We start from the raw sequence: 57,671 nt of genomic DNA, 5'->3' as shown, positions 1-57,671 counted from the left end.
CACCGACGCCGTACGGACCGCCTCCACCGCGCTCGCCCTGCGCGGACTGTCCGTCGACGCCCTGGTCGCGAACCGTGTCCTGCCCACCGCCACGGACGACCCCTGGCTCGCCGCCCTCGCGGCCCAGCAGCACAAGGCCCTGGACGAGTGGCGCGAGACGTACGACCTGCACGAGGTCCCGCACCTGGGACGGGACCCCCGGGGCGGCGGCGACCTCGCCGAACTCCCGGTGCCCCACGTCAACGCGGCGCCCACCCCGGTCGAGTGGCCCGTCGTCGACCGGCTCGCCGACGACGGCGTGCTCGTCTGGCACATCCCGCTGCCCGGCGCGATACGCGAGGAACTGGACCTCGTCCGGCGCGGCGACGAACTCGTCGTCACCGTCGGGCAGTTCCGCAGGATCGTCGCCCTTCCGTCGGCCCTGCGCCGCTGCACCGTGGACGGCGCGGCGCTGCGCGAGGGCGAGCTGCGGATCCGCTTCGCGCCGGACCCCGCGCTGTGGCCGCGCGGCAAGTGAGGCACCGTCCGTGGCCCGGCCGATCCGTGCCCCGGACACGGTGAACGGTGTACCCCCGTTCGGGTAACGTCGAAGGCACGAACCGTAGGCAGGAGTCCGCCATGAGCGAAGAGCGCCCCACAACCGACGCCGCTCAGGAGGAGACGGCCGAAGAGGTGCGCGCGGCCGACGCCGACGCCTGGGCGCAGGCGTGCGCCGAGGACCTCGCGGCGGAGAAGGCCCGCCGCCGCGCCCAGTACGGCACGCCCCCCGGCTCGGCCGCCGAGGAACTGCGCAAGCTCGTCGACGCCGTCGCCGACAAGCTGTCCGGACTGCAGTCGCCGCTGTTCGGCGCGGTCGCCTCCGGCACCGCCCAGCAGATGGTCAACCAGGTCGTGCAGCAGGCCAAGGCCGCCGTCGAGCCCGTCCTGGAGCGAAACCCGGACGTGTTCGACCACCTCGCGGCCGCGGGTTCCGAGCTGCTCGCCGCCTACCGCTCGGCCGTCGAGGCCCAGGAGCGGCGCTGGACCACCCGGGACACCGGACCTCGCGACGAGGGCACCGGTCCGGGGGAGCGGATTGACTTGGACTGAAGGCCCCTCGGGTACGGTTGGCCGTAGCGGGGCTCGACCGAAACTGAGGGATTCATGGGACTCACCATCGGCGTCGATATCGGCGGCACGAAGATCGCGGCCGGTGTGGTCGACGAGGAAGGCAACATCCTCTCGACCCACAAGGTGCCGACCCCCACCACGCCGCAGGCCATCGTGGACGCGATCGCCTCGGCCGTTGAGGGCGCGCGCGCCGGTCACGACATCGTGGGCGTCGGCATCGGTGCCGCCGGATATGTGAACCGCCAGCGCTCGACGGTCTACTTCGCGCCGAACATCGACTGGCGGCAGGAGCCGCTCAAGGCCGAGGTCGAGGCCCGCGTGGGCCTGCCGGTCGTCGTCGAGAACGACGCGAACGCGGCCGCGTGGGGCGAGTACAAGTTCGGCGCCGGCAAGGGTCACCGCAACGTCATCTGCATCACCCTGGGCACGGGGCTCGGTGGCGGCATCATCATCGGCAACAAGCTGCGCCGCGGGCACTTCGGGGTGGCCGCCGAGTTCGGCCACATCCGCATGGTGCCCGACGGTCTGCTGTGCGGCTGCGGCTCGCAGGGCTGCTGGGAGCAGTACGCCTCCGGACGCGCCCTCGTCCGGTACGCCAAGCAGCGGGCCAACGCGACCCCCGAGCACGCGGAGATCCTCCTCGCCCTGGGCAACGGCACGCCCGACGGCATCGAGGGCAAGCACATCTCGGTGGCCGCGCGCCAGGGCGACCCGGTGGCGGTGGACTCCTACCGCGAGCTGGCCCGCTGGGCCGGTGCCGGTCTCGCCGACCTGGCCTCGCTCTTCGACCCGTCCGCGTTCATCGTCGGCGGCGGCCTCTCGGACGAGGGCGAGCTGGTCCTCGACCCGATCCGCAAGTCGTACAAGCGCTGGCTCGTCGGCGGCAACTGGCGCCCCGTGGCCGACGTCATCGCCGCGCAGCTGGGCAACAAGGCCGGCCTCGTCGGTGCCGCGGACCTGGCCCGGGAGCCCGACCCGATCATGTGACACCCGCACCGCCTGTGTACGTCTCCGCCCGCCGCGCCCTCCGGGGACGGCGGGCGGTGCCATGCCCGCCCCTCCCCGACCGGATCGCCGAAGCGGACGTCCGGTCCAGCTCTCCGACCGCAACGCCGCCCCCGGCGCGCACCGTCGCCGTCCGACCGGACCGCCGCCCGAGGCACGCCCCCTGGTTCCCGACCCGGATCGTCGCCCCCGGCGCGCACTCCCGCTCTCCGGCCGGATCACCGCCCCCGGCGCGCACTCCCGCTCTCCGGCCGGATCACCGCCCCCGGCGCGCACTCCCGCTCCCGGTGGGTCGTGGCGGCGTATCTTGATCCGCATGGCGACGACCCCGCTGCCCAACTCCCGTACCGAGCCCGACGGTTCCGCCGTCATCCGGGTGCTCAGCTACAACATCCGGTCGATGCGCGACGACACCGACGCGCTCGCGCGGGTGATCAGCGCCTGCGAACCCGACCTCGTCCTGGTCCAGGAGGCGCCGCGCTTCTTCCGCTGGCGCAAGAAGCTGGCACGGCTCGCGGCGGCGTCCGGGCAGGTGATCCTCTCGGGCGGGGCCACCGCCGCCGGCCCCGCACTGCTGTGTTCCCTGCGGGGGACGGTGGAACGCACCGAGGACGTCCTGCTCCCGCTCACCCCCGGCCTGCACCGGCGCGGCTTCGCCACCGCCGTGGTGCGCTTCGGGAGCGCCCGCCTCGGCGTCCTGAGCTGCCACCTCTCGCTCCAGAAGGACGAGCGGTACGAGCAGGGCGGCATGCTCCTCGACCGTCTCGCCGGCCTCGGCACCCCGTATGCCGTCGCGGGCGGAGACCTCAACGAACCCCCCGGCGGGCCCACCTTCACACGCCTGGCCGACACGCTCCAGGACGGCTGGACGACCCGTCCCTGGGGCGCCGAGCACACCTCCACCCCCACCGACCCGCACCAGCGGATCGACGCGGTCTTCGCCACGCCCGGCGTCGAGATCCTGGGCTGCGGGGTGCCGCTCGGCCTGCCCGGAGTGACGGAGGAAGACCTGAGGGCGGCCACGGACCATCTGCCCGTACTGGCCGCCCTCAAGGTGCCCGCGTCCTGAGCCGCGCTCAGACCACCGCGCCCCGGCCGGGGTCGTCCTCGTCCTCGTCGTCGGTCTTCATCCGCATCACCAGGGTGGTGAAACCGCCCAGGAAGCCGCCTATGCCGAGGGTGGCGAGCCACCAGGTCATGTCCCAGCCGAGGAGCACCGCCAGCAGCAGAAGCACCGGACCGCCGAGCACGGCGAGCCACGCGAACTTGGCGGTCGCGTCCGCGGCCGGCAGCGGGGGCGGCTCGGGCGGCACGAAGTGGCCCTCGTCGTCCTCGTCGAAGTCGTCGTCGGAGGGCTCGGAAGCGCGGTAGTCGCGCGGGCCGCCCACACCGGGAGCGAACGCGACCGAGCTGCCCAGCGGCTTCGCCGGGGACGGCTCGTCCGCGGACGGCCTGTCCGAGGATCCGGCCCCCGCGGCGCTCGTGTCGCCGTCGTTCTTCTCGCCGTCGTCCGGGCCGTCGTTCGTCTCCGGGTCGAGGAGCGCGAGGTCCTCGACCGACTTGAACGGCTTCGCACCCGGCGGGTCCGGCGGTTCCTCCCCGTACCCCGCGACGATCGCCTGCCACGCGGCGTCCTCGTCGAAGGGCACGCTCTGCTCCTCCGGCGACCCGCCGAGGGAGTCCCCGGACGACCCGCCGAGGGGCTCCCCGACCGGGATGCCCTTCTCCTCGGAGTCGCCGCGGTCCGCGTCGTACTCAGCCACCGGTGGCCGTCCCTTCCTGCTGACCCAGCTGGCCCGTGCCGGGCTCCTTGCCGACAGCGGGCGCGAGCCGGGCGATGAAGGCGTAGCTCTCCTCGAAGATCCGGTCCGCGTCATGGTCCAACGTCGCGACGTGGTAGCTCTGTTCCAGCAGGATCTCCGTGACGTCCGTGGACGACACCCTGCTCAGGACACGGGCCGAGTCCGCGGGCGGCACGACATGGTCCTGCGGGCTGTGCAGCAGCAGCAACGGCTGGGTGACCTGGGGCAGCTCACCGTCGACCTGCCGGTAGAAATTCCGCATGGAATGCGCGGAGTGCAGGGGCACCCGGTCGTAGCCGACCTCCTGGGCGCCCTCCTTGGCGATGTCGCTCGTGATCCCCTTCACGGTGGGCACGAGGTGGCGCAGGACCGGGAGGGCGTGCGCGGCGAGGCCGTGCACCTTGTTCGCCGGGTTGACGACCACGACGCCGGTGACGTCGTCCCCGTGCTTGGCGGCCAGTCGCAGGGCCAGGGTGCCGCCCATCGACAGACCGAGGACGAAGACCTGGTCGCACCGGTCCTTCAGGGCGCGCAGCTCGCGGTCGACCTCCGCGTACCAGTCCTGCCAGCCCGTGAGCTGCATGTCCTCCCAGCGTGTGCCGTGCCCCGGCAGCAGCGGCAGCGCGACGGTCAGGCCGCGCTCGGCGAGAAACTCCGCCCAGGGCCGCAGCGACTGCGGGGACCCGGTGAAACCGTGGCAGAGGAGGACGCCGACCTCTCCGCCCTCACGGCGGAACGGCTCGGCTCCAGGAAGGACCGGCACCTTCGGTCTCCTGTTCATCAGGCGGGCGGAACGGAACGAACGGAACCCCCGAGGCTTCGAGGCGTACTTCACCGTACGCGACCGCACTGACACCGACCAGGGTCGTCGGACCCTTTGACGGCGCTCCGGGTTAAGGTCTGACCGACGACACAGGAGGCACTCGGTTGATCTACGGCGCAATGAAGTTTTCCATCGGAGGGCCGCTGAAGCTCGCCTTCAGACCCTGGGTGGAAGGCCTCGAGAACATCCCCGCCGAGGGCCCCGCGATTCTGGCGAGCAATCACCTGTCGTTCTCGGACTCGTTCTTCCTGCCCGCGATGCTGGACCGCAAGGTGACCTTCATCGCGAAGGCCGAGTACTTCACGACGCCCGGCCTCAAGGGCCGGATGACGGCCGCCTTCTTCAAGGGCGTCGGGCAGCTCCCCGTCGACCGCTCCGGAGGGCGCGGCGCGGGCGAGGCGGCGATCAAGAGCGGCATCGACGTCATCGAGCGCGGTGAGCTCTTCGGCATCTATCCGGAGGGCACGCGCTCCCCGGACGGCCGTCTCTACCGCGGCAAGCCCGGCGGCCTCGCGCGCGTGGCGCTCGCCACCGGCGCCCCCGTCATCCCGGTGGCGATGATCGACACGGAGAAGATCCAGCCGCCGGGGAAGGTGATGCCCAAGCTGATGCGCCCGGGCATCCGCATCGGCAAGGCGCTCGACTTCAGCCGGTACGCCGGCATGGAGCACGACCGTTTCGTGCTCCGCGCGGTGACCGACGAGGTCATGTACGAGATCATGAAGCTCTCCGGCCAGGAGTACGTCGACATGTACGCGACGGCCGCCAAGCGGCAGATCGCGGAGGCGGCGAAGGCCGAGAAGGAGGCCGAGAAGGCGGCGAAGGCGGCGCTCGCGCAGGCCGCGAAGCAGGCCGCCGGGGAATCCGGCCACGGGGACAAGGAACGTTCCGGCTCCTAGCTGCGTCCGTGAGGACGTCGGGGAGCGGTGGGGTGGGGGGACATGGCCAGGCGCGAGAGAGTCATGAGGATGTCGGTCGAGCTGCCGCTGTGGCGCGCGCTCACCGCCTACCGCGTCCTGACCATGTTCTACGCGGTCGGGCTCTTCGCCACCGCGTACGACGAGTTCACCCGCCCCTGGGTCGCCATCGTGTTCTACGCGGTGCTGTGCGTGTGGACCCTGGCGACCCTGCCCAGGGTGGCGAACGCGGCCAACTGCACCAAGCGGTTCCTGGCCGCCGACCTCACCGTCGCGCTCGTCGGCATCCTGCTCACCCGGGTCGCCGACGCCTCGTCGCGGATCGAGGACGGCGGCCCGACGCTGCCGTCCATATGGACCGCCGGTTCCGTCCTCGCCTTCGCGGTCAAGGGCGGCTGGCGATGGGCGGCCTTCGCCTCGACCCTGGTCGCCGCGGTCAACGTCGTCGAGCGGGGCGCCCCGACCCGCGACACCGTGCACAACGTGATCCTCGTCTGGGTCGCCTCCATCGCCATCGGATACGTCGTCGAGGTCGCCCGCGCCTCCGAGCGCACCCTCGCCCGCGCCCTGGAGATCGAGGCCGCCACCCGTGAGCGGGAGCGCCTGGCCCGCGACATCCACGACGGCGTGCTCCAGGTGCTCGCCATGGTGCAGCGCCGGGGATCCGCGCTCGGCGGCGAGGCGGCGGAACTGGGCCGGATGGCCGGTGAGCAGGAGGTGGCGCTGCGCACGCTGGTCTCGGGCGGCCTGGTGCCCGTCTCCCGGGTGTCCGAGGACGCCGCGCTCGGCGCGGTCGTACGGGCCGTCGACGAACCGGACGCCGGCGAGGAGGCGGCCGGCCCGGCCGACCTGCGGGCCCTGCTCGCCCCGTACGCCACCGCGCGCGTGACCCTCTCCGAGCCCGGCGCGCCCGTACGGCTCGCACCGGGGGCCGCCGGGGAGCTGGCCGCCGCCGTCGGTGCCGCCCTCGACAATGTCCGCAAGCACGCCGGTCCCGACGCCCGTGCCTGGATCCTCGTCGAGGACGAACCGGACGAGGTGATCGTGACCGTGCGGGACGACGGTCCCGGCATTCCCGAGGGCCGGCTCGCGCAGGCCGAGGGCGAGGGGCGGCTCGGGGTCGCCCTGTCGATCCGCGGGCGGCTGCGCGACCTGGGCGGCACGGCCGAGCTGATCTCGGTCCCGGGCCAGGGCACCGAGGTCGAGCTGAAGGTGCCCAAGGCGTCCACGGCGAAGGCGGAGCAGTGACCCGGGCGGGGACGGAGCGGTGAACCGGAGGAAGGCGGAGCGGTGATCCGGGGGGAAGCGGCAATGGCGACGACGAACACGGTGGGGCGGCGATGACGGCGAAGACGGAGGCGGCGGACGTGCGGGGGAACGACCCGATCAAGGTCATGGTGGTCGACGACCACCCCATGTGGCGTGACGCCGTCGCCCGCGACCTCACCGAGTCGGGCTTCGACGTGGTCGCCACCGCGGGCGACGGCGAGCAGGCCGTGCGCCGTGCCCGGGCCGCCGCGCCCGACGTCCTCGTGCTCGACCTGAACCTGCCCGCCAAGCCCGGCGTCCAGGTCTGCAAGGAACTGGTCGGCGCCAACCCCGCCCTGCGTGTCCTGGTCCTGTCGGCCAGTGGTGAGCACGCCGACGTCCTGGAGGCGGTGAAGTCCGGCGCCACCGGTTATCTCCTCAAGTCGGCGTCCACGGAGGAGCTGATCGACGCGGTGCGTCGTACGGCCGTCGGCGACCCGGTGTTCACACCGGGCCTCGCGGGCCTCGTCCTCGGCGAGTACCGCAGGCTCGCCTCCGAACCGGTCCCCGCCGCGGGCGACGACGAGCCGAAGGCCCCGCAGCTCACCGACCGCGAGACCGAGGTGCTCCGGCTCGTCGCCAAGGGCCTGAGTTACAAGCAGATAGCGGAACGTCTCGTCATCTCCCACCGCACGGTGCAGAACCACGTGCAGAACACCCTGGGCAAGCTCCAGTTGCACAACCGGGTGGAGCTGGTGCGCTACGCCATCGAACGCGGTCTTGACGAGGCGTAAACCTGGTGCATCCCACCTTCGGGTGAAGGTCGTAGATCAACACCCGCACAATTCACCGGAATTGACCTTCCGCACCATGCCGAAGTGACCTGCATCACCCTTAGCGTGAGTTCATCAGGCAACCGCGGCGAAGGGACTTTTCCATGCGGGTCGGAGTACTGACCGGAGGCGGCGACTGCCCCGGGCTCAACGCCGTCATCCGGGGCATCGTCCGCAAGGGCGTGCAGGAGTACGGCTACGACTTCGTCGGCTTCCGGGACGGCTGGCGAGGTCCGCTCGAAGGCGACACCGTCCGTCTCGACATCCCCGCCGTGCGCGGCATCCTGCCGCGCGGCGGCACCATCCTCGGCTCCTCGCGGACCAACCCCCTCAAGCAGGAGGACGGTATCCGCCGGATCAAGGAGAACCTCGCCAAGCAGGAGGTCGAGGCGCTCATCGCGATCGGCGGCGAGGACACCCTGGGCGTCGCGGCGCGCCTCACCGACGAGTACGGCGTGCCCGTCGTCGGCGTACCGAAGACCATCGACAACGACCTCTCCGCCACCGACTACACCTTCGGCTTCGACACCGCGGTCGGCATCGCGACCGAGGCCATCGACCGCCTGCACACCACCGCCGAGTCGCACATGCGCGTGCTCGTCGTCGAGGTCATGGGCCGTCACGCGGGCTGGATCGCCATCCACTCCGGTCTGGCGGGCGGGGCCAACGCCATCCTCATCCCGGAGCAGCGCTTCGACGTCGAGCAGGTCTGTCAGTGGGTGACCTCGCGCTTCAAGGCGTCCTACGCCCCGATCGTCGTGATCGCCGAGGGCGCCATGCCCAAGGACGGCGAGATGGTCCTCAAGGACGGCTCGCTCGACTCCTTCGGCCATGTCCGCCTCTCCGGCGTCGGCGAGTGGCTGGCCAAGGAGATCGAGAGGCGCACCGGCAAGGAGGCCCGCACCACCGTGCTCGGGCACGTCCAGCGGGGCGGCACCCCGAGCGCCTTCGACCGCTGGCTCGCCACCCGCTTCGGCCTGCACGCCATCGAGGCCGTCCGGGACGGCGACTTCGGCAAGATGGTCGCCCTGCGCGGCACGGACATCGTCCGCGTCCCGATCGCGGAGGCCACGGCCAAGCTGAAGACGGTCGACCCGAAGCTGTACGAGGAAGTCGGCGTCTTCTTCGGCTGACCCGGCACCCTGGGGTTATGGGCCGTATATTCGGCCCATAACCCTCCAGAGCGGGAGATGCCGGTGGAGATCGTTGCGTTCGGAGTGCAGTCCGACGAGAGGCCGCTCATCGAGAAGGCCTTCGAGGGGCACCACGAAGTCCGCTGCCTCGACGTCTTCCTCACCGAGGACACCGCCCCCATCGCGGCCGGCTACGAGGCCGTCTCCAGCAGCGTCAACTGCGGTCTGGGGCACCGCGTCCTGCAGACGCTCGCGGCCGGTGGCACCCAGCTGATCGCCCAGCGCTCCACCGGGTTCAACAACATCGACCTCGAGGTCGCCGAACGCCTGGGCATGACGGTCGCCCGGGTCTCGTACTACTCGCCCCACTCGGTCGCCGAGTTCGCCTGGACCCTCGCCATGGCCGTCAACCGCCGTATCGTGCGCGCCGCGACCCGCACCCGCGACTTCGACTTCCGGCTCGACGGGCTGATGGGCCGTGACATGCACGGCCGCACCGCCGGCGTGGTCGGCACCGGCAAGATCGGTGAGGCGTTCGCCACGATCGCGCACGGCTTCGGCATGAACCTGCTCGGCTGGGACATCGCCGAGAACCCGGCCTGCGTCGAACTCGGCATGAAGTACGTCCCCAAGGAGCGCCTCCTCGCCGAGTCGGACCTCGTCACCCTGCACGTGCCGCTGATGCCGCAGACCCATCACCTCGTCGACGCCGCCGCCCTGCGCGCCATGAAGGACGACGCGATCCTGATCAACTCCAGCCGCGGCGGACTCGTCGACTCCCGGGCGCTGGTCACCGAACTGCGCGAGGGCCGCTTCACGGGCGTCGGCCTCGACGTGTACGAGGAGGAGGCCGGGCTCTTCTTCCTCGACAAGTCCCTGGAGCCCGTCGAGGACGACACCCTGGCCCGCCTCGTCACCTTCCCGAACGTCCTGGTCACCTCGCACCAGGCGTACTACACCGAGGACGCCGTCGGCCAGATCATCGACACCACGGTCCGCAACGTCCTCGACTACGCCGAGGGGCGCCGCTCGGAGAACGTGCTGGTGCCCCGCAGCTGACCGATCAGCTCCCGCACCACGGCCGTGCCGTTCAGCGTCAGCACCGACTCGGGGTGGAACTGCACGCCCGCGAACCCCGGACCGCGCATCGCGTGCACCTCGCCGCCGTCGCCGCGGCTCACCTCGACGCCGTGCGCGGCGAGCTCCGCGAGGGCCTCGTCGTCGCAGCGCGCCACGAAGCTGTTGTAGAAACCGACCGTCTCCGTCCGCCCGAAGAGGTCGATCGCCGTCTGCGCCCCCTGGTACGGCACCTCCTTGCGGACGATCTCCAGGCCCAGCTCGGCCGCGATCAGCTCATGGCCCAGGCAGACGCCCAGCACCCCGTGCCGGTGTCCCCGGATCACCTCGGCGGTGAGGCCGCGCAGGAAGCGCATCTTCGGGTCCCGGACGTCGCCCGGATCGCCCGGACCGGGGCCCAGCACGAGGGGGCCCTCGTGTGCGAGGACCGCCTCCCGCAGACCCGGCTCGTCGTAGCGCCGCACCGTCACGCCGAGCCCCGACGAGCGGAGCAGATGCGCGAGCATCGCCGTGAAGGTGTCCTCGCCGTCCACGACGAGCGCGTGCCCGTCGAGATCGTCGCCCCGCTCCTGCATCCGCAGCCAGAACGGCGCGAGCGAGGACCGCCGCCCGTCGAGCGCGGCCCGCACCCGCGGGTCGTCCGCCAGCCGCGGCCCCGCGTGCTCGGTGCGCGGCCGCGCCTCCCCGACGCCCAGCGCCGCCAGCACCCCCGCCGCCTTCGCATGGGTCTCGGCGACCTCGCCGACCGGATCCGACCCCCGTACGAGGGTGGCGCCCACCGGGACCCGGAGCCGTCCGTCCGCGTCGATGTCGGCGGTCCGGATGAGGATGGGGGAGTCGAGGGTCTGCGCCCCGCCGGAGTCCCGCCCGACGAGGGCCAGCGCCCCCGCGTAGTAGCCGCGCCCGCCGACCTCGTGCCGCTCGATGACCCGGCAGGCGTTCTGCACCGGCGACCCGGTGACGGTCGCCGCGAACATGGTCTCGCGCAACACGTCCCGCACGTCCAGCGAGGACCGGCCCCGCAACTCGTACTCGGTGTGCGCGAGATGGGCCATCTCCTTGAGCCGCGGGCCGATCACCACCCCGCCCATGTCGCCGACCGTGCACATCATCTTGAGCTCCTCGTCGACGACCATCGACAGCTCCTCGATCTCCTTGCCGTCGGCCAGGAAGGCGAGCAGGTCCTGTGGTGTCGGGCCCTCGGCCGGGTAGCGGTACGTCCCGCTGATCGGGTTCATCACGACGGTCCCGCCCGACATCCGGACATGCACCTCGGGGCTCGCCCCGACCAGCGTGCGCCCACCCGTCGCACGCCCCGTGGGCCCTTCCTGCGCCCCGGTGTGCACCACGAACGTCCAGTACGCGCCGCGCTCACCCACCAGCAACCGCCGGAAGAGGGCGAGGGCGTCTGCCCTCCCGAACCCCGCGATCCGTCCCTCGTACGTCCGCCGGATCACGAAGTTCGCACCCTCGCCCCGCCCGATCTCCTCGTCGAGCACCCGTCCGACGATGCCGGCGTACTCCTCGTCGCCGACGTCGAAGCCGCCGCCCTCGACGCGCACGTCGTGCGACGGCAGCTGCTCCAGGACCCGGTCCAGCGGGAGTTCGTGGCGCTCCTGGGGGACGAGCACGGTGAGCGGGGTGCCGTCGTCGCGGACGTCGAAGCCGCGCTCCCGGATCTGGCGGAAGGGGATCAGCGCGAGCGCCTCGCCGGGGATGTCGGCGAGCAGGTCCACCTCGCGCACCTCGCCCAGCAGGAGCTCCACCACGTCGTGGTCGTGGCCGGGTGTCCGGCGGCGCAGCAGGGCGAACGGTCGGGGATCGTCCAGCAGGTCGAGCAGGTTCATCGGTCGGTTCCTTCTCGTGAGCGGAGCTCGCTCGGCGAGCTCACCTGGAGAGGAACGACCCCGGGAAACACCGAAGGCCGCCCCTCGGGCGGCCTTCGCGAAGTCTTGCGTACGCGCAGTCAGTGGGCCGCCGGATGAGCGGTCCACCACCAGTTCTGGATCGAGTGCGCGAACATGCGCCGAACCCTACCCGACGCCGACGGTCGGGCAACAGCGTGAACCGTCCCCGCGCGGCGTTCGGAGAGCACGGCCAGCGGCCATGGATGGCCAGGAAACCCCGCCCGACCGGAGGAGAGAGCCATCCACGCCGCCCGTTCACCCCAGTCCCGCCGAAGGAGCGCCCGCGCTCTCACTCTGGTCCTCGCCGCCGCGGCCCTGGCCGCCGGACCGCTCGGCGCCGCGCGCTCGGCCCCGCTGCCGACCGACTCCGACGACATCACCCGGGTCTCCTACCGGGGCCACGAGTTCACCGTCCCCGCCTCCTGGCAGGTCGTGGACCTCGAGAAACATCCGGATACCTGCGTCCGGTTCGACCGGCACGCCGTGTACCTCGGCACGCCGGGCAGCCGGCAGGACTGCCCGGCCCAGGCCAGGGGGCGCACCGAAGCGCTCCTGATCCAGCCGGCGTCCACACCCGTCACGGGCAGCGCCGTCACCGAGAACCGCGTGGCGCGCACCTACCGGGCGACCGCCGACCGGATCGCGGTGACCGCCGCCTACGGCTACGACCGCACCCGCATCCAGGACGTGCTGCGCAGCGCGGGCCTGCCCGTCGCCGCCGCCCAGGACGAGCAGCCGTCCGGGACGCCCGCCGTGGCCCCGCTGCCCGACGACGCGACCTCCTTCCGGGGTGAGGGCTTCGACGCCTGCACCGCGCCCGGCCAGGACGCCATGGACGCCTGGCGGGAGCACTCCGACTACGGCGCCATCGGCATCTACATCGGCGGCATCAACCGGGCCTGCTCGCAGACGAACCTCACCGCCGCATGGGTGCGGACCCAGTACACGAAGGGCTGGCGGTTCTTCCCGCTGTACGTCGGCCGCCAGCCCTCCTCCGACGGCGGCAGCTGCCAGGGCGACTGCGCGGCCATCACCAGCCCGGTCACGCAGGGCACCGCGGCCGCCGACGACGCGGCCAAGCAGGCCGCCGCGCTCGGCTTCGCCAAGGGCGCGGTGATCTACAGCGACCTGGAGAACTACGAGCCCGGCGGCACCGTGACCGACCAGGTCCTCGGCTACGTCGACGCGTACACCGAGCGGCTGCACGAGCTCGGCTACCGGGCGGGCGCGTACGGCAACACCTCGTCCCTGGTCGCCGACCTCGTGAAGAACCGCGAGGACGTGACCCTGCCCGACGTGATCCACTTCGCCCGGTGGAACGATCAGGCGACCACCGCCGACCCGGCGGTCCCCGCCGACCTGTGGAACGAGCACCAGCGCATCCACCAGTACGCCGGCGACACGACCGAGACGCACGGCGGCGTGAAGATCTCCATCGACCGCGACCGGCTCGACGTGGACTGACCGGGCCGGGTCGACGACCCCGGAGAGCAGCGGTTCCGGGCGGCCGGGCGACCCTGTCGCGCCGGCCGCCCGAGGCGTCCCGATCGAGCGTGCGCCGTCTCACTTGATGAGCACGTGAATGGACGCCCGACACGACCCCGTAATGTTGGGAGGGTGACCGTGAACGCTAAGTCCAGCGCGAGCGCTGGCAACACCTGGCGAAACCTGCCCGCGGCGCAGCAGCCCGAGTACCCCGATGCCGAGGCTCTGCGCGATGTGATCGCGGACCTCGAGTCGTATCCGCCGCTCGTCTTCGCGGGCGAGTGCGACCAGCTGCGCGCCCGGATGGGAGCCGTCGCCAAGGGCGAGGCGTTCCTCCTTCAGGGCGGCGACTGCGCCGAGGCCTTCGACGCCGTGTCCGCCGACCACATCCGTAGCAAGCTCAAGACCCTGCTCCAGATGGGCGCCGTGCTGACGTACGCCGCCTCGGTGCCGGTGGTGAAGGTCGGCCGGATCGCCGGCCAGTACTCCAAGCCGCGCTCCAAGGGCACCGAGACCCGCGACGGCGTGACCCTGCCGACCTACCGGGGCGACTCGGTCAACGGCTTCGACTTCAACGAGAAGGCCCGCGTCCCGGACCCCGAGCGCCTGAAGCGGATGTACAACGCGTCCGCCTCCACGCTCAACCTGGTGCGTGCCTTCACCACCGGCGGTTACGCCGACCTGCGCCAGGTGCACGCCTGGAACCAGGACTTCGTGAAGTCGTCCCCCTCGGGCCAGCGCTACGAGCAGCTGGCGCGCGAGATCGACAACGCGCTGAACTTCATGCGGGCCTGCGGCACCGACCCGGAGGAGTTCAAGACCGTCGAGTTCTACGCCTCCCACGAGGCGCTGCTCCTCGACTACGAATCGGCGCTGACCAGGGTCGACTCGCGTACGGGACAGCTGTACGACGTCTCGGGCCACATGGTGTGGATCGGTGAGCGCACCCGGCAGCTGGACGGCGCGCACATCGAGTTCGCCTCGAAGATCCGCAACCCGATCGGCATCAAGCTGGGCCCGACGACGACGGCCGAGGACGCGCTGCAGTACATCGAGCGCCTCGACCCGGAGCGTGAGCCGGGCCGTCTCACCTTCATCGTGCGGATGGGCGCGGACAAGGTCCGCGACAAGCTGCCCGAGCTGGTCGAGAAGGTCACCGCGTCCGGTGCGACGGTGGCCTGGGTGACCGACCCGATGCACGGCAACACCTTCGAGGCGGCCTCGGGCCACAAGACCCGCCGCTTCGACGACGTGCTCGACGAGGTCAAGGGCTTCTTCGAGGTCCACAAGGCCCTCGGCACGCACCCGGGCGGCATCCATGTCGAGCTCACCGGTGACGACGTCACCGAGTGCGTGGGCGGCGGCGACGAGATCTTCGTCGACGACCTGCACCAGCGCTACGAGACGGCCTGCGACCCCCGCCTGAACCGCAGCCAGTCCCTGGACCTGGCCTTCCTCGTCGCCGAGATGTACCGCGACCAGTAACGGACCACAGGCTGGTCCGGCTGTTACCAGCAGGTGAAGTGGGGCGTGGATCACATACGATCCGCGCCCCACCGCACTTTTGCGGCCCTCGGGAGCCGGGTAAGGTTAGGTTAGCCTCACCGATCAATCGGGACTCCGCTCCATCGGTACGGCACGACCCAGAAACCCCGTCGGGAGGTGGACCGCGTGTTCGTCTGCAGCTGCTTCGGTGTCACCGAGGCGCAGGTGAAGAAGCACGCGGAAGAGGGTGCCTGCACCCCCCGCCAGATAGCGTCGGCATGCAAGGCGGGCACGGACTGCGGTTCGTGCGTCCGCCGTATCCAGGCCCTGCTGGGCCGTGGCGCGTGCCCGCGCCGTGAGCTCGCGGACGAGGGCAGGCCGGTCCTGTCGGACCTCGCGGACGCCCCGGTGCCCGCGCCCGTGGCGATGCCTGCGACGGCGATGCCCGCCACGGCGGCTCTGACCGTGGCGGCGCTGACTGCGGCGGCGGCCGAGGCCGCCTGACGCGTCTGTCGCCGGATCAGCTCTCCGGCTGCTCGATCAACTGCGCGATGTACAGCGCCTCGCCGAGCTTCTCGATCAGTTCGAGCTGGGTGTCCAGGTAGTCGATGTGGTGCTCCTCGTCCGCGAGGATCGACTCGAAGATGTTCGCCGACGTGATGTCGCCCTTCGTGCGCATCACCTCGATCCCGCGCTTGAGGCGGTCGATCGCCTCGACCTCCACCTGCCGGTCCGCCTGGAACATCTCGGTGAGGGTCTGCCCCACCCGGACATGGAACAGGCGCTGGTAGTTCGGCAGGCCCTCCAGGAAGAGGATCCGGTCGGTGAGCACCTCGGCGTGCTTCATCTCGTCGAACGACTCGTGCCGCGTGTACTTGGCGAGCTTCGTCCAGCCGAAGTTCTCCTGCATCTTCGCGTGCAGGAAGTACTGGTTGATCGCGGTGAGCTCGCCGGTCAGCTGCTCGTTGAGGAATTCGATGACCTCGGGGTCGCCCTGCATCGCAGAGGCTCCTTCCAAGCGGGGACTGGGCAGGTTGCGCCGCATCCTCGCATCGGCGCACTGAACCGTCCAGTAAGTGCACGCTTAGTAGGAGTTGCCCGATTCGGGACGGGGCTGGTCATGTGCACTGTCCCGGGTCTGTCAGGATGGAGTCATGGGTCAGCCGGTGGAGAGAGAATCTGGAGAAGCGGCACAGTCGGAGCTTCCGCCGGGGCAGCGACTTCAGCGCGGCTGGCCGGTCACGCACTACGGGCCCGTACCCAAGTTCCGTCCCGAGCGCTGGGAGTTCAGGGTCTTCGGCGCCACCGCCGACGGGGAGAAGCACTGCTGGACCCACGAGGAGTTCACGGCCCTGCCGTACGCCTCGGTCGTCGCCGATCTGCACTGCGTCACGAAGTTCAGCATGCTCGGGGCCGAATGGGGCGGCATCCCGGCCCGGACGATCCTGGACATCGCCCCGCCCGCACCGTCCGTCACTCACGTGATGGTCTGGGCCGAGTACGGCTTCAGCTCGAACCTCCGCCTTTCGGACTTCGCGTCCGACCGCACGATCTTCGCCACGCACAAGGACGGTGAGCTGCTGACGGCGGAGCACGGCTTCCCGCTCCGCCTCGTCGTCCCGCACCTGTACGCCTGGAAGGGGCCCAAGTGGGTCCGTGGCGTGGAGTACATGACCGCCGACCGCCGTGGCTTCTGGGAGGAGCGCGGCTACCACAACATCGGCGACCCCTGGCGGGAGCAGCGCTACTCCTACCAGGAGGAGCCCGGGGACGGCCCCGAGCTCTGACTCCCGTGACGGCGGCCGGCCGCTGACCGGCGGTCCCTCAGTGGTGGTACCGGTGGACCACCGCGTGCCCCTTGCCGCGGCCGATCGTCCACTTGTTGACCGGCGTGGTGACCACGAAGGCGATCACCAGCGAGATGGCCAGCGAGATCCAGAACAGGGCGTCGGCCAGGCCCGCGTCCATGGCGTCCGGCCACAGCACGATCACGCCGTTGTCGATCAGCTCCATCACTGCGATGGACAGGGTGTCGGCCGCCAGTGCCACCCGGAAAGCGGTCCGGAAGTCGACGCCCGCCCGCAGGACGCCGCGCAGCGTGAGCGAGTAGCCGAAGAAGAACGCGAGCACGATCGCCAGGACCATCGTCGGCACATTGCCCCAGCCGAGCGCCGTGCCGATCACCATGCCGAGGATCTCGCCGATGGCGCACCCGGTGAGGCAGTGCAGGGTGGCCTGCGCGGCCATGGACCAGCTCGCCCCGCCGTGGCCCTCGTGCCCCCGGTGCTCCTCGTGTCCCTGGTGCCCGTGGTGCCCGTGGTGGCTGTGCTGGTCCTGCTGGGCCCCGTGGTGCTCGTGCTGTGTGTGCGTGTTGTGCTCCATGCGTGCCCCCATGCTGGATGACGGTCCCTGTGCGCAGAAGGAACCGTATACCCCCAGGGGGTATTCCTCAACGGGTTATGAATCCCGGAGTTTCTTCAGTCGCTCCACGTCCGCCGCATGCCCTTCCTTACCGCCCGGCGTCTCGATGATCAGAGGTACGCCCGCGGTGGCGGGGTGGGTCATCAGGGCGCGGAACGGGTCCTCGCCGATGTGTCCGGAGCCGATGTTCTCGTGGCGGTCCTTGTGCGCGCCGACCACGTCCTTGGAGTCGTTGGCGTGGATCAGCTTCAGCCGTCCCTCGCCGACCGTGTCGACCAGCAGGTCGAGCGTCTGGTGCATGCCGCTCGGCCCGGTCAGGTCGTGGCCCGCCGCGAAGATGTGACAGGTGTCGAGACACACGCCCAGCCTGGGGTGGGCGTCGAGCGCCTCGAAGTACGGCCCGAAGTCCCAGGTGCGGGAGCAGAGCGAGGCACCCTGCCCGGCCGTCGACTCCAGGAGGAGGAACGGATCGTCGTCGTGGGTCAGCTCGTCCAGCAGGGGCAGCATGTGCTCACGGACCTGCGCGAGGGCGACGGAACGCTCCCTGCCGCCGGTGGCGCTGCCGGTGTGCACCACCACGCCGAGGGCGCCTATCTCCCGGGCCCGGCGCAGCGAGTGCCGCAGGGACTCCACCGACTTCTCCACCGTCGCCTCGGTGTGCGAACCGAAGTTGATCAGATACGGGGCGTGGACGTACGCGGGGATCGACTCGGCGGCGCACGCGGCGCGGAAGGCCTCGTCCTGCCGGGGGTTTCCGGCGGGCGTGGCCCAGCCGCGCGGGTTGGCGACGAAGACCTGGACGGTCTCGGCCGCGAGGTCGCGCGCGTAGGTCAGGCCGACGGAGTGGAGGCCGCCCGCCACCGGGACATGGCCGCCGACGGGGTTGCGGAGCTGCTTGCTGGTCACACCCTTCAGGGTGTCATGGGCTGCCGAGGTCTCCGTCGGCGGATCTCGACGGGGTCGCGGGCAACGGGCCCGCGGCAGAGCCGCGGGCCTCGCGCTCAGCGGATCTCGATGGTGATCGTCGACCCCTTGGGCGCGGTCTCCCCGCCCTCCACCGACTGGCTCTTGACCTTGTCGCCGAACAGCCCGAGCAGCCCGCGGTCCTCGTCGACCTTGAACCCGGCGCCTTCGAGCTTCTGATGGGCGTCGTCGACACTGTCGCCCACCACGTCCGGGACCTCGACCATCTCGGGGCCCTTGGAGATCGTCAGTGTCACCGTGTCGCCCGAGGCGGCCTCGCGGCCCGCGGCCGGCGTCTGCTCGGCGACCTGGCCCTTGTCGAACTCGGAGGTGACGCGCTTGGTGGCGATCTTCACCTTCAGACCGGAGTCCTCCAGCTCGGCGGTGGCGTCCTCGACGGACGAGCCCGTGACCTCGGGCACCTCCACCGGGCTGCCCTTGCTGACGGTGATCGCGATGGCCGAACCCGCGTGCCGCTCGGTGCCCGCCTGCGGGTCCGTACGGATCACGAAGCCCTTGACGACGTCCTCGCTGAACTCGCGGTTGACCATGCCGGCGGCGAGACCCTTGTCCTTCAGCACGTCCTTCGCCTTGAACAGGGCGAAGCCCTTCAGGTCGGGCACCTTCACGGTCTCGGGCCCGTCGGAGACGGTCAGCGTCACGGAGTCGTTCGCGCGGATCCGGGCGCCGACGGCCGGGTCGGTGCCGATCACGCTGCCGCGCTTCACGGTGTCGCTGAACGCGTGCTTGACCGACTTCACGTCGAGCCCGGCCTTCTCCAGCTGGGCCCTGGCGTCCTGCTCGCTCTTCGAGAGGACCGGCGGGACCTTGGTGAACTGGCCCGAGTTGATGTACCAGATGCCGGTGCCGAGGCCCAGCACCAGCACGACGGCGGCGACGATCGCGAGCATCCCGCGCCGGGGCCGGGCAGGTCCGCGCCGCGGCAGCGGAGGCTCGGAGGCGAACTGGGTGGTCCGCTCGAACCGGCTGGTGTGCGAGACCGCCCCGTCCGTGTGGGGTTCGTTCACCGGCAGCGGCCGGGGCACGGACAGCGAGCGCGGGATCACGCTCGTACGGTCCTCGGCGATGTCGCGGCCCACCGCGAGGGCGCCCGGCGGCACGGCGTCGAGCTGCTCGGCGGTGAGCCCCGCCCGCGCCTCCAGGACCTGGCCGAGCAGCGCCACCGCGTCGTGCGGGCGCACCTCGGGATTGCGGGCGGTCGCCGTGGCGACCAGCTCGTCCAGCGCGTACGCCATGCCGGGGACCAGGCCCGACGGGGGCGGCACGTCCGCGTGCAGGTGCTGGTAGAGCACCTGGGCGGGCGAGTCCCCGGAGTGCGGCTTGGCGCCGGTGAGCATCTCGTACAGGACGACGCCGCAGGCGTAGACGTCGACGCGGGTGTCGGCCGTGCCGTGCTCGATCTGCTCGGGAGCGAGGTACGACACGGTGCCGAGGACCGTGCCCGTCGTGTTCGTCACCGTGTCCACGGCCCGGACCAGGCCGAAGTCCGCCACCTTGACCCGGCCGTCGTCCCCTATGAGGACGTTCTCCGGCTTCATGTCGCGGTGCACGAACCCGGCCCGGTGCGCGGCGCCGAGCGCGGCGAGCACCGGCTCCAGGATGTCCAGCGCCGCCCGCGGCTGGAGCGCGCCCCGGTCGCGCAGCACGTCGCGCAGGGTGCAGCCGGCGACGTACTCCATCGCCAGGTAGACGTACGACCCGTCCGCGCCCTGGTCGAAGACCTGCACCACATTGGGGTGCGCGAGCCGCGCCACCGACTTGGCCTCACGGATGAACCGTTCGACGAACGAGCCGTCGGCGGCCAGCGTCGGGTGCATCACCTTGAGCGCGAGCACGCGGTCGAGGCGGGTGTCCAGGGCCCGGTAGACCGTGGCCATCCCGCCGACCGCGATCCGCGCCTCGACGCGGTAGCGGCCGTCGAGCACCTGCCCGACAAGCGGGTCGTGAAGGGTCGTATCCACGCAGGTGAGTGTACGAGCCGCCACTGTCACGACGACCCGTTCGGCCGATACCGGGGCGGGACTGCAGCCGAGCTGTGACGCGCGGCGCACGCACGCGCGCGCCGCTCTCGCACAGGCGTCCGGTACGGGGCGGGGGTATCCCCGCGCGGGGCCGTTCCGTCAGAAGGCCGGACGCTCGGGATCCAGTCGTGCCATGCCCTCCGTGGGGGACGACGCCTCGGCGAAGTGACGGCGCGGGATGCGGCCGGCGCGGAAGGCGAGGCGTCCCGCCTCCACCGCGTGCCGCATCCCTTCCGCCATCAGTACCGGCTCCTGCGCCCGCGTCACGGCCGAGGCGAGCATCACACCCGCGCACCCCAGCTCCATGGCGAGCGCCGCGTCGGAGGCGGTCCCGGCGCCCGCGTCCAGGATGACCGGCACACGCGCGTGCTCGGTGATCAACTGGAAGTTGTGCGGGTTGCGGATGCCGAGCCCGGAGCCGATCGGCGAGCCGAGCGGCATGATCGCGGCGCAGCCGACGTCCTCCAGCTTCCGCGCGAGCACGGGGTCGTCGTTCGTGTACGGGAGCACCGTGAACCCGTCGTCGACCAGGGTCTCCGCGGCGTCCAGCAGCTCGATCGGGTCGGGCAGCAGCGTGCGCTCGTCGGCGATGACCTCCAGCTTGACCAGGTCGGTGCCGAGCGCCTCGCGCGCGAGGCGGGCGGTCAGCACGGCCTCGCCCGCGGTGAAGCAGCCCGCCGTGTTCGGCAGCACGCGAATGCCGAGCCGGTCGAGCACGGACAGGACGGAGCCGTGCACGGACGCGTCCACACGCCGCATCGCGACGGTCGTCAGCTCCGTGCCGGACGCCACGAGCGAGCGCTCCAGGACGTCGAGGCTGGGCGCCCCGCCCGTCCCCATGATCAGCCGGGACGAGAAGGACGTACCACCGAGGACCAGGGGATCGTCGGCCATGGGTCAGCCTCCCTGGACGGCGGTGAGGACTTCGACGCGGTCTCCCTCGGCCAGCGGCGTGAGCGGCCACTGCGTGCGCGGGACGACCGTTTCGTTGAGCGCGGCCGCCACCCCGGAGGGGGCGGCGGTGAGCGTGGCGACGAGCGCGTCGAGAGCGGTCCCCGCGGCGATGTGCTGCCGCTCGCCGTTGACGAAGATGTTCATGCGGACTGCTCCGTGAGGGCGGCGGCGAAGCGCCGCGGGGTGAAGGGGCGGGCCTCGTCGGGAAGTTCGCCCGTGGTCAGGACGTGCGCCATTGCGTCACCGGTGACCGGGGTGAGCAGCACGCCGTTGCGGTAGTGGCCGGTGGCCAGCAGGAGGCCGTCCAGGCCGGTCGGGCCGATCAGCGGCGCGTTGTCCGGCGAGCCGGGGCGCAGCCCGGCGCGCGTCTCGGTGAGCGGCAGTTCGGTGATGCCGGGCACCAGCTCGTGCGCGTCGCGCAGCAGCTCGTACACACCGCCCGCGGTCACCGTGGTGTCCCAGCCCAGCTCCTCGCTGGTCGCGCCCACGACGAGCTCGCCGCTCTCCCGCGGTACCAGATAGACCTGGCTGCCCCGGACGACCGCACGGACCGTGCGGCTCAGGAACGGCGCGTACCGCTTCGGCACCGTCAGTCGCAGCACCTGCCCCTTCACGGGGCGCACGGGCGGCAGCACATCGTCGGGTACGCCCGCCAGGCGCCCGCTCAGGCTTCCCGCGGCGAGCACCACCTGGCCCGCGGACAGTTCGGTGCCGTCCGTGGTCACGGCTCCCACGGCCCTGCCGCCCTCGACCCGCAGGCGCTCCGCCCAGGTGCGGTGGAACACCACGTCGGCCCGCTCGCAGGCCGTGACCAGGGCGCCCGCGAGCCGGCGGGGGTCGATCTGGTGGTCGCCGTCGACCCGCAGGCCGCCGCGCACGCCGGGCGCGAGCATCGGCTCCAGACGGCGGCACTCACGGCCGCTCAGCCACTCCGACTCCAGCCCGGACCGGCGTTGCAGGGCGTGCAGTTCGCGCAGATGGGCGCGGTCGTCGGCGTCCAGGGCGACGGCCAGCGTGCCGCACCGCCGGTACCCCAACTCCTGGCCGGTCGCCTCGGTGAGTTCGGCGGCGAAGTCCGGATAGCGGCGTGCCGAGGCCAGGTTGAGGCCCAGCAGGGTCTGTTCGCCGTAGTGCAGTTCGGTGACGGCGGCGAGCATTCCGGCCGCGACCTGAGCGGCCCCGCCGCCGGGCTCGGGGTCCACGATCGCGGTGGCCAGCCCGCGTTGCGCGGCCCGCCAGGCCGTGACCAGGCCGATGATCCCGCCCCCGATGACGAGGACGTCGGGCGTTCGTGACGACATGGGCGTCCAGCCCCTCCCTTCGCCGGCATGACCCGGATCAGGTTCGTACGGTCGGAGGCCGCCCAGCCTCCCTCTCAGCCCGGTGCGTCCGGGCTCCCGCGAGTGCTTTACGTTGGCCACCCTAGCCCGCTGTCACATGTCTCAGTAAGGGAGCCTCCGCCCATGGCCCGATCGCTCGACGGTGTCGTTCTCGCCCCTGTCGCCGACCAGGCGCCGGGGCAGGTGGGCACCCGCACCCGGTTCGTCTACCACGAGAGGAACGGGGAGATCTGGGCCGAGTACGCGGGCGGCGATGTGGTACGGGGCCACCTCGTGGGTACCCGTGAGGGTGACCGTCTCGACTTCCGGTACGTGCAGCTGGGGCGTGCCGGCGGCACCTCGTCGGGCCACTGCGTCTCCCGCGTGGTGGAGCTGCCCGACGGGCGGCTGCGCCTGGAGGAGACCTGGGAGTGGGAGTCGCAGGCGGGCAACGGTACGAGCACGGTGGAGGAGGTCGCCCGGGTGGAGCATTCGCCGGCGGCGGACGAGCAGGTGTGGAACAGCTCACTGAGCACGTCCGCTGACTGACGAATTGTCAGGTGTCTATGGTGATCAGGTGAGCGAGCAGACGCAGGCGCAGGAGCGTACGAAGCGGCGGGTCGTCGTCGTGGGCGCGGGCATGGCCGGTGTCCAGACCGCGGTCGCCCTGCGCGAACAGGGCTTCACCGGCACCGTCACCCTCATCGGTGCGGAGCCCCATCAGCCGTACGACCGGCCGCCGCTGTCCAAGGCCGTGCTGCTCGGCAAGTCCGAGGGTTCGGCCTTCGACGTCGACTTCGAGGCGCTGGACATCGAGCTCCAGCTCGGCTGCGAGGCGCTCGGCGTCCGCCCGGCCGACCACGAACTGGACACCGAGGCGGGGCCGGTCCGGTACGACGTCCTGGTCATCGCGACCGGCGCGGAACCGATCCGGCTGCCCGGCGCCGAAGGGGTGCCCGGCGTCCACCTGCTGCGCACCCTCGACGACGCGGAACGGCTGCGTCCCGTCCTCGCCCGGCAGCACGACATCGTGGTCGTCGGGGCCGGCTGGATCGGCGCCGAGTTCGCCACGGCGGCGCGCGAGGCCGGCTGCAGGGTGACGGTCGTGGAGGCCGCCGACCGCCCCCTCGCCGGGGCGCTGCCCGCCGAGGTGGCCGCGCCGATGGCCGCCTGGTACGCGGACAGCGGGGCCGAGCTGCGCACCCACGCGCGCGTGGAGCGTGTCGAGCCCGGTGCCGTGGTGCTGGACGACGGCTCCCGGGTGCCCGCGGGCGCCGTGGTCGTGGGTGTCGGCGCCCGCCCGGCCACGGCGTGGCTGGCCGGATCCGGCATCGAGCTGGGCGCCCATCGCGAGATCCTGGCCGACGACCACCTGCGCACCTCCCTGCCGGACGTCTACGCGGTCGGCGACTGCGCCTCGTTCCCGTCGGGCCGGTACGAGGACCGCCTGCTGGTCCACCACTGGGACAACGCCCTCCAGGGCCCGCGCACGGTCGCCGCGAACATCATCGGCGAGGCCCCCGCCGCCTACGACCCGGTCCCGTACTTCTGGTCCGAGCAGTTCGGCCGCTTCGTCCAGTACGTCGGGCACCACGCCCCCGACGACACGACCGTCTGGCGCGGCGACCCGTCCGGAGCCGCCTGGACAGTTTGCTGGCTCCGCGACACCCGCCTGGTGGCCCTCCTGGCGGTGGGCCGCCCGAGGGATCTCGCCCAGGGCCGCAGGCTGATCGAGGCGGGCGCCGAGATGAGTCCGGCGCTCCTGGCGGATCCGGCGAGGCCCCTGAAGTCGGCGACCGCCTAGCCGGGCGGCCGCACCTGGGGCCGGCGGAGGCACCGGGGCGGAGGTCTTGGGGCGGCGGTCTTGGGTGGGGCACGGCGGCCGAGCCCGGGCCTTCCGGCGGAGTGCCCGGACGCAGGGCGACACCCGGCGTGCGGCGGGTCACCGGCGGTGCCGCAGGCGCGGGAGCCCGGGGCCGAACGGCGTGCGCGGAGCAGCGGCGGAGCCGGACGCGGCGCGCGCCCGGACGGTGCCCGGGTACCGAGTGTCAGTCCGGGATGGCAGGCTTGTCCCGTGACCGAGATTGACGCAAAGATCGATGCTCTCGTCCCCGCCTGGCTCACCCTCCCCGACATTGCCGAACAGCTCGGCGTCGAGGTGACCCGCGTGCGGCAGCTGGTCAAGGAGGGCCAGCTGATCGCCGTACGCCGTGGTGAGAACCGCGCGCTGCACGTCCCCGCCGCCTTCATCGACGGGGACAAAGTGGTCAAGGGCCTGTCCGGCACCCTGACGCTGCTGCGGGACGACGGCTTCACCGACGAAGAGATGCTGGAGTGGCTCTTCACTCCCGACCCGACCCTGCCGGGTACCCCCGCGCAGGCCCTGAGCGAGAATCGCGGCACGGAGGTGAAGCGCCGCGCCCAGGCGCTCGCCGTCTGACCTGAACCGACCGTCCGGCGTACGGACCGCGGACCGCCAGCCCCTGGCCCCGTGGTCCGTACGCACCGACCACGGGGGACACTCGCATGCCCGAGAACGCCGCGACCACCGCGCGCGCCCAGCTCGCCGACGCCCGTCTCTACCTCTGCACGGACGCCCGCAAGCGCCAGGGCGACCTCGCCGAGTTCCTCGACGCGGCCCTGGCGGGCGGCGTCGACATCGTGCAGCTGCGTGACAAGGGCATGGAGGCGGCCGAGGAACTGGAGCACCTCCAGGTCTTCGCGGAGGCCTGCGCCCGGCACGGCAAGCTCCTCGCGGTCAACGACCGGGCCGATGTCGCCCACGCCGCCCGTGCCGACGTGCTCCACCTGGGGCAGGGTGACCTCCCGGTCCCGGCGGCCCGCGCCGTCCTCGGCGACGACGTGCTGATAGGCCGCTCCACGCACGCCGAGTCCGAGGCTTCGGCCGCCGCCGTCCAGGAGGGCGTGGACTACTTCTGCACCGGCCCCTGCTGGCCGACGCCCACCAAGCCCGGCCGCCACGCACCTGGCCTCGACCTGGTCAGGCACACGGCGGCGCTGGGCACCGACCGCCCCTGGTTCGCCATCGGCGGCATCGACCTCGGCAACCTCGACGAGGTGCTCGACGCGGGCGCTCGCCGGGTCGTCGTGGTCCGGGCGATCACCGAGGCGGACGACCCGGGCGCGGCGGCGGGGGAGTTCGCGAAGCGACTGCGCGGCGCGTAGGCGCGAGCGTCCGGCAGAGCTTCGTCCGGAGTTCCAGCGGCCGGGACGCCGTCCCGCGTTCCGGCCGTGCCGGGGAGCCGTCCCGCGTCCCGTTCGCGGCACGGTCCGCGGGCGCTGTCCGCGGGATCTGTCCGAGGGGTGGACAAGAAATCGACAGATCGGACAATTTGCGTCGGTCCGGTTGGGGGACCGGCGCCCCCTGGCTAACCTGCCGGTATGGCCCTCGGATCTGCCTCCACCAGGACTGATCGCGCACGCACCGTGCGCGACATGCTCGCGACCGGCAAGACGACGTACTCGTTCGAGTTCTCCGCGCCGAAGACTCCCAAGGGCGAGCGGAACCTGTGGAACGCGCTCCGCCGGGTCGAGGCCGTCGCGCCCGACTTCGTTTCCGTGACTTACGGGGCGGGCGGCTCCACGCGTGCGGGCACCGTCAAGGAGACCCAGCAGATCGTCGTCGACACGACGCTCACCCCGGTCGCCCACCTCACCGCCGTCAACCACTCCGTCGCCGAACTGCGCAACATCATCGGCCAGTACGCCGACGCCGGGATCCGCAACATGCTCGCCGTGCGGGGCGACCCGCCGGGCGACCCCATGGGGGCGTGGGTGCCGCACCCCAAGGGCCTGACCTACGCGGCCGAACTCGTCCGGCTCATCAAGGAGTCGGGGGACTTCTGCGTCGGCGTCGCGGCCTTCCCGGAGATGCACCCGCGGTCCAGCGACTGGGACCTGGACGTCGGCCACTTCGTCGACAAGTGCCGCGCCGGCGCCGACTACGCCATCACGCAGATGTTCTTCCACCCGGAGTCGTATCTGCGTCTGCGCGACCGCGTGGCCGAGGCGGGCTGCGCGACACCCGTCATTCCCGAGGTCATGCCGGTCACGAGTGTGAAGATGCTGGAGCGACTCCCGAAGCTCAGCAACGCCGTATTCCCGGACGCCCTGAAAGAGCGGATCCTCACAGCCAAAGACGATCCGGCGGCTGTACGCTCCATTGGCATCGAGTTCGCAACGGAGTTCTGCGCGAGGCTGTTGGCCGAGGGAGTCCCCGGACTGCACTTCATTACGCTGAACAACTCCACGGCGACGCTGGAAATCTACGAGAATCTGGGTCTGCACCACCCACAGCAGGCCTAGACCGGTCGCACCCGCGTACGACACACTGCGTAGCGGCCACTGGGAGAGGGGCGTACATGGGCTGGACGGTCCTCTATTTCGCGTTCGGAGTGGTCGCGCTGTGGCTGCTCGGCGAGGTCCTGCTGCAGTACAAGGCGCGACTGCGCTACCGCCTGCTCGCCTTCGTCGGCTTCCTCGGTGTCGTCCTCGGTGTGCTGATGCCCTCGGTGGTGGTCATCGGGCTGGGCGCGGCCGCCTTCGCGGTCGGCCAGACCTACGTCACGCTGTCGTTCCGCCGCGGCTTCGCCCAGGGCTGGGCCCTCAACGGCCGTTCCGGTCCGGGCAGGCCCAGCAAGCGCCGTCGTGGCGAGCCGGAGTACCAGGACCCGACGCTCGAGGTCTCCGACCTCGAAGCCGCCGACGGCGCGGCCTACGCACACGGTGACGACTACGCGGGCGACGACGACGTCTTCTCGCCCGGCCAGCCCGACCGGTTCGCGCCGGCGGGGGCGAACGAGCCCTCGGCCGCCGAGTCCACCGCCGTGTACGAGCCGCAGCCCCTGCCCGAGGACACCGGCTCCTACGGCATCTACAGCGACAGCGCGTACGCCGCGGCCACCGACCAGTCCTACGGTGCCACCCCCCAGTCCCAGGACCAGCAGGCCTACGCCTACGACTACTCGGGCTACAACCAGCAGCAGTACTCCTACGACAACGGCCAGCAGCAGTACGCCGCGTACTCCGACCCGTACATCGGCACGCAGACCTACAGCGGCGCCGGGTACGACACCACGTACGGCGGGCAGCAGCAGTACCCGCAGCAGGGGTACGGCCAGGACCAGTACGCCGGCACCGGCACCTACGGCGGCGAGACCCCGGCGGGAGGCGTCTGGGTGCCGCAGCAGCGCAGCACCGACGACCCGTACGGCGGCGAACTCCCACCCGAGCAGCCGTATCCCTACCAGGGCGACGGCAACGGCACGGGCTCCGGCAACGGGTACGACGAGCAGTACCGGTACTGACCGCGGCCGGTGCCGCCCGTCCGCACCGGCTCTCGGACCGTCCGGTCCCGGTCCCCCGACCGGCCCCCGGAACCGCTCACTGCGACCCGCGGAACTCCGGTCCCTCCACGATCAGTCCGGCCACCAACGCTCCTGACATGCCGGCATGCGGAAGGCCGCCGCCGGGGTGCGCCCAGCCGCCCGCCGCGAACAGACCGGGCATGCGCGTGCCGTTCGACGGGTGCAGCAGCCGGCCGTCCGCGGCGGCGAGCGCCGGGGCGGGAACCGCGCCGCCTGCCGCGCCCGTCTCGTCCGCGATGTCCGCCGGGGTGCGGACCTCGTGCCACAGGAGCCGCTCGCGCAGGCCGGGCAGCGCGCGCCCGGCGGCGCCGAGAACCCGCTCCACGTCCGCGTCGGACACCGAGAAGCCCGACGGCACGGTGACCGACAGGGTCACCGCCTCGTGCTCCGCGTCCGGGACCGTCGCCGGGTCGTCGGGGCGCGTGACCACGACGGTGGGCGAGGCCGGCAGCCCCGGGCGCTCGCCGAACAGGCGGTCCAACTCGTCGTCACGGTCGGCCGAGTGGACCACCGTCCGGTGCGCCACCCGCTCGGGCCGTCCGCCGCGCAGCGCCAGCAGCACGGTCAGCCTGCTCGGTGCCCCGCTCTGCGGCGGGACCTCACCGTCCCCCCGGACCGCCGTCTGCGGGACGAGGTCCCGCAGCACGCCGGGCGCCACACCCGCGACCACGAAGTCGGCCTCCTCCACGGCGCCGGCCGTGAGCTCCACACCCGCCGCCCGGCCGTCCTTCTCGACGATCCGTGCGACGTCCGCCCCGAAGCGGAACGCGACCTTGCGGGCGAGGCACCGCTCGTACACCGCGCGGGCCAGTTCCCGCAGGCCGCCGCGGACGTACCAGGTGCCGAAGGCGTGCTCCATGTACGGCAGCACGGCGGCGCTCGCCGGTGCCACGCGCGGATCGAGCCCGTACGCCAGGGCGTGGCTCTCCAGAAGGGCCGCGAGGCGCGGTTCACGCAGCTCCCAGGCGCCGACCTCGGCGAGGGTGGCGGCCCGGCGGGTGCGCAGCAGCTTCTTGTGCGGGACCGAGGGATAGGGCTCCTGCTCGGCGAGCACCGGCCAGTTGGGCCACAGCGGCTCCTCCAGGAGCGGTCTGCGCGTGCGGTCCCATGCCTCGCGGGCCCGTACCAGGAAGTCGCCCCAGCGCCCGCCCGTGCCCGCCCCGAGCGCTTCGTCCAGCGCGGAGACGACCCCCGCGCGGGAGGCGTTCGGCAGGGACACCTCCGTGCCGTCCGCGAAGAGGTGCCGGGCCGAGGGGTCGACCTGGACCAGGCCGACGCACTCCTCCAGTGGCTGCTTCCCTGTCTTGACGAACAGGTCGCGGTGGACCGCGGGCAGCGGGAGCAGCGTCGGGCCGGTGTCGAACGTGAAGCCGTCGCGCTCGACGCGGCGCAGCGCACCGCCGTACGTCGCCGTGCGCTCGTACACCACCACCCGGTGGCCCGCGACGGCCAGCCGGGCGGCCGCCGCCATCGCGCCCATCCCGGCGCCGATCACCGCAATCCGTGCCATGCCAGGGACTTTATCGGCCGCCTCGGACAGTCCCTTCCGCGGGCGCTCAGTCGGGGGGCCGCTCGACCCGCGCCGCGAGCCGTCTCTCCTCCCGCCGCTGGGCGCGGCGCCGTAGGAACCGGCGGATCCGCGAGAGGAGGAAGAACAGCACGACGAGTCCGGCCACGAGCAGGACGGCCGCGATGATCGCCGCAGCCAGCGGGTGGAACATCGCGAACGTGACGATGGCGCCGACCCCGAGGTCCTCGGCCAGGCTGATGACCATGTTGCTGAGGGGTTCCGGGGAGGTGTTCACCGCCATCCGGGTGCCGGCCTTGACCGTGTGGCTGGCCAGCGCCGTCGAACCGCCGATCAGGCCCGCCACCACGTCCGAGAGCGAACCGCTCTGCCCCGCGAGCAGCGCGCCGATCCAGGCGCCGGCGACCGGCCGTACCACCGTGTGCACCGAGTCCCACGCCGAGTCCACGTACGGGATCTTGTCGGCGACGGCCTCGCACAGGAACAGCGCGCCCGCCACCGCGAGCACCTCGGGGCGCTGCATCGACTCGGGGACGTCGTCGGTGAGACCGGTCGCGCCGAAGACGCCCAGGAGCAGCACCACCGCGTACGCGTTGATGCCGCTGGCCCAGCCGCTGGTGAAGACCAGGGGGAGTACCGACACGGACGCGATCGTAACCAGTGGCGGACGGCACGGCCTGGGCATGAGTGCGTACGACTGAGTACACGTACTCAGTGAGTGAGATGAGTACGCGCGCGGATGGGGCCCGACCAGCGCGAACGAGAGAGTGGAGACACGGAGAGGGGCGCGGCTCCGGTACCGCCGACACGGGGCGGCGGAACGGCTCTCGCGCCCTTGGCCGCTCCTTCCGCCGACCTGGTCGGCGGGAGTGAGGCACGGGGGGACCCGGGGGACGACCGGAGCGGGGCCCGACGGGGGAGCACGGGGGAGTACGGCGAGGCGCCGGTTCGATCGGCCCGCGGGGGACGCGGCCGAACGGACCGGCGCTCTCGCCTGTCCCGCTCCGTTGTGCTCCCGCCCTCAGCGGCCGCCGCTCACGCGCCCCTGGAGCAGCCGGGACAGCGCCGCGTGCACGTCGTCCAGCGAGCGCTCCGGCTGGAAGGCCTGCCAGTCCAGAGCGGCCACGAGGACCATGCCGACCAGCGCCGCCGCCGTCAGCGGGATGTCGATCTCGTCGCTGAGCTCGCCGCCCGCCACGCCCTCGCGCAGGACGTCCTCGACGACCGCGACGGCCTCCTGCCTGACCACCATCAAGGTGGACTGCCAGGCACGGTTCGTGCGCCACAGCTCCGCCACGTACAGCTGGGTGAAGGCCGGATACCGGTCGATGAAGACGAGCCCCGCGCGGATCATCGCGTCCAGTGCGTCGACCTTGCTGCCGCCGTCGCGCGCGGTCTTCTCGGCCGCCTCCCGCAAGGAGGCGGTGAGCAGGCCCACGCCGTGCCGCAGCAACTCCTCGAAGAGGACCGACTTGCTCGCGAAGTTGTAGTAGACCGTGCCCTTGGCGACCCCGGCGCGCTCGGCGATCTCGTCCACCGTGGTGGCGGAGAAGCCCTGTTCGGCGATCAGGGTGACGGCGGCCTCGTAGAGCTTCTGCCGGGTCGCCTCGCGACGGCCGCCGCCGCCCGCCGTGGTGCTGCTGCTTTCCATGGCCACGATTGTCACAGGACCGGTGGCGGGCGTGGTCACAGGCTCAGCTCCGGGTGCAGCCGGTCGAGGGTCCACACCTGCTTGCGGCGCGCCGACAGGGCGGTGAGCGCGAGGGCCCCCACGGTGAACGCCACCAGGACGGCGCACGCCTGCCAGACGGGGCCCAGGCCCCCGCCGGTGATGAGCCTCCTGAGGGCCTCGACGACGTAACTCATCGGCAGGAAGGGATGGATCGCACTGAAGAAGCGCGGGCTGGTCTGGACGGGGTACGTGCCGCCCGCCGACGTCAACTGGAGCATCAGGAAGGCGAGGACGAGGATCCGTCCCGCCGCGCCGAAGCGCGCGTTCAGCCACTGGACGAGCGCGGCGAAACACGCCGTCACGAGGAACAGGAAGCCCACCGTCCCGGCCGCCCGCGCCATCTCCAGGCCGATCGCCCAGTGCAGCACGGACATCAGGGCCGCCGTCTGGAGCACTCCCACCGCGGCCACCGGGAGCCAGCCCGCCAACGCGACGCGCCAGGCCGAGGCGCCCACCGCGAGCGCGCGCCGGTTCAGCGGCGGGATCAGCATGTACGCGACCATCGCGCCCACCCAGAGGGACAGCGGGATGAAGTACGGAGCGAAGCCGGTGCCGTAGTTGGGCGCCTTGTGCAGGTCTTGGGAGGCGAGCCGCACAGGGTCCGCCATGACCTGGGTGCGCCGGTCGCGGTCGGACCTGTCGTAGTCCGGGATCTGCTCGGCGCCGTCGTGCAGCCCGCCGGCGAGCTTGCCGGAGCCGCCGACGAGCTTGTACATGCCCCCGTCGAGGTCGCTCGCGCCCGTCTTGAGCGCCCCCATGCCCGTGTCGAGGTCGCGCGCCCCGGCCTTCGCCGTGCCGAGCCCGGTGTGCAGCCGCTTGGCACCCTTGGCGACCTTCGAAGCACCCTCGTTGAGTTTGTTGATCTTGGAGACGGCGTCGGTCAGGTCCTCGGAGAGGTGCGGCGACCGGTCGGCGAGCGCCTGTGCCTGCTTCTCCAGGGTGGCCAGGTTCTTGTCGAGCTCGTCGAGATCGCCGTCCTGGTCGTCGATCAGCGTGTTCAGGTCGTCGGCCACCTCGGCCACGTCCGCCGCGGCCGTCTTGGCCTTCTTCAGGTCGCCGCACGCGAGGTCGGGGACGACCGGTGTCTCGCAGCGTGCCTTGTAGACGGCCTCCAGCGCGGTGGAGGCCGCGTGCGCACCCTTGGCCGCGCCCGGGGCCCGCTCCACGAGGTCGTCGAGGTTGTGCCGGATGCCGGACGCCGAGTCGGCGACGAGCTGGGCCGTGTCGCCGATCGACTTCTCGTTGTCCTTCAGGAACGGCCCCACCTTGCCGGCGACCCCGTTGACCCGGTCGGCCAGCGTCTGCGTGCCGTCCGCGACCTGCCGCGACCCGTCCTCCAGGTCACCCGCGCCCTTGTCGAGCTTCTTCAGGCCGCCGGACAGCTTCCCGCTGCCCTTCTTGGCCTCCGCAAGACCGTCCGCGAGGTCCTTGGAGCCCTTCTTCGCCTTGCCGATCCCGCCCTTGAGCCGGTCGGCCCCGTCGGCGGCCTTCTCCGTCGCCCCGTGGATGTCCGAGAAGGAGATGAAGATCTTGTCCAGGAACGACCGTGACGCCTTGGTGGACGCGGCGGTGCGCACCTCGCTGAACACGGTCCGGGAGATCTGCCCGACGATGTAGTTGTTCGCGTCGTTGGTCCGCACCTGGAGCGCGCCCGTCTCGGGCGACGCACCGGAGCTGGAGGCGATGCGCGCACTGAAGTCGTCCGGCATCGTCAGGGACAGGTAGTACGTGCCGTCCTCGACGCCCCGGCGGGCCTCCGCGGCGCTCACCTCGTGCCACTCGAAGGTGTCGCTGTCACGCAGCCCCTTGGTGATGTCGTCGCCCGCCGTGACCTTCCTGCCCGCGGCCGTCGCCCCCTTGTCGTCGTTCACGAGGGCCACGGGGATGCGGTCCAGGCGGCCGTACGGGTCCCAGAACGACCACAGGTAGAGGGCGCCGTACAGGAGAGGCAGCAGGAGGAGGGCCACCAGCGCGGCCCGGGGGAGCTTGCCGCGTCCGAAGCGCCGGAGCTCAAGAGCGGCCAGTTTCGGCGAGCGCATCGGCCGTCTCCTCGTCGTCGGGGGTGTTCTTGCCGGGGGTGCCGTCGCCGGTGGCCGGGGTGTTCTCGGCCGGGGTGACGTCCCGGGTGGCCGGGGTGTTCTCGGCGGGACTGCTGTCCCCGGTGGCGGTGGCGGTGGCGGTGGCGGTGGCGGTGTCGGCGGTGCTGTCCGTGGGCGTGGTGGCGTCTCCGGGCGTGGCGGCGACCGCGGCGGTGGTGGCGTCCGCGGGCCTGGCACCGTCCTCGGCGGCCGGCTCCTGCCCGCCGCGCGGTCGCGTCGGGACGACGACGGCACCTTCGGGAGCCTCGCTGCACACGGCCACCACGGTGGTGCCCGAGTCGGCGATCGACCTCAACAGGGCCCACACCTCGGCCCGTTCGGAGTCCGAGAGCTTGAGATCGGTGTCGTCGACGCCGAGCAGGCGGGGGCGGCCGATCAGGGCCAGCGCTATCGACAGCCGCAGGGACTCGAGCCGCTCCAGGTCCCGCACGGCGGTCCGGGAGCCCTTGGGCAGCGACTCCCGGTCGAGTCCGGCGGCGGCCAGCGCGGTGTCGATCCGCAGCTTCCCCTCGGCCGCCCTCCCGGCGGTCCGCGCCTGCCCGCCGGCGGAGCGCGCCCCGTTGGACCACGATCGCAGCAACCCGCTCAGGGGGCCGCCGAACCGCCGCTCCAGCAGCGCCCGTTCGCGCAGGTGCTCCCCGACGGTCAGCGCCGGGTCCAGGTCGGTGACACCGGGCACGTGCGCGAGTCCGCTCGTGCGGCGCACGGCGGCCATCTGCTTCGGCAGTCTCGACGAACCCACGCGGGCCGTCCCCTCGGTGGGCCTCATCCGGCCCGTGAGCGCGAGCAGCAGGCAGGTGCGGCCGGAGCCCGAGGGCCCCTCGATCGCGATCAGCGAGCCGGGCTCCGCGTCGACGCGGACCCCGCCGAACACCCGGCCGCGCGGTCCTTCGAGCCCGAAGTCCTCGGCCGTGACGCCCAGTCCGTGCGGACCGTCCACAGCTTCCCCATCCCTGGAACTACTTTTGAACTGACTGGTCAGTGCAAAAAGTATCCCGAACCTTCGATCGAAGCAAAAGCCCTGGTCAGATCGGATTGTCAGTGGCATACCTCACGATGGGCACATACGGCCACAGTGCCGTCACACAGACGACAGGAGGTTCGTCATGGCCAGCTCTTCCGCAGCCGCCGCCCGCCGGCGCCGCGCCACCGGCCCTGCCCCCTCACTGACCGGCCCGGCGAGCGACGTGCACCCCGTGCTGCGCCGGGCCACGGCCCCGCCCGCCGCCCTCGATCTGCTCGCCCAGGCCCGCGCCGGACTCGACGAGGCGACCGCGCTGGAAACGCCCAACGAGCGCTATGCGACGGCCCACTTGGCCGCGCTGCGCACCGCTGCCGCAGTCCTCGCCGCACGCGGACGCCCGGAGACCACCCCCCGGCGCAGGGCGCGCATCCGCAGCGCCTGGGAGGTACTCCCCGAGATCGCGCCCGAACTGACCGAGTGGAGCGCGCTGTTCGCCTCCGGCGCCACCCGCCGCGCCCGCGCCGAGGCCGGCATCCAAGGCGCCGCCACCACCCGCGACGCCGACGATCTGATACGCGACGTCGCGATGTTCCTGCGCCTCGTGGAGCGCATGCTCGTCCTGCAACCCGTCCTGCCCCAGCCCCGGCAGCAGAGGGAGGAGGACGGCGAGGTCCCGGACGCGGGCTGACCCGCACCGCGGCCACGCCCCGCGACCGGCATGTGACGGCACCGCCCTGGTGATCCGCCGTGTGAGCCGGAGGGTCGGCGACGCCCGTGGAGGCAATAGGGTGGAGACGCCTGTGACCTCCCCGCCGGGAGGGCCCCGATCGCTCCGCCGCGCAAGAGGCGGTGCCGCGCCGAGGAGTCAACTGCCGTGCCGGACCCGATGCGCCCCCGCGCTTCTCTCCGTACCGCCGTGGTCTGGGAGGTCCTCAAGGACGCCCTCGACCGCCGGGTCAAGGCCACCGGGCGGGAGTCCCTCGACGTGCTCGACACCGGCGGCGGCAGCGGCAATTTCGCGGTGCCCGTGGCCCGCCTCGGCCACCGCGTCACCGTCGTCGACCCCAGCCCGAACGCGCTGTTCGCGCTGGAGCGCCGGGCCGCCGAGGCCGGTGTCGCCGACCGGGTGCAGGGGGTCCAGGGCGACGCGCACGGCCTCTTCGACGTGGTCGGCCGCGGAGGGTACGACGCCGTGCTGTGCCACGGGGTTCTGGAGTACGTGGACGACCCCGCCGAGGGCGTGCGCAACGTGGTGGACGCGCTGCGCCCCGAGGGCGTCCTCAGCCTTCTCGCCGCGGGCCTGGGCGGAGCCGTGCTGGCCCGCGCCCTCGCCGGTCACTTCAAGGAGGCCAAGCAGGCGCTCGAGGACCCGGACGGACGCTGGGGCGAGGGCGACCCCGTACCGCACCGCTTCACCGCCGAGCAGCTCACCGCACTCGTCGAGGGCGCGGGCCTGCGGGTCGGAGCCGTGCACGGTGTGCGGGTGTTCGCGGACCTGGTGCCGGGTGTCCTCGTGGACACCGAGCCGGGTGCGCTGGAGGCCCTGCTGAAGCTGGAGGCGGCGGCCGCGGAACTCGCCGCGTTCCACTCCGTGGCCACACAGCTCCATGTGCTCGGTGAGGCGCGAGGGGCCTCCGAGAGCTGAGCGGCCTCCTGTGACGCAGCCCTGATCAGGGGCTTGGCGGCAGATGGAGTACGCCACAGACCCCCCGATCGGGTGCTCGGCGCCGTATGATCGAGGGAGACCGTCCGGCATGACGGACCGTTCGCTGGGGAATGCACGCCTCAGCGAGTCGGGGTGCCATGGCGGGTTCCGGTTGGCGAATTGGCGTAGAGGGGCGGGTTTCACGGGGGCGATTCCCTGCCTATCCTGAAGGGGACCCCCGGGTCGCCCCGGCGACTGCACGATGAGGAGGACTCCGTGCCGCTCTCGGAGCACGAGCAGCGAATGCTCGAGCAGATGGAGCGAGCGCTGTACGCCGAAGATCCCAAGTTCGCGACAGCGCTTGAGGGAAGCGGGCTGCGTACGTACACCCGGCGACGGGTCTACCAGGCGGTCGCGGGCTTCCTGGTGGGTATCGCGCTCCTCATGGCCGGAATGGTCGCTCAGCTGATCTGGGTAAGCGTGGTCGGCTTCCTCGTCATGCTGGGGTGCGCGGTGCTTGCCGTCACCGGTTGGCGCAAGGCCCCCAAGCCGGGCGAACAGTCGGCGGCCACGGGTTCACCCGCTGCCCGTCGCCAGGGCCGACAGCGCCGCTCCATGATGGATCGCATCGAACAACGCTGGCAGCGCCGCCGCGACGAGCAGGGTCACTGACCCTCCGGGCGGACAAGCAGACATCGCGTGAGGGGGTGTCCACCGACGAGGTGGACACCCCCTCACGCACGCCCTGAAACCCGGGACGGCGGACTCCACCACGACCGGCATCCCGCACGGCCGCCCCCGGCCCGCCCACTTGCGGAAGTACGACCGAGAACTTCGCAACTCGGGAGCCCCGGCCTCGCGGCCCGGCGGCCCCGATGTGCGGTGCGTGGAGAGCGTGCGCCATGCGTCCCCGGTGGCCATGCGTCCGGGGTGAGGTACCCGGCGGACGCCGTCCGTACCTCCCGCGCCGGCCCCGCGCGGCAGACGTGGCGGTACTTGCCCGCCCTGCGCGGCAGACACGGCGGTACTGCCCGCCTCGCGCGGCAGACGCCGTCCGCACCTCCTGGGCCCGCGCCGCCCAGCACACGCCAGCGGCACTGGCCGCCCTGCCCGGCAGACGTCGTCCCGCGCCCGCGCCGCCCCCGCCGATCCGCCGAGGCGTTCCCGGCCCGGCGCGGCCCGATACATGTGTGGCCCCACTCCTGACGACGGGAGCGGGGCCAGACGACGTGCTGCCGAGCGTCAGCCGCTCTGTCCGGAGGGACGGCCCGGCAGACGGCGCAGCAGCGTCTCCCGGCGGCCCGCGAGACCAGCCCTGAGGGTCGACCAGCGGGCCGAGAAGGCCCAGGCGACCCGGACCGCCGAGCGGGGCGCGAGGAGAGCGCGGAGCCGGGCCGGACGGCTCGCGGAGGCGCGGAGGGCGTCAGCGATCAGGCGCGCGTCGTTCCCCAGGCCGGCCACCGGACGAGGACGGGGCGCGTAGAGGACCTGCTCCACGGCCGCCGCCAGCCGGTGCACCGATTCCGAGGCCTCCTCGTCGAGGCTCCCGAGACGGACGATGCGCGCGGCCGCCTTGCGCGGGGTCTGCGAGTCGTCCGGTGCGATCCCGTAGTCCCACGCCGTGTCGGTGGCCTCCTGCCAGGCACCCAGCGTGAAGGCCGCCGCGTCCGCCTCCGTGCGGCCGTGCCCGCCGAGCCGCACGGCCCGTAGGCGTAGTCGCCACAGCATCGGCAGCAGCGGCACACCCAGGACCAGGAGCCCGGCCAGCGTCAACCCGAGGATCTTGAACCAGGGCCAGTTGTCCTCGTGGGAGCCCACCGCCGCGAGGGACGACTCGCTCGGGCAGGCCTCCAGCTTCCGCTGCTGGGCCGAGCAGCTCTCGCTCGCCGACGGTGCGCTGGAGGGCGCCGCGGACGACGACAGCGTGGGCTTCGGGACGGCCGGAACATCGGTGCCGGGTGTGTCCGCCTGGGTGTACTCCGGGACCGTGCCGCGGTTCGGCGTCGGCTCGAAGCGGGTCCAGCCGACGCCCTCGAAGTACAGCTCGGGCCAGGCGTGTGCGTCCCGCAGCCCGACCGACATCGAGCCGTCCGCCTGCGGGGAGCCGGGTGTGAAGCCCACCGCCACGCGGGCCGGTATGCCGAGGGTCCTGGCCATCGCGGCCATCGCGAAGGAGAAGTGGACGCAGAAGCCCTCCTTGTCCTTCAGGAAGCGGGCGATCGCGGCGGACCCCGTGCCGACCTGCACCTGGGTGTCGTAGCGGAAATTGCCGCTGACGGCGAAGTAGTCCTGGAGCTTGACCGCCTGCTCGTAGTGGTTCGTCGAGCCCTCGGTGACCTGGCGGGCCGTCCTCGCCACCACGGCGGGCAGCGACTCGGGAACCCGGGTGAACTCGCGCTTCAGGGCGCCCGGTGGCTCCGGCGCGTCCGCGAGCTGCTCCGCCGTCGGCTGCACGACCAGACTCGTGACCTGATACTGCGCGCCCCGGGTGTTCTGCCCGTGGTCCCCGACGAGGGTGCGGCCCACGGGCTCGTACCGCCAGCGGCCGCTGATGTCGACCTTGCTGACGGGGTACGGCATGGGCAGCCAGTCCTGCGCGTACCAGTCGGCGGCCGAGATGCGGGTCTGGATCGAGGCCCGCCGGATGTCGCCGCCAAGACCGATCGGCGTCGGGAAGGTGTCGGGCACGTCCTGGATGTGGCGCTGGGCCGGCTTCCAGGCCGTGCCGTCGAAGTCGTCCAGGGAGACGATCCGCAGATACAGGTCCTGGGTGTCCTCGGTGTTGGTGCGATAGGACAGGACCTGGCGGTCCTGGTCCACGTTCAGGCTGTCGCGGAGGGAGACCAGGGGATTGACGGCGGAGATCGTGCCGCCGCCACCGGTGCCCGTGCCCACACCCGTCCCCGCGGCGTCCAGCAGACCGCCGTCCAGGGCCGGCAGGCCGAGGGGTACCACCAGGGCGATGCCCAGCGCCACCGCGCCGATGCGGCGGCCGGTGCGGACGGGCGCGACGGCGCCGCTCGCGGAGTCCGGGCCCGGGACACGGGGTGCCCCGCCGAAGACGCGTCCCCACTGAGAGAGCCGGTCACGGCCTTCGGCGAGCAGCAGCATCAGGTAGCCCGCGGACGCCAGGACGAACCACAGCCACGCGGCGCCGCCGCCGGCGAGGCCCGCGGCGACCGAGTACAGCGCGAGCAGCGGAAGCCCTGCCGGTGCCGCGCTGCGGTACGTCGCGGCGAGGGCGTCGACCGCGAGCCCGATCACCAGGACGCCGCCGACCAGCATCAGCCGGATGCCGTCGGACAGCGGCGCCGGGATCGAATACCGGCTGACGTCGTCGCTGCCCGCCTGGAGCAGGTCGCCGAAGTGCTGGAAGACGTCGGGCCCCGGAACGATCCCGGCGAGGGCCTCCTGCCGGGCGAAGGCCAGGGTCAGCAGCGCCAGCGTCACCAGTGCCTGCACCGCCACGGTCAGCGGCCGGGCCAGCGGGACCCGCCGGGTCAGCGCGCCCACCGCGGTCTGCACCGCCAGCAGGAACGCCGCCTGGAAGATCCAGGTCGCCGGGTCGACCAGCGGCAGCAGGGCGCAGGAGGCCATCAGTGTGGCCGCGGCCGCGCACAGTGCCAGTCGCGCTCGCCCGCTCATGAGCCACCACCCCCCGCTGTACTCCCCGTCGACGCCACATGCGTGCGCTGACGGTCCGCCTCCCGCCACAGGTCGGCCAGTTGGGCGCCGCGCGGCACCGTCACCGCGGTCCACCCCGCCTCGCGCAGCATGCGCAGCCGGTCCTCACCCCTGTCCAACGGCCCGGCCACATCGGTCGGTTCCCGCCCCCAGGACTCGCTGTCCAGCAGGAAGGCGACCGCCCCGCCGCTGCGCTGACGCATCCTGCCGAGCACGCCGGCCTGTTCCTCGTCCAGATCGCCGAGGAAGGCGATCAGCAGTCCTTCGTTCCCCCCGCGCAGCACGTCGTAGGCGCGGGACAGGCCCGTGCCGTCCGAGTGGTCGATGACCGCGAGGGTGTCCATCATCATCCCGGCCGCGTCCGCCGACTCCTGGCTGGCGCCCGCGAAACCGTCGGCGCCCTCGCCGGGCACCGAGCTGCCGGTGTCGGTCAACAGCCTCACCGAAAAGCCCCGTTCGAGCATGTGGACCAAGGCGGAGGCGGTGCCGGAGACGGCCCACTCGAAAGCCGAGTCGGGGCCCGCGCCCTGGAAGGCGACGCCGCGGGTGTCGAGCAGCACCGTGCAACGGGAGCGCTGGGGCTGTTCCTCGCGACGGACCATCAACTCGCCGTAGCGCGCGGTCAGCCGCCAGTGCACCCGGCGCAGATCGTCGCCGTAGCGATAGCCGCGCGGGATGATGTCGTCCTCGCCCGCCAGGGCCAGCGAGCGCTGCCGTCCGTCGCCGTACCCCTTCGCCTCACCGGTCAGGCGGACCGGCGGCAGAGCCTCCACGCGCGGGATGACCGTCAGGGTGTCGTACGTCGAGAAGGAGCGGGTCAGCTCGCACATCCCGAACGGATCCGTGAGCCGCAGTTGCAGTGGACCCAGCGGATAGCGGCCACGAAGGTCCGAGCGCACGCGGTAGGACACCTCGCGGCGGCCTCCCGCCTCCACCCGGTCCAGGACGAACCGGGGCCGCGGCCCGAGCACGTACGGCACCCGGTCCTGGAGCATCAGCAGTCCGGTGGGCAGCCGCGAGACGTTGTCCATCCGCAGATGGACCCGGGCCTCGGAACCCGCGGGCACCCTGCCGGGGGAGAGCCGACGGCTTCCCGCGACGCGGTAGCGGGTGCGGTACAGCACGGTGGCGCACACCAGCGGGAGGACCGCGAGGAGCAGTCCGACCCGGAGCAGATCGCTCTGCCCCAGGACGTACGCGCAGATCGCGGCGGCGACGCCGGCGGCCAGGAAGGAGCGTCCGCGGGTCGTGAGCCCGGCGAGCGCCGTGCGCAGCCCGCCCTTGTCCTCCTCGGCGGCGGGCCCCGTCCCCCCTTGCGTCATCACAGCCTCCGCGGCGGCTGCTGGCCGTAGGCGGGCGCGCCCCGGCCCATCGTGAAGCCGGCCTGCTGCTGGGGAGCCGCGGGCACGGGGATGCGCTGCAGGATCTCCAGGACGACCTGCTCGGAGGTGCGGCGGTTCAACTGCGCCTGGGCCGTGGGCAGCAGGCGGTGGGCCAGGACCGCCACGGCGAGCGCCTGGACGTCGTCCGGCAGCGCGAACTCCCGGCCGCTCAGAGCGGCGGACGCCTTCGCCGCGCGCAGCAGGTGCAGCGTGGCACGCGGCGAGGCGCCGAGTCTGAGGTCCGGGTGCGTACGCGTGGCCGCGACCAGGTCCACGGCGTACCGCCGCACCGAATCGGCGACGTGGACGGCGCGGACGGCGTCGATCAGCTTCACGATCTCGTGCGCGTGGGCGACCGGCTGGAGGTCGTCCAACGGGTTCACCCCGCCGTGGATGTCGAGCATCTGCAGCTCGGCGTCCGCGCTGGGGTAGCCGATGGAGACGCGGGCCATGAAGCGGTCGCGCTGGGCCTCGGGCAGCGGGTACGTGCCCTCCATCTCGACCGGGTTCTGCGTGGCCACCACCATGAAGGGGCTGGGCAGTTCGTAGGTCTGGCCGTCGATGGTGACCTGCCGCTCCTCCATCGACTCCAGGAGCGCGGACTGCGTCTTGGGCGAGGCGCGGTTGATCTCGTCGCCGATCACGATCTGCGCGAAGATCGCTCCGGGCTTGAACTCGAAGTCCCGGCGCTGCTGGTCCCAGATGGACACACCCGTGATGTCCGAGGGCAGCAGGTCTGGCGTGAACTGGATACGCCTGACCGAGCAGTCGATGGACCGCGCCAGCGCCTTGGCGAGCATGGTCTTGCCGACGCCCGGGACATCCTCGATGAGGAGGTGCCCCTCGGCGAGCAGTACGGTCAGCGAAAGCCGTACGACCTCAGGCTTGCCCTCGATCACTCCTTCCACCGAACTGCGGACGCGCTCCACAGTGGCGGTCAGATCCGTAAGGCTCGCTCGATCGTCATAGGTCGTCACCCGGCCCTCCTCGGCCCGTTCTCGGGCCGACGCCCTGTGCGGACCGGCCCACCCCGAAACACGGACACCACGCGTGAAAAGTTCCGCGTGACGCCACACCCGCATTCTTGTTGCCGTTACCGGTTCGTGTCACTCGCCTGTGGATAACTGGCCGCGATATGTCAGGTCTTGCGGCTCTTTGGGCGCCGGGGAGGCAGGGTGTTTCCGTGCGGAGAGCGTCCCACGGGCCGCCGGCGGACGGCGACCCGGGTCAGGACGTGAGCCGGGGCGAGGCGGAGCGAAGCCGGCGAACCGGGTCCCGGCGCGGCCGGGACCGAGGCCGTCAGGCGGGGTCGATCTCGCGCAGCAGGCCGGTCTTCACGTCGAAGACGAAGCCCCGCACGTCGTCGGTGTGCAGCAGGAACGGCGAGGTGCGCACGCGCTGCATCGACTGCCGCACGTCCTGGTCGACGTCGCGGAACGACTCGACCGCCCAGGCGGGGCGCTGCCCGACCTCCATCTCCAGGTCGTGCCGGAATTCCTCGGTGAGGGACTCCAGGCCACAGCCGGTGTGGTGGATGAGGACCACGCTGCGGGTGCCGAGCGCCCGCTGGCTGATGGTGAGGGAGCGGATCACGTCGTCGGTGACGACTCCGCCCGCGTTGCGGATGGTGTGACAGTCGCCGAGCGCCAGGCCGAGTGCGGCGTGCAGGTCGAGGCGGGCGTCCATGCAGGCGACCACCGCCACGTGCAGCACCGGACGGGCGTCCATCCCGGGGTCGGTGAAAGCGTCGGCGTAGAGATGGTTCGCGTCGACGAGGCGGTCGGTCACGGTGCCGGAAGTGACTATGGCGCCTTCGGGCTCGGTGGGAACGGATGCAGAAGTCGTCATACCTATGACGGTACTGGTCACGTAGGGCGTGGTCTTGTTGTGAGAGTGGACAAAGAACGTCATCGTGGCTTGTTGTGACGTAACCCACACGGGCGGTGTCGGTGCGCCCGTCAGGGTGATAAGGGCGTATTTGCGGCTTCGGCGGGAGCGGGGTCCGCGACGCGCAGGCCGGTTGATTGACCGCGAGACACCGTGGACTAAAGTGACGCGAAGCGGGAGGCGAGGCTCTCCCTGCTGGACTTGTATCCCCCGGAGACCCGGCGATTTTCCGGCGTCTCCCCGCGTGCGCGGCGCGTACGTACGGCTCGGCCTCCTCCCGCTCCCGGTCGGCTGACGCCACTCACCGGCGCCAGCAGGCCTCCCCTTCTCGAGCGGGCGGGGACCCGGCGGTGCGTACGGCCGCGCCGGACCTGAGAGGGCCCCTTGAGCCAGAGTCGACATGTCCCGGTGATGCTCCAGCGGTGCCTGGACATGCTGGCCCCGGCCCTCGGTGAGCCGGGAGCCGTCGTCGTCGACTGCACCCTGGGACTCGGCGGCCACAGCGAGGCCCTGCTCACGCAGTTCCCCGAGGCCCGCCTGGTGGCCCTGGACCGCGACAAGGAAGCCCTGCGCCTGTCCGGGGAGCGGCTCGCCCCCTTCGGCGACCGCGCCACCCTGGTGCACGCCGTCTACGACGAGCTCCCCGAGGTGCTCGACCGACTCGGCATCCCGCGCGTCCAGGGCGTGCTGTTCGACCTCGGTGTGTCGTCCATGCAGCTCGACGAGGCGGACCGCGGGTTCGCGTACGCGCAGGACGCCCCGCTCGACATGCGCATGGACCAGACGACCGGGATGAGCGCGGCCGAGGTGCTCAACACCTACCCGCCGGGTGAGCTGGTGCGGATCCTGCGGGCGTACGGCGAGGAGAAGCAGGCCAAGCGGATCGTGTCCGCGATCGTGCGTGAACGCGAGAAGGAGCCCTTCAGCAACAGCGCACGGCTCGTCGAACTGATCCGCGACGCACTGCCCCAGGCCGCCAAGCGCACCGGCGGCAACCCCGCCAAGCGCACCTTCCAGGCGCTGCGCATCGAGGTCAACGGCGAGCTGAGCGTCCTGGAGAGGGCGATCCCCGCCGCCGTGGGGGCGCTCGCCGTCGGCGGCCGTATCGCGGTGCTCTCGTACCACTCGCTGGAGGACCGGCTGGTCAAGCAGGTGTTCGCGGCCGGCGCCGCCTCCACCGCGCCACCCGGGCTGCCGGTCGTCCCCGAGCGCTACCAGCCCCGGCTCAAGCTGCTCACCCGCGGTGCCGAACTTCCCACCGAGGAAGAGGTCGCCGAGAACCGGCGAGCGGCTCCCGCCCGGCTGCGGGGGGCGCAACGCATTCGCGAGGACGCCGAGTGAGGCGCGGCGAGAGGGAGGGCGCGTGAGCCGAAAACCGGAGCTCAGGGGGCGGGCCGCCCGGCTCGCCCGACTGCTGCCCGCGGGGGCCGGCCAGGCCGCCCGCACCCCTTTCGTGCTGCTCGTCGTCGTGCTGCTCGGCGGCGGCCTCATCGGGCTCCTCGTGCTGAACTCCGCGCTCAGCGAAGGGGCGTTCCGGCTCGACGATCTCCAGAGGGACACCAAGAGCCTCACGGACGAGGAGCAGGCCCTCCAACGGGACGTGGACGCCTACTCCGCCCCCGACGCCCTCCAGCGCCGCGCCCGTGAACTCGGCATGGTCCCCGGCGGGGACCCGGCCTTCCTCAACCCCGACGGCACCGTCAAGGGCGTCCCCGGGGGGCCCGCCCAGCAGTCCTCCGCGCGGGCCCCGATGATCCCGGCGCCCGAGGTGCTCGCACCGCAGCCCCGCCGGAGCCCGGCCCCGGCGTCCACCGCGCAGCCGTCCGTGACCGCCCCCTCCCGTCAGGCCCCCGCCCCGTCCACGCAGTCCCCCACGACCCCCGGCAGGTGACGGAAGTGTCCGACAGGGAACCGCCGCGACGCCGCGTGCCCGGCCCCGCCAGGCCCGTACCCGGCGGCCGGCGCCGTCCGGGACCCGGCGCGCGCCCCGTACGCCGACCGGGCGCCGGGCGCCCCCAGGCCCCGAGCGTCATCCGGCTCGGCAGCCCCCGTCCCCGCCTGCGCATGGTCAGCCTCGCGCTGACCCTGGTGATGGTCGCCTTCGTCGTACGGCTGCTCCAGGTGCAGGCGGTGGACGCCAGCGCCTACGCCGCGAAGGCCGAGCAGAACCGCTACGTGGGGCGCACGCTGGCCGCAGAGCGGGGCGGCATCACCGACCGCAACGGCGTCGAGCTCGCGACCAGCGTGGACGCGTACGACATCACGGCCGACCCGACGATGTTCACGCGGGAGGCGACGAAGGCCGATGACGCGCCCGAGCAGGCCGCCGCGCTGCTCGGGCCCATCCTCGACCAGGACATGGACAGCGTCGCCAAGAAGCTGCGGACGAAGAACACCCGCTACGTCCTGCTCGCGCACCGCCAGACCCCGCAGGTGTGGAAGCAGATCAAGGACCTGAAGTCGACGCTCGGCACCAAGGCGGAGACCGACACGAACACGGTCAACGTCCTCGCCGGCGTCCTGGCCGTGCCCGCCAGCAAGCGCGTGTACCCGAACGGCGACCTCGCCGCCGGGATACTGGGCTGGGTCAACGCCGACGGCAAGGGCGGCGGTGGCGTCGAGCAGGCGCTGAACAAGCAGCTCGCCGGCAAGGACGGAAAGATCCGCTACGCGCAGTCCGGCGGCCGGCAGGTGCCGACCGTGGGCTCCACCGAGACGCCCGCCGTGGCCGGCTCCGACATCGAGCTGACCATCGACCGGGACATCCAGTGGGCCGCGCAGAACGCGATCACCGAGCAGGTGAAGAAGTCCAGGGCCGACCGCGGTTACGTGATAGTGCAGGACACCCGGACCGGTGAGATCCTCGCGATGGCGAACTCGCCCGGCTTCGACCCGAACGACCTCTCCCAGGCCAACTCGGCGGCCATGGGCAACGCGGCCCTCCAGGACGCGTTCGAGCCCGGCTCCACCGCCAAGCTCATGTCGATGGCGGCCGTCCTGGAGGAGAACGCCGCCACACCCGAGACCCACGTGGTCGTGCCGAACCGGCTGCACCGCGGCGACCGGCTCTTCCAGGACGACATCGACCACTCGACCTGGTACCTGACGCTCAACGGCGTCCTCGCCAAGTCCAGCAACATCGGCACCATTCTGGCGACCGGGCAGCTGGGCAAGACGCAGAAGGAGGCCAATCGGGTCCTGTACTCGTATCTGCGCAAGTTCGGCATCGGCAGCCACACCGGGCTGGACTTCCCCGGCGAGACGGCAGGCATCCTCGCCCGCCCCGACGCCTGGTCGACCTCGCAGCAGTACACGATTCCTTTCGGCCAGGGCGTGTCGATCAACGCGATGCAGGCGGCCTCCGTCTACTCGACGATCGCCAACGGCGGCGTCCGCGTGGAGCCGACCCTGGTGCGCGGCACGAAGGGACCCGACGGCCGCTTCACCCCGGCCGCCGAGCCCAGGAAGACAAGGGTCGTGAGCGAGAAGACGGCGAAGACCCTCGCCCAGATGCTGGAGTCCGTCGTGGACGACGAGCAGGGCACCGGCAACAAGGCGCGCATTCCCGGCTACCGGGTCGCGGGCAAGACGGGTACGGCCAACCGCGTGGATCCGGCCACCGGCAAGTACCACGGATACACCTCCTCGTTCGCCGGATTCGCACCCGCGGACAAGCCGCGCGTCACCGTGTACTGCGCGATCCAGAACGCCACCAAGGGCAGCTACTTCGGCGGCCAGATCTGCGGACCCATCTACAAGCAGGTCATGGAATTCGCGCTGAAGACCCTCCAGGTCCCGCCCACCGGGGCCCAGCCCGCCCGACTGCCCGTCTCCTTCTCGCCGTGATCCAATCCGACCGCACGCCCTGATCGGCCCCACGCACAACGGACCAGGAACCAGCCCGTGACAACGATCACCCCCGCTCCCGGGAACCAGTCCCCGCCGAACCCCTCACTTCGCTCCGGCGGGGGTGCGCCCGGTACGCTCACCGCCGTGCCACATGCTGATCAGTCCCAAACCACCCAGAAGGGCGTTCCTGTGACATATCCGGGGCCGCCCCGACCGGTTCACGTCTCCGCCACACCCCTCGCGGAGCTCGCCGATCAGCTGGGGACCACCGCCCCGGCGTCGACCGCGGAGGTCACGGGCATCACCCATGACTCCCGCGCCGTACGCCCGGGAGACCTGTACGCCGCGCTGCCCGGCGCCCGCCTGCACGGCGCCGACTTCGTGCCCCAGGCCGCCGGCCTCGGCGCCGTCGCCGTGCTGACCGACCCGACCGGCGCCGAGCGAGCCGCGGCCACGGGTCTGCCGGTGCTCGTCGTCGACGACCCGCGCGGACGGATGGGCGAACTGGCGGCCACCATCTACGGCCACCCCGGGCGCGAGCTGCTCCAGATCGGGATCACCGGCACGTCCGGCAAGACCACGACGGCGTACCTCGTCGAGGGCGGTCTGAAGACGGTCCGCAGCACCGGCCTGATCGGCACGGTAGAGATGCGCATCGGCGACGAGCGCATCAAGTCCGAGCGCACCACCCCCGAAGCCACCGACCTCCAGGCGCTGTTCGCGGTGATGCGCGAGCGCGGTGTCGAGGCGGTCGCGATGGAGGTCTCCAGCCACGCGCTGGTCCTCGGGCGCGTCGACGGCTGCGTCTTCGACATCGCCGTCTTCAACAACCTGAGCCCGGAACACATGGAGTTCCACTCCGACATGGAGGACTACTTCCGGGCCAAGGCGCAGCTGTTCACGCCGAAACGCAGCAAACTCGGCGTCGTCAACCTCGACGACGAGTACGGGCGCAGGCTGGCCAAGGAGGCCACCGTCCCGGTCGTCACCTTCTCCGCCGAGGGCCACCCCGACGCCGACTGGCGCGCCGAGGGCGTCGAAGTCGGGCCCATGGACTCGACGTTCACCGCCGTCGGCCCCAAGGGCGAGCGGATCACCGCCAGGTCGCCGCTCGCGGGCCCCTTCAACGTGGCGAACACCCTCGCCGCCGTCGTCGCCCTCGCCGTCGCGGGGATCGACCCGCAGGACGCCGCGGACGGCGTCGCCGCGGTGCCGGGCGTACCGGGCCGCCTGGAGCGGGTGGACGCCGGCCAGCCCTACCTCGCCGTCGTCGACTACGCCCACAAGACGGACGCGGTCGAGTCCGTCCTGCGCGCCCTGCGCAAGGTCACCACCGGTCACCTGCACGTCGTGCTCGGCTGCGGCGGCGACCGCGACAAGACCAAGCGGATGCCGATGGGCGCGGCCGCGGCCCGGCTCGCCGACACCGCCGTACTGACCTCCGACAACCCCCGCTCCGAGGACCCCCTCGCGATCCTCGCCACGATGCTCGCGGGCGCCGCCGAGGTGCCGGCGCACGAGCGCGGCGAGGTCCAGGTCTTCGAGGACCGCGCCGCCGCCATCGCCGCCGCGGTCGCCCGTGCGCAGCCGGGCGACACCGTGCTGGTCGCGGGCAAGGGCCACGAGCAGGGCCAGGACATCGCCGGGGTGGTCCGTCCGTTCGACGACCGCCAGGTGCTTCGCGAAGCTATCCAGCAGACCCAGGGATGAACTTGTGATCGCCCTCTCTCTCGCCGAGATCGCAGCAGTCGTCGGCGGGCAGACGCACGACATACCGGATCCGTCGGTACAGGTCACCGGACCGGTCGTCAGAGACTCCCGTGAGGTGGAGTCCGGCAGCCTCTTCGTCGCCTTCGTCGGCGAGCGCGTGGACGGCCACGACTTCGCCGAGGCGGTGGTCGAGGCGGGCGCGGTCGCCGTGCTGGCGTCCCGCCCCGTCGGCGTGCCCGCGATCGTCGTCGCGGACGTCCAGGCGGCGCTCGGCGCGCTCGCCCGGCACGTCGTGGAACGCCTCGGCGCGACCCTCGTCGCCCTCACCGGCTCCGCGGGCAAGACCAGCACCAAGGACCTGATCGCCCAGGTGCTGCGGACCAAGGCGCCGACCGTCTTCACGCCCGGCTCGCTCAACAACGAGATCGGCCTGCCGCTCACCGCGCTCAGCGCCACCGAGGAGACCCGTTTCCTCGTCCTGGAGATGGGCGCCCGCGGCATCGGCCACATCAGCTACCTCGCCGGCCTGACGCCGCCGAAGGTCGGCCTCGTCCTCAACGTCGGCACCGCCCACATCGGCGAGTTCGGCGGACGCGAGCAGATCGCACAGGCGAAGGGCGAACTCGTCGAGAGCCTCCCGGAGGACGGCGCGGCGATCCTCAATGCCGACGATCCCCTCGTCCGCGCCATGGCATCCCGGACGAAGGCGCGCGTGATCCTCTTCGGTGAGTCCGACGAAGCGGACGTACGCGCCGAGAACGTCCGTCTCACGGACAGTGGACAGCCTGCCTTCAGCCTTCGCACACCCTCCGGGTGCAGTGACGTGACCATGCGCCTGTACGGTGAGCACCACGTGTCGAACGCGCTCGCCGCGGCCGCCGTCGCCCATGAGCTGGGCATGTCCGCAGACGAGATCGCGCGCGCGCTCTCCGAGGCGGACTCCCTCTCCCGCTGGCGGATGGAGGTCACCGAGCGTCCGGACGGCGTGACGGTCGTCAACGACGCCTACAACGCGAACCCCGAGTCCATGCGAGCCGCCCTGCGCGCGCTCGCGGCCATGGGCAAGGGACGTCGTACGTGGGCGGTGCTCGGTCAGATGGCCGAGCTCGGGGACGAGGCGCTCGCCGAGCACGACGCGGTCGGACGGCTCGCCGTCCGGCTCAACGTCAGCAAGCTCGTCGCGGTCGGGGGCAGGGAAGCGTCCTGGCTGCAACTGGGCGCATATAACGAGGGTTCGTGGGGTGAGGAGTCGGTGCACGTGTCCGACGCACAGGCGGCTGTCGACCTGTTGCGCAGCGAGCTGCGCCCGGGGGACGTCGTACTCGTGAAGGCGTCCAGGTCGGTCGGGCTCGAACGGGTGGCGCAGGCGCTGCTCGACAGCGGCCTCGAGGGTGAGGTTGCCGCCCGATGATGAAGCAGATCCTGTTCGCAGGAGTCATTGGCCTGTTCCTGACGCTGGTCGGCACTCCGCTGCTGATCAAGCTGCTGGCCCGCAAGGGTTATGGCCAGTACATCCGCGACGACGGCCCGCGCGAGCACCACAGCAAGCGCGGTACGCCGACCATGGGTGGTATCGCCTTCATCCTCGCGACGATCATCGCGTACTTCCTGTCGAAGGTGATCACCGGTTACGCGCCCACGTTCTCCGGCCTGCTGGTGCTCGGCCTGATGGCGGGCATGGGCCTGGTCGGCTTCCTGGACGACTACATCAAGATCGTCAAGCGGCGCTCGCTGGGTCTGCGGGCCAAGGCGAAGATGGCCGGACAGCTGATCGTGGGCATCGCCTTCGCGGTCCTGGCCCTCCAGTTCGCCGACAACCGAGGGAACACCCCGGCCTCCACGAAGCTCTCCTTCGTCCAGGACTTCGGCTGGTCCATCGGCCCGGTGCTCTTCGTGGTCTGGGCCCTGTTCATGATCCTGGCCATGTCCAACGGCGTGAACCTGACGGACGGTCTGGACGGTCTCGCCACCGGCGCGGCCACGATGGTCTTCGGCGCCTACACCTTCATCGGCGTCTGGCAGTTCCAGGAGTCCTGCGCCAACGCCACGACCCTCACGAACCCGGCCGCCTGCTACGAGGTGCGCGACCCGCTGGACCTCGCGGTCGTCGCCTCCGCCCTGATGGGCGCCTGCTTCGGCTTCCTGTGGTGGAACACCTCGCCGGCCAAGATCTTCATGGGTGACACCGGCTCGCTGGCCCTCGGCGGCGCGCTCGCCGGTCTGGCGATCTGCTCCCGCACGGAGCTGCTGGTCGCGCTCCTCGGCGGTCTCTTCGTCCTCATCACCATGTCGGTCGTGATCCAGGTCGGGTCCTTCCGGCTGACCGGCCGACGCGTCTTCCGCATGGCACCACTCCAGCACCACTTCGAACTGAAGGGGTGGTCCGAAGTCCTTGTGGTGGTCCGCTTCTGGATCATTCAGGGCATGTGCGTCATCGTGGGACTGGGCCTCTTCTACGCAGGATGGGCAGCCAAGAAGTGATCGACTGGCAGGGCAAGAACGTCACCGTCGCCGGGCTCGGCGTCTCCGGCATCCCGGCGGCCAAGGTGCTCCACGGCCTCGGCGCGGTCGTCACGGTCGTCAACGACGGCGACGACGAGCGCTCCCGGGCCCAGGCCGCGGAGCTGGAGGCGCTCGGTGTCACCGTGCGCCTCGGTGACGGCGCGACCCTGCCGGAAGGCACCGAACTGATCGTGACCGCACCCGGCTGGAAGCCGGACAAGCCGCTGTTCGCCGCGGCCGCCGAGGCGGGCGTCCCGGTCTGGGGCGACGTCGAACTCGCCTGGCGGCTGCGCGGCCCGGACGCGGCGCCCTGGCTGGCGGTCACCGGCACCAACGGCAAGACCACCACCGTCCAGATGCTCGCCTCCATCCTGGAGGCGGCCGGACTGCGCACCGCGGCGGTCGGCAACATCGGCGTCTCGCTGCTGGACGCGGTCCTCGGCGAGGAGACGTACGACGTCCTCGCGGTGGAGCTGTCGAGCTATCAGCTGCACTGGGCGCCCTCGCTGCGCGCCCATTCGGCCGCCGTGCTGAACCTCGCGCCCGACCACCTCGACTGGCACGGCTCCATGGAGGCGTACGCCGCCGACAAGGGCCGTATCTACGAAGGCAATCGGGTCGCCTGCGTCTACAACGTCGCCGACAAGGCGACCGAGGACCTGGTGCGCGAGGCCGACGTGGAGGAGGGCTGCCGGGCCGTCGGCTTCACGCTCGGCACGCCCGGACCGTCCCAACTCGGCGTCGTGGAAGGCATCCTGGTCGACCGCGCCTTCGTCGAGAACCGGCACAAGAACGCACAGGAACTCGCGGAGGTGTCGGACGTCAATCCGCCCGCCCCGCACAACATCGCCAACGCCCTTGCGGCGGCGGCCCTGGCGCGCGCCTTCGGTGTGCCCGCCCAGGCGGTGCGCGACGGACTGCGCGCCTTCCGCCCGGACGCGCACCGCATCGCGCACGTCGCCGACGTGGACCAGGTCGCCTACATCGACGACTCCAAGGCCACCAACACGCATGCGGCGGAGGCCTCTTTGGCCGCCTACGAGTCGATCGTGTGGATCGCGGGCGGCCTCGCCAAGGGCGCGACCTTCGACGAGCTGGTCGCCAAGTCGGCGAAGCGGCTCCGGGGTGTCGTCCTGATCGGCGCGGACCGCGCGCTGATCGGCGAAGCGCTCGCGCGACACGCCCCGGAAGTACCCGTCGTCGACCTCGACCGGACCGACACTGGGGCGATGCTCGCGGCGGTCCGGGAGGCCGCGCGGCTCGCCGGGCCAGGGGACACCGTTCTGCTGGCGCCGGCCTGTGCGTCCATGGACATGTTCGCCAACTACAACAAGCGCGGTGACGCTTTCGCGGAGGCGGTTCGCGAACTCGGCGCCGCGAGCGCCTGACGGCGGGTCCGGCCGACCCGGGCGCCCGGGACCCTTGGGAGCGACGCGTGACGCCATCCTGGTCGGTACCTCGTCTGCGGCTTCGGGCCGGCGGCACGGCGCCGTGGGGGCCCCTCCCGCCCTGCGGGGCGCCCTCCCGAGGCACGGGAGGTGCCTGCCGTGCCGAGTAGCCGTACGGGCCGCCCCCCGGTCCAGCGCGCGCAGCGACGGCCGTCCGGCGCCCGGCCCCCGCGCGACAACCCCGTCCGCCGGTTCTACCTGCGCGCCCGCAAGGCCTGGGACCGGCCGCTCACCGCGTACTACCTGATCCTGGGCGGCAGCCTGCTGATCACCGTGCTGGGCCTGGTCATGGTCTACTCGGCCTCGCAGATCACCGCGCTGCAGCTCTCGCTGCCGGGTTCGTACTTCTTCCGCAAGCAGTTCCTGGCCGCCGTGATCGGCGGTGTGCTCATGCTGGTCGCCTCGCGGATGCCGGTGAAACTGCACCGGGCGCTGGCGTACCCGATCCTGGCGGGCGCCGTCTTCCTCATGGCCCTGGTGCAGGTGCCGGGGATAGGGGTCTCGGTCAACGGCAACCAGAACTGGATCTCCGTCGGCGGCCCGTTCCAGCTCCAGCCCAGCGAATTCGGCAAGCTCGCGCTCGTGCTGTGGGGCGCCGACCTGATCGCCCGCAAACAGGACAAGCGGCTGCTGACCCAGTGGAAGCACATGCTGGTGCCGCTCGTGCCGGTGGCCTTCATGCTGCTCGGGCTGATCATGCTCGGCGGCGACATGGGAACCGCGATCATTCTCACAGCGATCCTCTTCGGGCTGCTGTGGCTGGCGGGAGCGCCCACCCGGCTGTTCGCCGGCGTGCTGGCCGTCGCCGCGACCATCGGCGTCATCCTCATCAAGACCAGCCCGAACCGTATGGCCAGGCTCGCCTGCATCGGCGCCACCGACCCGGGGCCGGGCGATCACTGCTGGCAGGCCGTGCACGGCATCTACGCCCTCGCCTCCGGCGGACTCTTCGGTTCCGGCCTGGGCGCCAGCGTGGAAAAATGGGGCCAACTGCCCGAAGCGCACACCGACTTCATCTTCGCCATCACCGGGGAGGAACTGGGTCTGGCGGGGACGCTGTCGGTACTCGCCCTCTTCGCGGCTCTAGGCTATGCGGGTATCCGCGTGGCCGGACGCACGGAGGACCCCTTCGTGAGGTATGCCGCGGGAGGCGTGACCACCTGGATCACGGCCCAGGCCGTGATCAACATCGGTGCGGTGCTCGGTCTGCTGCCGATCGCCGGAGTCCCGCTCCCGCTGTTCTCCTACGGGGGTTCCGCCCTGCTGCCGACCATGTTCGCCATCGGGCTGCTGATCGCCTTCGCACGCGACGAGCCCGCTGCGCGGGCGGCGCTTGCCATGCGGCAACCCCGCTTTGGTAGAAAGCGTGCTGCGGTGAGAGGCTCCGCGGGGACCGCGGGGCCTCGGAGATGGAACACGATGCGACGGCGTGCCGGCACGGCGCGTTCGTCCGGAGAGCGGTGAATTTCGGTGCATGTCGTACTCGCCGGCGGGGGGACCGCCGGCCACATCGAGCCCGCGCTCGCCCTCGCGGACGCCCTGCGCAGGCAGGACCCGACCGTGGGGATCACGGCCCTGGGCACGGAGCGCGGTCTGGAGACCCGCCTCGTACCGGAGCGCGGCTACGAACTCGCGCTGATTCCCGCCGTGCCGCTGCCACGCAAGCCCACGCCCGAGCTGATCACCGTCCCCGGGCGGCTGCGCGGCACCATCAAGGCGGCCGAGCAGATCATGGAGCGCACCAAGGCGGACGCCGTCGTCGGCTTCGGCGGGTACGTCGCCCTGCCCGGCTACCTCGCGGCCAAGCGCCTCGGCGTGCCGATCGTGATCCACGAGGCCAACGCCCGTCCCGGCCTCGCCAACAAGATCGGCTCGCGGTACGCCGCCCAGGTCGCCGTCTCCACGCCCGACAGCAAGCTCCGCGGGGCCCGCTACATCGGCATCCCGCTGCGCCGCTCCATCGCCACCCTCGACCGGGCCGCCGTGCGCCCCGAGGCCCGCGCCGCGTTCGGGCTCGACCCGAACCTGCCGACCCTGCTGGTCTCCGGCGGCTCGCAGGGCGCCCGCCGCCTCAACGAGGTCGTCCAGCAGGCGGCGCCCTACCTCCAGCAGGCGGGCATCCAGATCCTGCACGCGGTCGGCCCGAAGAACGAACTGCCGCAGGTGCACCAGATGCCGGGGATGCCCCCGTACATCCCGGTACCGTACGTGGACCGGATGGACCTCGCGTACGCCGCGGCCGACATGATGCTCTGCCGCGCGGGTGCGATGACCGTCGCCGAACTCTCCGCCGTCGGGCTCCCCGCCGCGTACGTCCCGCTGCCCATCGGCAACGGCGAACAGCGGCTGAACGCCCAGCCGGTGGTCAAGGCCGGCGGCGGGCTGCTGGTCGACGACGCGGAGCTGTCGCCCCAGTGGGTGCAGCAGAACGTGCTCCCCGTGCTCGCGGACCCGCACCGGCTGTACGAGATGTCCCGCGCCGCCAGCGAGTTCGGTCGCCGGGACGCCGACGACCTGCTCGTCGGCATGGTGTACGAGGCGATCGCCTCGCGCCGCCACTAGGACCGCATGAGGGAAGGCAGGGAGCGTGGCCGGACCGAGCACCGCCGAGCGCGGCGAACGGCAGAAGCAGGAATCCGGCCCGCCCCGGCCGCCCCGTGTCGGGCGACTGCATCGCCCTCGTATGCTCATCATCCTTTTGGTCTCCGTGGTGTTGGCCGGGGCCGCGTCCGTCTGGGTCCTCTACGGCTCGCAGTGGCTGCGCGTGGACCGCGTGACGGTGTCGGGGACGCGGGTGCTGACGGCGGACCAGGTGCGCAGGGCGGCCGACGTTCCGGTCGGTTCCCCGCTGATTTCTGTCGAAACGGACGCGATTGCGGCACGATTGCGGCGTGAATTGCCCCGAATTGACTCGATTGACGTCGTCCGTTCCTGGCCGAACGGAATCGGGCTGAAAGTGACCGAGCGCACCCCCGTCCTGATTATCGAAAAAGGCACAAAATACGTCGAAGTGGACGCCAAGGGTGTGCGATTCGCGACGGTTTCCGACGCTCCGCGTGGCGTGCCCGCACTGGAATTGAAGGTCTCCCGGTCGGCCGGCCTGCGCCGCTTCGGCACCGACCGGCTGATGCGCGAGGCGGTGCGGGCCGCGGGCGACCTTCCGGCCGCCGTCGCCCGCGACACGAGCACCGTCAAAGTCCGTTCCTACGACTCGATCCGGCTGGAGTTGAAGGACGGCCGGACGGTCGACTGGGGCAGCGGCGAGAAGGGGCGCGCCAAAGCCAGGGCGCTCACCGCTCTCATGAAAGCCGCTCCCGGCGCCCGGCACTTCGATGTAAGCGTTCCCACCGCCCCTGCGTCATCGGGGAGTTGACGCACATCTGCGCAGGCCAGCACCCTAGTTGGGCAGCGCTACGGCTGATCACATAGGGTGAAAAGAAAAACGGGAGGTTCGGCGTGTTCGTTGAACGTGCGCCACTTGTCGACTTAGTGTCCTGTTCGGAAGAGTCCAAGGAACAGACACACTGGTAACCCTAAACTTCAGCGTTAGGGTTCGGGTCGGCGTTCGGACCGTCCCAATTCGGCATCAGCCGTCGGACCGCGGAGCACCCGTGAGACGACGGCAACGTAATTCGAGGCGAGAGGCCTTCGACGTGGCAGCACCGCAGAACTACCTCGCAGTCATCAAGGTCATCGGTGTCGGCGGCGGTGGTGTCAATGCCATCAACCGGATGATCGAGGTCGGTCTCAAGGGTGTCGAGTTCATCGCCATCAACACCGACGCACAGGCGCTGTTGATGAGCGACGCCGACGTCAAGCTCGACGTCGGCCGCGAACTCACCCGCGGACTCGGCGCCGGCGCCAACCCGGCCGTCGGCCGCAAGGCCGCCGAGGACCACCGCGAGGAGATCGAAGAGGTCCTCAAGGGGGCCGACATGGTCTTCGTGACCGCCGGTGAGGGCGGCGGCACCGGCACCGGCGGCGCACCCGTCGTGGCCAACATCGCGCGCTCGCTCGGCGCCCTGACCATCGGCGTGGTCACGCGCCCGTTCACCTTCGAGGGACGGCGCCGCGCCAACCAGGCCGAGGACGGCATCGCCGAACTCCGCGAAGAGGTCGACACCCTCATCGTCATCCCGAACGACCGGCTGCTGTCCATCTCGGACCGCCAGGTCTCCGTCCTCGACGCCTTCAAGTCGGCGGACCAGGTCCTGCTCTCCGGCGTTCAGGGCATCACCGACCTCATCACCACGCCCGGTCTGATCAACCTCGACTTCGCGGACGTCAAGTCCGTCATGTCCGAGGCCGGTTCGGCGCTCATGGGCATCGGCTCGGCCCGCGGCGACGACCGGGCCGTCGCGGCGGCCGAGATGGCGATCTCCTCGCCGCTCCTCGAAGCCTCCATCGACGGCGCGCGCGGCGTGCTGCTCTCCATCTCCGGCGGCTCCGACCTCGGCCTGTTCGAGATCAACGAAGCCGCCCAGCTGGTCAGCGAGGCCGCCCACCCCGAGGCCAACATCATCTTCGGCGCGGTCATCGACGACGCTCTCGGCGACGAGGTGCGGGTCACCGTCATCGCCGCCGGCTTCGACGGCGGCCAGCCCCCGGCCAAGCGGGACAACGTCCTCGGGTCGTCCACCGCGAAGCGCGAGGAGCCGGCACCGGTGCGGTCCACCGAGAGCCGCCCGTCCTTCGGTTCACTCGGCAGCGTGACGCCGAAGGAGGCCGCTGCGGAGCCCGCCCCCGAGCCGGTCAGCGAGATCCAGGCCCCGCCGCCGGTCCCGCCGTCCCGCTCCTACGCCGACAGCCCGGCCGAAGAGCTGGACGTGCCGGACTTCCTGAAGTGATAGGGCAGCGCTCCCGAACGAGCACTGTGAGCGGCGCGCACTTCGCCTTCACCGACCGGTGGGGCGGGGTGAGCGCCGTTCCGTACGAGGAGCTCAACCTCGGCGGGGCGGTCGGCGACGACCCCGCCGCCGTGCGCTCCAACCGTGAACTGGCCGCCGGGTCGCTGGGACTCGACGCGGCCCGGGTGGTCTGGATGAACCAGGTGCACGGACCGGACGTGGCCGTCGTCGACGCGCCGTGGGGGGACCGCCCCGTGGCCGAGGTCGACGCGATCGTCACCACGCGGCGCGGACTCGCCCTCGCCGTGCTCACCGCGGACTGCACGCCCGTGCTGCTCGCCGATCCGGTGGCCAAGGTGGTGGCCGCCGCCCACGCGGGACGGCCCGGCATGGTGGCCGGAGTCGTCCCCGCGGCGGTGCGGGCCATGGTGGAACTGGGGGCCGAGCCGGGGCGGATCGTCGCCCGGACCGGACCCGCCGTCT

At 71.8% G+C, this 57,671-nt stretch carries 54 protein-coding genes and 1 riboswitch (2 of these 55 running past the window's edge); of the genes, 34 read left to right on the top strand and 20 right to left on the bottom strand.

Translation table 11 applies throughout. The features are described from left to right. The 4 genes from BKI49_RS09440 to BKI49_RS09425 all read left to right on the top strand — a co-directional run. Positions 1-517, top strand: the final stretch of a protein-coding gene (locus tag BKI49_RS09440) for an ArsA family ATPase (RefSeq protein WP_095933750.1). Its footprint begins 653 nt before the window's first position; the window shows 517 of its 1,170 coding nt (coding positions 654-1,170); its start codon lies off the left edge, out of view; the stop codon is at positions 515-517. 101 nt (positions 518-618) lie between these two features. Next, a complete protein-coding gene (locus BKI49_RS09435; RefSeq protein WP_028803237.1) occupies positions 619-1,089 on the top strand; it encodes a DUF5304 domain-containing protein in 471 nt (156 codons plus the stop codon). Between the two features lie 54 nt (positions 1,090-1,143). Further along, positions 1,144-2,097, top strand: coding sequence for an ROK family glucokinase (locus tag BKI49_RS09430; RefSeq protein WP_095933749.1), 954 nt, complete (start codon positions 1,144-1,146; stop codon positions 2,095-2,097). A 334-nt stretch (positions 2,098-2,431) separates the two neighbouring features. Next, positions 2,432-3,184 (top strand): endonuclease/exonuclease/phosphatase family protein, encoded by a 753-nt coding sequence (locus BKI49_RS09425; protein ID WP_095933748.1) that lies wholly within the window; start codon positions 2,432-2,434, stop codon positions 3,182-3,184. 7 nt (positions 3,185-3,191) lie between these two features. On the opposite strand, the gene BKI49_RS09420 is transcribed toward BKI49_RS09425, so the two are convergent. Together BKI49_RS09420 and BKI49_RS09415 are read right to left on the bottom strand one after the other, a co-directional pair. After that, positions 3,192-3,878, bottom strand: a complete 687-nt coding sequence (locus BKI49_RS09420) for a hypothetical protein (RefSeq protein WP_095933747.1) — start codon at positions 3,876-3,878, stop codon at positions 3,192-3,194. Continuing rightward, entirely contained in the window at positions 3,871-4,680 is an 810-nt protein-coding gene (locus BKI49_RS09415; protein ID WP_095933746.1) for an alpha/beta hydrolase, read from the bottom strand. The genes BKI49_RS09420 and BKI49_RS09415 overlap by 8 nt, the downstream gene beginning before the upstream one ends. A 179-nt stretch (positions 4,681-4,859) precedes the next feature. Between BKI49_RS09415 and BKI49_RS09410 the strand changes: the two genes are divergently transcribed. The 5 genes from BKI49_RS09410 to BKI49_RS09390 all read left to right on the top strand — a co-directional run bounded on the left by BKI49_RS09410 (position 4,860) and on the right by BKI49_RS09390 (position 9,930). Continuing rightward, entirely contained in the window at positions 4,860-5,639 is a 780-nt protein-coding gene (locus BKI49_RS09410) for a lysophospholipid acyltransferase family protein (RefSeq protein ID WP_095933745.1), read from the top strand. Positions 5,640-5,681: 42 nt separating this feature from the next. Further along, a complete protein-coding gene (macS, locus tag BKI49_RS09405; protein WP_095933744.1) occupies positions 5,682-6,905 on the top strand; it encodes a MacS family sensor histidine kinase in 1,224 nt (407 codons plus the stop codon). A 146-nt stretch (positions 6,906-7,051) separates the two neighbouring features. After that, positions 7,052-7,699, top strand: a complete 648-nt coding sequence (locus BKI49_RS09400) for a response regulator (RefSeq protein WP_095933774.1) — start codon at positions 7,052-7,054, stop codon at positions 7,697-7,699. A 143-nt stretch (positions 7,700-7,842) separates the two neighbouring features. Next, positions 7,843-8,871: a 6-phosphofructokinase gene (locus BKI49_RS09395; RefSeq protein WP_095933743.1), complete on the top strand. Its 1,029-nt coding sequence runs from the start codon at positions 7,843-7,845 to the stop codon at positions 8,869-8,871. A 63-nt stretch (positions 8,872-8,934) separates the two neighbouring features. Then, positions 8,935-9,930 (top strand): 2-hydroxyacid dehydrogenase, encoded by a 996-nt coding sequence (locus BKI49_RS09390; protein WP_095933773.1) that lies wholly within the window; start codon positions 8,935-8,937, stop codon positions 9,928-9,930. Here the strand turns inward: BKI49_RS09390 and BKI49_RS09385 are convergent. Together BKI49_RS09385 and BKI49_RS36295 are read right to left on the bottom strand one after the other, a co-directional pair. Next, the gene (locus tag BKI49_RS09385) at positions 9,882-11,795 is read right to left on the bottom strand and encodes an anthranilate synthase family protein (protein ID WP_095933742.1); all 1,914 of its coding nucleotides are present in this window, start codon (positions 11,793-11,795) and stop codon (positions 9,882-9,884) included. The two genes, BKI49_RS09390 and BKI49_RS09385, sit on opposite strands and share 49 nt — an antisense overlap. Before the next feature lie 119 nt (positions 11,796-11,914). Further along, the gene (locus tag BKI49_RS36295) at positions 11,915-11,971 is read right to left on the bottom strand and encodes a trp operon leader peptide (protein ID WP_076973970.1); all 57 of its coding nucleotides are present in this window, start codon (positions 11,969-11,971) and stop codon (positions 11,915-11,917) included. Positions 11,972-12,287: 316 nt separating this feature from the next. On the opposite strand from BKI49_RS36295, the gene BKI49_RS09375 reads away from it, so the two are divergent. The 3 genes from BKI49_RS09375 (at position 12,288) to BKI49_RS09365 (ending at position 15,329) form a co-directional block, all read left to right on the top strand. Then, positions 12,288-13,319, top strand: coding sequence for a glycoside hydrolase domain-containing protein (locus tag BKI49_RS09375; protein WP_257004675.1), 1,032 nt, complete (start codon positions 12,288-12,290; stop codon positions 13,317-13,319). A gap of 153 nt (positions 13,320-13,472) precedes the next feature. After that, positions 13,473-14,825 (top strand): class II 3-deoxy-7-phosphoheptulonate synthase, encoded by a 1,353-nt coding sequence (locus BKI49_RS09370; protein ID WP_095933739.1) that lies wholly within the window; start codon positions 13,473-13,475, stop codon positions 14,823-14,825. A gap of 186 nt (positions 14,826-15,011) precedes the next feature. Further along, positions 15,012-15,329, top strand: a complete 318-nt coding sequence (locus BKI49_RS09365; RefSeq protein WP_179332375.1) for a (2Fe-2S)-binding protein — start codon at positions 15,012-15,014, stop codon at positions 15,327-15,329. A 16-nt stretch (positions 15,330-15,345) separates the two neighbouring features. On the opposite strand, the gene bfr is transcribed toward BKI49_RS09365, so the two are convergent. Beyond that, positions 15,346-15,825 carry a bacterioferritin gene (bfr, locus tag BKI49_RS09360; protein WP_095933737.1) on the bottom strand — a complete coding sequence of 160 codons (480 nt, stop codon included), beginning with the start codon at positions 15,823-15,825 and terminating at the stop codon, positions 15,346-15,348. Between the two features lie 154 nt (positions 15,826-15,979). Between bfr and BKI49_RS09355 the strand changes: the two genes are divergently transcribed. Continuing rightward, on the top strand, positions 15,980-16,612 hold the full coding sequence (locus BKI49_RS09355) for a sulfite oxidase-like oxidoreductase (protein ID WP_095933736.1): 633 nt from the start codon (positions 15,980-15,982) through the stop codon (positions 16,610-16,612). 37 nt (positions 16,613-16,649) lie between these two features. Here the strand turns inward: BKI49_RS09355 and BKI49_RS09350 are convergent, their stop codons facing one another. From BKI49_RS09350 to thiO, 6 genes are all read right to left on the bottom strand, one after another. Beyond that, positions 16,650-17,207, bottom strand: coding sequence for a DUF4396 domain-containing protein (locus BKI49_RS09350; RefSeq protein WP_095933735.1), 558 nt, complete (start codon positions 17,205-17,207; stop codon positions 16,650-16,652). A 75-nt stretch (positions 17,208-17,282) separates the two neighbouring features. Next, positions 17,283-18,152 (bottom strand): deoxyribonuclease IV, encoded by an 870-nt coding sequence (locus BKI49_RS09345; RefSeq protein WP_095933734.1) that lies wholly within the window; start codon positions 18,150-18,152, stop codon positions 17,283-17,285. A gap of 95 nt (positions 18,153-18,247) precedes the next feature. After that, the gene (pknB, locus tag BKI49_RS09340) at positions 18,248-20,191 is read right to left on the bottom strand and encodes a Stk1 family PASTA domain-containing Ser/Thr kinase (RefSeq protein ID WP_257004674.1); all 1,944 of its coding nucleotides are present in this window, start codon (positions 20,189-20,191) and stop codon (positions 18,248-18,250) included. A gap of 159 nt (positions 20,192-20,350) precedes the next feature. Next, positions 20,351-21,145 (bottom strand): thiazole synthase, encoded by a 795-nt coding sequence (locus BKI49_RS09335; RefSeq protein ID WP_095933732.1) that lies wholly within the window; start codon positions 21,143-21,145, stop codon positions 20,351-20,353. A 3-nt stretch (positions 21,146-21,148) separates the two neighbouring features. Further along, positions 21,149-21,349, bottom strand: coding sequence for a sulfur carrier protein ThiS (gene thiS / locus BKI49_RS09330; protein ID WP_095933731.1), 201 nt, complete (start codon positions 21,347-21,349; stop codon positions 21,149-21,151). Beyond that, positions 21,346-22,506, bottom strand: coding sequence for a glycine oxidase ThiO (gene thiO, locus BKI49_RS09325; RefSeq protein ID WP_095933730.1), 1,161 nt, complete (start codon positions 22,504-22,506; stop codon positions 21,346-21,348). The genes thiS and thiO overlap by 4 nt, the downstream gene beginning before the upstream one ends. Beyond that, positions 22,504-22,616, bottom strand: a riboswitch (TPP riboswitch). Its footprint overlaps the gene before it by 3 nt. Positions 22,617-22,668: 52 nt before the next feature. Here thiO and BKI49_RS09320 point away from each other — a divergent pair. The 6 genes from BKI49_RS09320 to BKI49_RS09295 all read left to right on the top strand — a co-directional run bounded on the left by BKI49_RS09320 (position 22,669) and on the right by BKI49_RS09295 (position 27,851). Then, complete coding sequence (locus BKI49_RS09320; RefSeq protein WP_095933729.1) at positions 22,669-23,073, top strand: avidin-fold protein; 405 nt, start codon at positions 22,669-22,671, stop codon at positions 23,071-23,073. A gap of 28 nt (positions 23,074-23,101) precedes the next feature. Then, positions 23,102-24,328, top strand: a complete 1,227-nt coding sequence (locus tag BKI49_RS09315) for an NAD(P)/FAD-dependent oxidoreductase (RefSeq protein ID WP_095933728.1) — start codon at positions 23,102-23,104, stop codon at positions 24,326-24,328. 270 nt (positions 24,329-24,598) lie between these two features. Further along, positions 24,599-24,964: an Rv2175c family DNA-binding protein gene (locus BKI49_RS09310; RefSeq protein WP_028803215.1), complete on the top strand. Its 366-nt coding sequence runs from the start codon at positions 24,599-24,601 to the stop codon at positions 24,962-24,964. 86 nt (positions 24,965-25,050) lie between these two features. After that, positions 25,051-25,710, top strand: a complete 660-nt coding sequence (gene thiE / locus BKI49_RS09305; protein WP_095933727.1) for a thiamine phosphate synthase — start codon at positions 25,051-25,053, stop codon at positions 25,708-25,710. 216 nt (positions 25,711-25,926) lie between these two features. Further along, positions 25,927-26,850 (top strand): methylenetetrahydrofolate reductase [NAD(P)H], encoded by a 924-nt coding sequence (metF, locus tag BKI49_RS09300; protein WP_095933726.1) that lies wholly within the window; start codon positions 25,927-25,929, stop codon positions 26,848-26,850. A gap of 56 nt (positions 26,851-26,906) precedes the next feature. Continuing rightward, the gene (locus BKI49_RS09295; RefSeq protein WP_095933725.1) at positions 26,907-27,851 is read left to right on the top strand and encodes an SCO2102 family sporulation regulator; all 945 of its coding nucleotides are present in this window, start codon (positions 26,907-26,909) and stop codon (positions 27,849-27,851) included. A 76-nt stretch (positions 27,852-27,927) separates the two neighbouring features. On the opposite strand, the gene BKI49_RS09290 is transcribed toward BKI49_RS09295, so the two are convergent. From BKI49_RS09290 to BKI49_RS09270, 5 genes are all read right to left on the bottom strand, one after another. Then, positions 27,928-29,421, bottom strand: coding sequence for a phytoene desaturase family protein (locus BKI49_RS09290; RefSeq protein WP_095933724.1), 1,494 nt, complete (start codon positions 29,419-29,421; stop codon positions 27,928-27,930). Positions 29,422-29,467: 46 nt separating this feature from the next. Further along, positions 29,468-30,082, bottom strand: a complete 615-nt coding sequence (locus BKI49_RS09285; RefSeq protein WP_095933723.1) for a DUF4126 domain-containing protein — start codon at positions 30,080-30,082, stop codon at positions 29,468-29,470. Between the two features lie 378 nt (positions 30,083-30,460). After that, positions 30,461-31,090: a TetR/AcrR family transcriptional regulator gene (locus tag BKI49_RS09280; RefSeq protein ID WP_095933772.1), complete on the bottom strand. Its 630-nt coding sequence runs from the start codon at positions 31,088-31,090 to the stop codon at positions 30,461-30,463. A 35-nt stretch (positions 31,091-31,125) separates the two neighbouring features. Beyond that, positions 31,126-33,210, bottom strand: coding sequence for a YhgE/Pip domain-containing protein (locus BKI49_RS09275; protein ID WP_095933722.1), 2,085 nt, complete (start codon positions 33,208-33,210; stop codon positions 31,126-31,128). Next, complete coding sequence (locus BKI49_RS09270) at positions 33,182-34,210, bottom strand: ATP-binding cassette domain-containing protein (protein ID WP_257004671.1); 1,029 nt, start codon at positions 34,208-34,210, stop codon at positions 33,182-33,184. The genes BKI49_RS09275 and BKI49_RS09270 overlap by 29 nt, the downstream gene beginning before the upstream one ends. Before the next feature lie 166 nt (positions 34,211-34,376). Here BKI49_RS09270 and BKI49_RS09265 point away from each other — a divergent pair, with 166 nt between their 5' ends. The 3 genes from BKI49_RS09265 (at position 34,377) to BKI49_RS09255 (ending at position 36,551) form a co-directional block, all read left to right on the top strand. Next, positions 34,377-34,922 carry an SAV_6107 family HEPN domain-containing protein gene (locus BKI49_RS09265; protein WP_095933720.1) on the top strand — a complete coding sequence of 182 codons (546 nt, stop codon included), beginning with the start codon at positions 34,377-34,379 and terminating at the stop codon, positions 34,920-34,922. A 186-nt stretch (positions 34,923-35,108) separates the two neighbouring features. Next, entirely contained in the window at positions 35,109-35,879 is a 771-nt protein-coding gene (locus BKI49_RS09260; RefSeq protein ID WP_095933719.1) for a methyltransferase, read from the top strand. Between the two features lie 276 nt (positions 35,880-36,155). Beyond that, a complete protein-coding gene (locus BKI49_RS09255; RefSeq protein WP_028803204.1) occupies positions 36,156-36,551 on the top strand; it encodes a DUF3040 domain-containing protein in 396 nt (131 codons plus the stop codon). Positions 36,552-37,121: 570 nt separating this feature from the next. Here BKI49_RS09255 and BKI49_RS09250 read toward each other — a convergent pair. The 4 genes from BKI49_RS09250 to BKI49_RS09235 all read right to left on the bottom strand — a co-directional run bounded on the left by BKI49_RS09250 (position 37,122) and on the right by BKI49_RS09235 (position 42,793). Next, entirely contained in the window at positions 37,122-39,524 is a 2,403-nt protein-coding gene (locus tag BKI49_RS09250; protein WP_095933718.1) for a transglutaminase TgpA family protein, read from the bottom strand. Beyond that, positions 39,521-40,885, bottom strand: coding sequence for a DUF58 domain-containing protein (locus BKI49_RS09245; RefSeq protein WP_095933717.1), 1,365 nt, complete (start codon positions 40,883-40,885; stop codon positions 39,521-39,523). The genes BKI49_RS09250 and BKI49_RS09245 overlap by 4 nt, the downstream gene beginning before the upstream one ends. Next, positions 40,885-41,922, bottom strand: a complete 1,038-nt coding sequence (locus BKI49_RS09240; RefSeq protein WP_095933716.1) for an AAA family ATPase — start codon at positions 41,920-41,922, stop codon at positions 40,885-40,887. The genes BKI49_RS09245 and BKI49_RS09240 overlap by 1 nt, the downstream gene beginning before the upstream one ends. 322 nt (positions 41,923-42,244) lie before the next feature. Next, positions 42,245-42,793, bottom strand: coding sequence for a beta-class carbonic anhydrase (locus tag BKI49_RS09235; protein ID WP_095933715.1), 549 nt, complete (start codon positions 42,791-42,793; stop codon positions 42,245-42,247). Between the two features lie 423 nt (positions 42,794-43,216). On the opposite strand from BKI49_RS09235, the gene rsmH reads away from it, so the two are divergent. The 12 genes from rsmH to pgeF form a co-directional block, all read left to right on the top strand. Continuing rightward, complete coding sequence (rsmH, locus tag BKI49_RS09230; RefSeq protein WP_095933714.1) at positions 43,217-44,173, top strand: 16S rRNA (cytosine(1402)-N(4))-methyltransferase RsmH; 957 nt, start codon at positions 43,217-43,219, stop codon at positions 44,171-44,173. Between the two features lie 22 nt (positions 44,174-44,195). Next, on the top strand, positions 44,196-44,723 hold the full coding sequence (locus BKI49_RS09225; protein ID WP_095933713.1) for a cell division protein FtsL: 528 nt from the start codon (positions 44,196-44,198) through the stop codon (positions 44,721-44,723). 5 nt (positions 44,724-44,728) lie between these two features. Beyond that, positions 44,729-46,678 (top strand): peptidoglycan D,D-transpeptidase FtsI family protein, encoded by a 1,950-nt coding sequence (locus BKI49_RS09220; protein WP_306453546.1) that lies wholly within the window; start codon positions 44,729-44,731, stop codon positions 46,676-46,678. Positions 46,679-46,870: 192 nt separating this feature from the next. Then, positions 46,871-48,391, top strand: a complete 1,521-nt coding sequence (locus tag BKI49_RS09215; RefSeq protein ID WP_095933711.1) for a UDP-N-acetylmuramoyl-L-alanyl-D-glutamate--2,6-diaminopimelate ligase — start codon at positions 46,871-46,873, stop codon at positions 48,389-48,391. Positions 48,392-48,395: 4 nt separating this feature from the next. Beyond that, entirely contained in the window at positions 48,396-49,802 is a 1,407-nt protein-coding gene (locus BKI49_RS09210) for a UDP-N-acetylmuramoyl-tripeptide--D-alanyl-D-alanine ligase (RefSeq protein ID WP_095933710.1), read from the top strand. Then, positions 49,799-50,872, top strand: coding sequence for a phospho-N-acetylmuramoyl-pentapeptide-transferase (mraY, locus tag BKI49_RS09205; protein WP_095933709.1), 1,074 nt, complete (start codon positions 49,799-49,801; stop codon positions 50,870-50,872). Before BKI49_RS09210 ends, mraY begins: the two co-directional genes overlap by 4 nt. Then, a complete protein-coding gene (gene murD, locus BKI49_RS09200) occupies positions 50,854-52,281 on the top strand; it encodes a UDP-N-acetylmuramoyl-L-alanine--D-glutamate ligase (RefSeq protein WP_095933708.1) in 1,428 nt (475 codons plus the stop codon). The genes mraY and murD overlap by 19 nt, the downstream gene beginning before the upstream one ends. A 159-nt stretch (positions 52,282-52,440) precedes the next feature. Then, positions 52,441-53,805, top strand: a complete 1,365-nt coding sequence (gene ftsW, locus BKI49_RS09195; RefSeq protein ID WP_179332374.1) for a putative lipid II flippase FtsW — start codon at positions 52,441-52,443, stop codon at positions 53,803-53,805. Between the two features lie 6 nt (positions 53,806-53,811). Beyond that, the gene (murG, locus tag BKI49_RS09190) at positions 53,812-54,903 is read left to right on the top strand and encodes an undecaprenyldiphospho-muramoylpentapeptide beta-N-acetylglucosaminyltransferase (protein ID WP_095933706.1); all 1,092 of its coding nucleotides are present in this window, start codon (positions 53,812-53,814) and stop codon (positions 54,901-54,903) included. 25 nt (positions 54,904-54,928) lie between these two features. Then, a complete protein-coding gene (locus BKI49_RS09185; protein WP_095933705.1) occupies positions 54,929-55,714 on the top strand; it encodes a cell division protein FtsQ/DivIB in 786 nt (261 codons plus the stop codon). 280 nt (positions 55,715-55,994) lie between these two features. Continuing rightward, positions 55,995-57,188 (top strand): cell division protein FtsZ, encoded by a 1,194-nt coding sequence (ftsZ, locus tag BKI49_RS09175; RefSeq protein WP_095933703.1) that lies wholly within the window; start codon positions 55,995-55,997, stop codon positions 57,186-57,188. Next, positions 57,185-57,671: the 5' portion of a peptidoglycan editing factor PgeF gene (pgeF, locus tag BKI49_RS09170; RefSeq protein ID WP_095933702.1), read on the top strand. Its footprint extends 251 nt past the window's final position; only the first 487 of its 738 coding nucleotides appear in the window; it begins with the start codon at positions 57,185-57,187; its stop codon lies beyond the right edge, outside the window. The genes ftsZ and pgeF overlap by 4 nt, the downstream gene beginning before the upstream one ends.

Origin of the sequence: Streptomyces sp. Tue6028, from assembly GCF_002300165.1 — a bacterium.
Classification (GTDB): Bacteria; Actinomycetota; Actinomycetes; order Streptomycetales; family Streptomycetaceae; genus Streptomyces; species Streptomyces siamensis.
This window is presented reverse-complemented; position numbering and strand designations above follow the sequence as displayed.

Bases quoted from the DNA above. Each gene is read 5' to 3' on its own strand.
- mraY (WP_095933709.1), top strand. From the start codon at position 49,799: ATGATGAAGCAGATCCTGTTCGCAGGAGTCATTGGCCTGTTCCTGACG.
- BKI49_RS09265 (WP_095933720.1), top strand. From the start codon at position 34,377: ATGGCCAGCTCTTCCGCAGCCGCCGCCCGCCGGCGCCGCGCCACCGGC.
- BKI49_RS09320 (WP_095933729.1), top strand. From the start codon at position 22,669: ATGGCCCGATCGCTCGACGGTGTCGTTCTCGCCCCTGTCGCCGACCAG.
- BKI49_RS09350 (WP_095933735.1), bottom strand. From the start codon at position 17,207: ATGGAGCACAACACGCACACACAGCACGAGCACCACGGGGCCCAGCAG.
- macS (WP_095933744.1), top strand. From the start codon at position 5,682: ATGGCCAGGCGCGAGAGAGTCATGAGGATGTCGGTCGAGCTGCCGCTG.
- BKI49_RS09355 (WP_095933736.1), top strand. From the start codon at position 15,980: ATGGGTCAGCCGGTGGAGAGAGAATCTGGAGAAGCGGCACAGTCGGAG.
- BKI49_RS09280 (WP_095933772.1), bottom strand. From the start codon at position 31,090: ATGGAAAGCAGCAGCACCACGGCGGGCGGCGGCGGCCGTCGCGAGGCG.
- BKI49_RS09430 (WP_095933749.1), top strand. From the start codon at position 1,144: ATGGGACTCACCATCGGCGTCGATATCGGCGGCACGAAGATCGCGGCC.
- thiO (WP_095933730.1), bottom strand. From the start codon at position 22,506: ATGTCGTCACGAACGCCCGACGTCCTCGTCATCGGGGGCGGGATCATC.
- BKI49_RS09335 (WP_095933732.1), bottom strand. From the start codon at position 21,145: ATGGCCGACGATCCCCTGGTCCTCGGTGGTACGTCCTTCTCGTCCCGG.
- metF (WP_095933726.1), top strand. From the start codon at position 25,927: ATGGCCCTCGGATCTGCCTCCACCAGGACTGATCGCGCACGCACCGTG.
- BKI49_RS09385 (WP_095933742.1), bottom strand. From the start codon at position 11,795: ATGAACCTGCTCGACCTGCTGGACGATCCCCGACCGTTCGCCCTGCTG.
- thiS (WP_095933731.1), bottom strand. From the start codon at position 21,349: ATGAACATCTTCGTCAACGGCGAGCGGCAGCACATCGCCGCGGGGACC.
- BKI49_RS09290 (WP_095933724.1), bottom strand. From the start codon at position 29,421: ATGGCACGGATTGCGGTGATCGGCGCCGGGATGGGCGCGATGGCGGCG.
- BKI49_RS09250 (WP_095933718.1), bottom strand. From the start codon at position 39,524: ATGAGCGGGCGAGCGCGACTGGCACTGTGCGCGGCCGCGGCCACACTG.
- thiE (WP_095933727.1), top strand. From the start codon at position 25,051: ATGCCCGAGAACGCCGCGACCACCGCGCGCGCCCAGCTCGCCGACGCC.
- BKI49_RS09425 (WP_095933748.1), top strand. From the start codon at position 2,432: ATGGCGACGACCCCGCTGCCCAACTCCCGTACCGAGCCCGACGGTTCC.
- bfr (WP_095933737.1), bottom strand. From the start codon at position 15,825: ATGCAGGGCGACCCCGAGGTCATCGAATTCCTCAACGAGCAGCTGACC.
- BKI49_RS09235 (WP_095933715.1), bottom strand. From the start codon at position 42,793: ATGACGACTTCTGCATCCGTTCCCACCGAGCCCGAAGGCGCCATAGTC.
- BKI49_RS09295 (WP_095933725.1), top strand. From the start codon at position 26,907: ATGGGCTGGACGGTCCTCTATTTCGCGTTCGGAGTGGTCGCGCTGTGG.
- BKI49_RS09410 (WP_095933745.1), top strand. From the start codon at position 4,860: ATGAAGTTTTCCATCGGAGGGCCGCTGAAGCTCGCCTTCAGACCCTGG.
- BKI49_RS09395 (WP_095933743.1), top strand. From the start codon at position 7,843: ATGCGGGTCGGAGTACTGACCGGAGGCGGCGACTGCCCCGGGCTCAAC.
- murD (WP_095933708.1), top strand. From the start codon at position 50,854: ATGGGCAGCCAAGAAGTGATCGACTGGCAGGGCAAGAACGTCACCGTC.
- BKI49_RS09435 (WP_028803237.1), top strand. From the start codon at position 619: ATGAGCGAAGAGCGCCCCACAACCGACGCCGCTCAGGAGGAGACGGCC.
- BKI49_RS09400 (WP_095933774.1), top strand. From the start codon at position 7,052: ATGGTGGTCGACGACCACCCCATGTGGCGTGACGCCGTCGCCCGCGAC.
- BKI49_RS09245 (WP_095933717.1), bottom strand. From the start codon at position 40,885: ATGACGCAAGGGGGGACGGGGCCCGCCGCCGAGGAGGACAAGGGCGGG.
- BKI49_RS09275 (WP_095933722.1), bottom strand. From the start codon at position 33,210: ATGCGCTCGCCGAAACTGGCCGCTCTTGAGCTCCGGCGCTTCGGACGC.